Annotated in this window: 52 protein-coding genes and 1 pseudogene (1 of these 53 only partly in view); 33 read left to right on the top strand and 20 right to left on the bottom strand. The window is 66.9% G+C overall.

The features are described 5' to 3' along the window. Positions 1 to 689, bottom strand: the 5' portion of a protein-coding gene (locus AU193_RS10975) for an SDR family NAD(P)-dependent oxidoreductase (RefSeq protein WP_064422408.1). Its footprint begins 241 nt before the window's first position; only the first 689 of its 930 coding nucleotides appear in the window; the start codon lies at positions 687 to 689; the stop codon falls past the left edge of the window. Positions 690 to 772: 83 nt separating this feature from the next. On the opposite strand from AU193_RS10975, the gene AU193_RS10980 reads away from it, so the two are divergent. The 10 genes from AU193_RS10980 to AU193_RS11025 all read left to right on the top strand — a co-directional run bounded on the left by AU193_RS10980 (position 773) and on the right by AU193_RS11025 (position 12332). After that, on the top strand, positions 773 to 2473 hold the full coding sequence (locus tag AU193_RS10980; protein WP_172798274.1) for a nitric oxide reductase activation protein NorD: 1701 nt from the start codon (positions 773 to 775) through the stop codon (positions 2471 to 2473). Between the two features lie 55 nt (positions 2474 to 2528). After that, positions 2529 to 3335 carry a CbbQ/NirQ/NorQ/GpvN family protein gene (locus tag AU193_RS10985; RefSeq protein ID WP_064422410.1) on the top strand — a complete coding sequence of 269 codons (807 nt, stop codon included), beginning with the start codon at positions 2529 to 2531 and terminating at the stop codon, positions 3333 to 3335. A gap of 63 nt (positions 3336 to 3398) precedes the next feature. Then, complete coding sequence (locus AU193_RS10990; protein WP_064422411.1) at positions 3399 to 4511, top strand: ABC transporter substrate-binding protein; 1113 nt, start codon at positions 3399 to 3401, stop codon at positions 4509 to 4511. A gap of 3 nt (positions 4512 to 4514) precedes the next feature. Then, on the top strand, positions 4515 to 5657 hold the full coding sequence (locus AU193_RS10995; RefSeq protein ID WP_064422412.1) for a spirocyclase AveC family protein: 1143 nt from the start codon (positions 4515 to 4517) through the stop codon (positions 5655 to 5657). 7 nt (positions 5658 to 5664) lie between these two features. Then, the gene (locus AU193_RS11000) at positions 5665 to 6552 is read left to right on the top strand and encodes an SDR family oxidoreductase (protein ID WP_064422413.1); all 888 of its coding nucleotides are present in this window, start codon (positions 5665 to 5667) and stop codon (positions 6550 to 6552) included. A gap of 19 nt (positions 6553 to 6571) precedes the next feature. Continuing rightward, the gene (locus AU193_RS11005; RefSeq protein WP_064422459.1) at positions 6572 to 8023 is read left to right on the top strand and encodes an aldehyde dehydrogenase family protein; all 1452 of its coding nucleotides are present in this window, start codon (positions 6572 to 6574) and stop codon (positions 8021 to 8023) included. 9 nt (positions 8024 to 8032) lie between these two features. Beyond that, positions 8033 to 9256, top strand: coding sequence for a cytochrome P450 (locus AU193_RS11010; RefSeq protein WP_064422414.1), 1224 nt, complete (start codon positions 8033 to 8035; stop codon positions 9254 to 9256). Further along, on the top strand, positions 9253 to 10164 hold the full coding sequence (locus AU193_RS11015; protein ID WP_064422415.1) for an SDR family NAD(P)-dependent oxidoreductase: 912 nt from the start codon (positions 9253 to 9255) through the stop codon (positions 10162 to 10164). Before AU193_RS11010 ends, AU193_RS11015 begins: the two co-directional genes overlap by 4 nt. Further along, positions 10161 to 11429: a cytochrome P450 gene (locus tag AU193_RS11020; protein ID WP_064422416.1), complete on the top strand. Its 1269-nt coding sequence runs from the start codon at positions 10161 to 10163 to the stop codon at positions 11427 to 11429. The genes AU193_RS11015 and AU193_RS11020 overlap by 4 nt, the downstream gene beginning before the upstream one ends. Before the next feature lie 24 nt (positions 11430 to 11453). Beyond that, positions 11454 to 12332 carry a mycofactocin-coupled SDR family oxidoreductase gene (locus tag AU193_RS11025; protein WP_064422417.1) on the top strand — a complete coding sequence of 293 codons (879 nt, stop codon included), beginning with the start codon at positions 11454 to 11456 and terminating at the stop codon, positions 12330 to 12332. On the opposite strand, the gene AU193_RS11030 is transcribed toward AU193_RS11025, so the two are convergent. Next, positions 12329 to 12985: a TetR/AcrR family transcriptional regulator gene (locus AU193_RS11030; protein WP_064422418.1), complete on the bottom strand. Its 657-nt coding sequence runs from the start codon at positions 12983 to 12985 to the stop codon at positions 12329 to 12331. The two genes, AU193_RS11025 and AU193_RS11030, sit on opposite strands and share 4 nt — an antisense overlap. 203 nt (positions 12986 to 13188) lie before the next feature. Here AU193_RS11030 and AU193_RS11035 point away from each other — a divergent pair, with 203 nt between their 5' ends. Next, entirely contained in the window at positions 13189 to 13977 is a 789-nt protein-coding gene (locus AU193_RS11035) for a spirocyclase AveC family protein (protein WP_064422419.1), read from the top strand. A 27-nt stretch (positions 13978 to 14004) separates the two neighbouring features. Here the strand turns inward: AU193_RS11035 and AU193_RS11040 are convergent, their stop codons facing one another. The 4 genes from AU193_RS11040 to AU193_RS11055 are packed head-to-tail and all read right to left on the bottom strand — an operon-like array spanning position 14005 to position 17327. Continuing rightward, the gene (locus tag AU193_RS11040) at positions 14005 to 15015 is read right to left on the bottom strand and encodes a hypothetical protein (protein WP_064422420.1); all 1011 of its coding nucleotides are present in this window, start codon (positions 15013 to 15015) and stop codon (positions 14005 to 14007) included. Between the two features lies 1 nt (position 15016). Next, the gene (locus tag AU193_RS11045) at positions 15017 to 16357 is read right to left on the bottom strand and encodes a hypothetical protein (RefSeq protein WP_064422421.1); all 1341 of its coding nucleotides are present in this window, start codon (positions 16355 to 16357) and stop codon (positions 15017 to 15019) included. After that, positions 16354 to 16761, bottom strand: coding sequence for a nuclear transport factor 2 family protein (locus AU193_RS11050; protein WP_064422460.1), 408 nt, complete (start codon positions 16759 to 16761; stop codon positions 16354 to 16356). Before AU193_RS11050 ends, AU193_RS11045 begins: the two co-directional genes overlap by 4 nt. 5 nt (positions 16762 to 16766) lie before the next feature. After that, entirely contained in the window at positions 16767 to 17327 is a 561-nt protein-coding gene (locus tag AU193_RS11055; RefSeq protein WP_064422422.1) for a hypothetical protein, read from the bottom strand. 280 nt (positions 17328 to 17607) lie between these two features. On the opposite strand from AU193_RS11055, the gene AU193_RS11060 reads away from it, so the two are divergent. The 5 genes from AU193_RS11060 (at position 17608) to AU193_RS11080 (ending at position 21152) form a co-directional block, all read left to right on the top strand. After that, a complete protein-coding gene (locus tag AU193_RS11060) occupies positions 17608 to 17907 on the top strand; it encodes a hypothetical protein (RefSeq protein ID WP_064422423.1) in 300 nt (99 codons plus the stop codon). Between the two features lie 44 nt (positions 17908 to 17951). Further along, entirely contained in the window at positions 17952 to 18293 is a 342-nt protein-coding gene (locus AU193_RS11065) for a heme-binding protein (RefSeq protein WP_064422424.1), read from the top strand. A gap of 64 nt (positions 18294 to 18357) precedes the next feature. Beyond that, positions 18358 to 19098, top strand: coding sequence for an HAD-IIA family hydrolase (locus AU193_RS11070; RefSeq protein WP_371259184.1), 741 nt, complete (start codon positions 18358 to 18360; stop codon positions 19096 to 19098). Positions 19099 to 19131: 33 nt separating this feature from the next. Continuing rightward, positions 19132 to 20352, top strand: coding sequence for a CoA transferase (locus AU193_RS11075; RefSeq protein WP_064422426.1), 1221 nt, complete (start codon positions 19132 to 19134; stop codon positions 20350 to 20352). Next, entirely contained in the window at positions 20349 to 21152 is an 804-nt protein-coding gene (locus tag AU193_RS11080) for an acyl-CoA thioesterase II (RefSeq protein WP_064422427.1), read from the top strand. Before AU193_RS11075 ends, AU193_RS11080 begins: the two co-directional genes overlap by 4 nt. On the opposite strand, the gene AU193_RS11085 is transcribed toward AU193_RS11080, so the two are convergent. From AU193_RS11085 to AU193_RS11105, 5 genes are all read right to left on the bottom strand, one after another. Continuing rightward, positions 21133 to 23625 (bottom strand): AMP-binding protein, encoded by a 2493-nt coding sequence (locus AU193_RS11085; protein ID WP_064422461.1) that lies wholly within the window; start codon positions 23623 to 23625, stop codon positions 21133 to 21135. The genes AU193_RS11080 and AU193_RS11085 overlap by 20 nt on opposite strands. Next, positions 23625 to 24671 (bottom strand): ABC transporter ATP-binding protein, encoded by a 1047-nt coding sequence (locus AU193_RS11090; RefSeq protein ID WP_064422428.1) that lies wholly within the window; start codon positions 24669 to 24671, stop codon positions 23625 to 23627. The genes AU193_RS11085 and AU193_RS11090 overlap by 1 nt, the downstream gene beginning before the upstream one ends. Next, positions 24668 to 26248 carry an iron ABC transporter permease gene (locus AU193_RS11095; protein ID WP_064422429.1) on the bottom strand — a complete coding sequence of 527 codons (1581 nt, stop codon included), beginning with the start codon at positions 26246 to 26248 and terminating at the stop codon, positions 24668 to 24670. The genes AU193_RS11090 and AU193_RS11095 overlap by 4 nt, the downstream gene beginning before the upstream one ends. Next, positions 26249 to 27265, bottom strand: a complete 1017-nt coding sequence (locus AU193_RS11100) for an iron ABC transporter substrate-binding protein (protein WP_064422430.1) — start codon at positions 27263 to 27265, stop codon at positions 26249 to 26251. 173 nt (positions 27266 to 27438) lie between these two features. Further along, complete coding sequence (locus AU193_RS11105) at positions 27439 to 28257, bottom strand: DUF1206 domain-containing protein (RefSeq protein WP_064422431.1); 819 nt, start codon at positions 28255 to 28257, stop codon at positions 27439 to 27441. Between the two features lie 137 nt (positions 28258 to 28394). On the opposite strand from AU193_RS11105, the gene AU193_RS11110 reads away from it, so the two are divergent. From AU193_RS11110 to AU193_RS11135, 6 genes are all read left to right on the top strand, one after another. After that, positions 28395 to 28763 carry a YraN family protein gene (locus tag AU193_RS11110; protein ID WP_064422432.1) on the top strand — a complete coding sequence of 123 codons (369 nt, stop codon included), beginning with the start codon at positions 28395 to 28397 and terminating at the stop codon, positions 28761 to 28763. Beyond that, on the top strand, positions 28764 to 30275 hold the full coding sequence (locus AU193_RS11115; RefSeq protein WP_064422433.1) for a YifB family Mg chelatase-like AAA ATPase: 1512 nt from the start codon (positions 28764 to 28766) through the stop codon (positions 30273 to 30275). Beyond that, positions 30272 to 31396 (top strand): DNA-processing protein DprA, encoded by a 1125-nt coding sequence (dprA, locus tag AU193_RS11120; protein ID WP_064422434.1) that lies wholly within the window; start codon positions 30272 to 30274, stop codon positions 31394 to 31396. The genes AU193_RS11115 and dprA overlap by 4 nt, the downstream gene beginning before the upstream one ends. A 107-nt stretch (positions 31397 to 31503) precedes the next feature. Further along, positions 31504 to 32664, top strand: coding sequence for an alpha-hydroxy-acid oxidizing protein (locus AU193_RS11125; protein WP_064422462.1), 1161 nt, complete (start codon positions 31504 to 31506; stop codon positions 32662 to 32664). A 33-nt stretch (positions 32665 to 32697) separates the two neighbouring features. Then, positions 32698 to 33600, top strand: coding sequence for a tyrosine recombinase XerC (locus tag AU193_RS11130; RefSeq protein ID WP_064422435.1), 903 nt, complete (start codon positions 32698 to 32700; stop codon positions 33598 to 33600). 72 nt (positions 33601 to 33672) lie between these two features. Then, entirely contained in the window at positions 33673 to 34560 is an 888-nt protein-coding gene (locus AU193_RS11135; protein WP_064422436.1) for an alpha/beta fold hydrolase, read from the top strand. Here AU193_RS11135 and AU193_RS23575 read toward each other — a convergent pair. Further along, on the bottom strand, positions 34544 to 34828 hold the full coding sequence (locus AU193_RS23575) for a hypothetical protein (protein WP_064422437.1): 285 nt from the start codon (positions 34826 to 34828) through the stop codon (positions 34544 to 34546). The two genes, AU193_RS11135 and AU193_RS23575, sit on opposite strands and share 17 nt — an antisense overlap. 133 nt (positions 34829 to 34961) lie before the next feature. Then, entirely contained in the window at positions 34962 to 35462 is a 501-nt protein-coding gene (locus AU193_RS11145; RefSeq protein WP_064422438.1) for a murein hydrolase activator EnvC, read from the bottom strand. Between the two features lie 284 nt (positions 35463 to 35746). Between AU193_RS11145 and rpsB the strand changes: the two genes are divergently transcribed. From rpsB to AU193_RS11160, 3 genes are read left to right on the top strand one after another with little or no spacing between them, the layout of a single operon-like run. Further along, complete coding sequence (rpsB, locus tag AU193_RS11150) at positions 35747 to 36610, top strand: 30S ribosomal protein S2 (RefSeq protein WP_064422439.1); 864 nt, start codon at positions 35747 to 35749, stop codon at positions 36608 to 36610. A 12-nt stretch (positions 36611 to 36622) separates the two neighbouring features. Further along, complete coding sequence (gene tsf, locus AU193_RS11155; RefSeq protein WP_064422440.1) at positions 36623 to 37438, top strand: translation elongation factor Ts; 816 nt, start codon at positions 36623 to 36625, stop codon at positions 37436 to 37438. A gap of 57 nt (positions 37439 to 37495) precedes the next feature. Continuing rightward, positions 37496 to 38899, top strand: coding sequence for an amidase (locus AU193_RS11160; RefSeq protein WP_064422441.1), 1404 nt, complete (start codon positions 37496 to 37498; stop codon positions 38897 to 38899). Between the two features lie 2 nt (positions 38900 to 38901). Here AU193_RS11160 and AU193_RS11165 read toward each other — a convergent pair whose 3' ends face one another. Continuing rightward, positions 38902 to 40023, bottom strand: coding sequence for a glycerate kinase (locus AU193_RS11165; RefSeq protein ID WP_064422442.1), 1122 nt, complete (start codon positions 40021 to 40023; stop codon positions 38902 to 38904). A 20-nt stretch (positions 40024 to 40043) separates the two neighbouring features. Further along, on the bottom strand, positions 40044 to 40478 hold the full coding sequence (locus AU193_RS11170) for a MarR family winged helix-turn-helix transcriptional regulator (protein WP_064422443.1): 435 nt from the start codon (positions 40476 to 40478) through the stop codon (positions 40044 to 40046). A 36-nt stretch (positions 40479 to 40514) separates the two neighbouring features. Between AU193_RS11170 and AU193_RS11175 the strand changes: the two genes are divergently transcribed. From AU193_RS11175 to rlmN, 5 genes are all read left to right on the top strand, one after another. Continuing rightward, the gene (locus AU193_RS11175; RefSeq protein ID WP_064422444.1) at positions 40515 to 41192 is read left to right on the top strand and encodes a class I SAM-dependent methyltransferase; all 678 of its coding nucleotides are present in this window, start codon (positions 40515 to 40517) and stop codon (positions 41190 to 41192) included. 87 nt (positions 41193 to 41279) lie between these two features. Further along, positions 41280 to 42062 carry a UMP kinase gene (gene pyrH, locus AU193_RS11180; protein ID WP_064422445.1) on the top strand — a complete coding sequence of 261 codons (783 nt, stop codon included), beginning with the start codon at positions 41280 to 41282 and terminating at the stop codon, positions 42060 to 42062. Between the two features lie 75 nt (positions 42063 to 42137). Continuing rightward, on the top strand, positions 42138 to 42695 hold the full coding sequence (frr, locus tag AU193_RS11185) for a ribosome recycling factor (protein WP_064422446.1): 558 nt from the start codon (positions 42138 to 42140) through the stop codon (positions 42693 to 42695). After that, positions 42695 to 43573 (top strand): phosphatidate cytidylyltransferase, encoded by an 879-nt coding sequence (locus AU193_RS11190; protein WP_064422447.1) that lies wholly within the window; start codon positions 42695 to 42697, stop codon positions 43571 to 43573. The genes frr and AU193_RS11190 overlap by 1 nt, the downstream gene beginning before the upstream one ends. Before the next feature lie 33 nt (positions 43574 to 43606). Continuing rightward, entirely contained in the window at positions 43607 to 44731 is a 1125-nt protein-coding gene (gene rlmN / locus AU193_RS11195; RefSeq protein WP_064422448.1) for a 23S rRNA (adenine(2503)-C(2))-methyltransferase RlmN, read from the top strand. Positions 44732 to 44803: 72 nt separating this feature from the next. Here the strand turns inward: rlmN and AU193_RS11200 are convergent, their stop codons facing one another. The 4 genes from AU193_RS11200 to AU193_RS11215 all read right to left on the bottom strand — a co-directional run bounded on the left by AU193_RS11200 (position 44804) and on the right by AU193_RS11215 (position 48483). Further along, a complete protein-coding gene (locus AU193_RS11200) occupies positions 44804 to 45226 on the bottom strand; it encodes a nuclear transport factor 2 family protein (RefSeq protein ID WP_064422463.1) in 423 nt (140 codons plus the stop codon). Positions 45227 to 45237: 11 nt separating this feature from the next. Further along, the gene (locus tag AU193_RS11205) at positions 45238 to 46734 is read right to left on the bottom strand and encodes an aldehyde dehydrogenase family protein (protein WP_064422449.1); all 1497 of its coding nucleotides are present in this window, start codon (positions 46732 to 46734) and stop codon (positions 45238 to 45240) included. Between the two features lie 81 nt (positions 46735 to 46815). Then, a complete protein-coding gene (locus AU193_RS11210; RefSeq protein WP_064422450.1) occupies positions 46816 to 47361 on the bottom strand; it encodes a TetR/AcrR family transcriptional regulator in 546 nt (181 codons plus the stop codon). A 21-nt stretch (positions 47362 to 47382) separates the two neighbouring features. Further along, positions 47383 to 48483 carry a phosphotransferase gene (locus AU193_RS11215; RefSeq protein ID WP_064422464.1) on the bottom strand — a complete coding sequence of 367 codons (1101 nt, stop codon included), beginning with the start codon at positions 48481 to 48483 and terminating at the stop codon, positions 47383 to 47385. Positions 48484 to 48530: 47 nt separating this feature from the next. Between AU193_RS11215 and AU193_RS11220 the strand changes: the two genes are divergently transcribed. Continuing rightward, complete coding sequence (locus tag AU193_RS11220; RefSeq protein ID WP_064422465.1) at positions 48531 to 49697, top strand: CaiB/BaiF CoA-transferase family protein; 1167 nt, start codon at positions 48531 to 48533, stop codon at positions 49695 to 49697. On the opposite strand, the gene AU193_RS11225 is transcribed toward AU193_RS11220, so the two are convergent. After that, entirely contained in the window at positions 49678 to 50214 is a 537-nt protein-coding gene (locus tag AU193_RS11225; RefSeq protein ID WP_064422451.1) for a TetR/AcrR family transcriptional regulator, read from the bottom strand. The two genes, AU193_RS11220 and AU193_RS11225, sit on opposite strands and share 20 nt — an antisense overlap. A gap of 66 nt (positions 50215 to 50280) precedes the next feature. On the opposite strand from AU193_RS11225, the pseudogene AU193_RS11230 reads away from it, so the two are divergent. Both AU193_RS11230 and AU193_RS11235 read left to right on the top strand, forming a co-directional pair. Further along, positions 50281 to 50474, top strand: a pseudogene (locus AU193_RS11230) (cytochrome P450); the annotation flags it as partial. A gap of 8 nt (positions 50475 to 50482) precedes the next feature. Beyond that, a complete protein-coding gene (locus tag AU193_RS11235; RefSeq protein WP_064422466.1) occupies positions 50483 to 50674 on the top strand; it encodes a ferredoxin in 192 nt (63 codons plus the stop codon). Positions 50675 to 50747 lie beyond the last annotated feature (73 nt).

Raw genomic sequence — 50747 nt, forward strand, 5'->3', positions numbered from 1 at the left:
ACCACGATCGGTGCCACGAGCTCCGGGCGGATGGCCGCGAAAAAGCCGTTGTCCTCGAGTGCTTTCGGATCACTCAGCGTTTCGGTGACCATCCGGGAGAGCCCGAAGGGCAGCACGGTGTTCGCCCGGATTCCGTGCGGATCACCCTCGAGCGCAATCACATTCGTCAGACCAACGATGCCGGCCTTGGCCGCGGCGTAATGGGCCTCCAGATGCTGGCCGAACATACCCGCTGACGAGGCGATGAACACGAACCGGCCGTAGCCCTGCGCCTTCATCACCCGGAAGGCGGGCTGTGACAGGTAGAACGCGCCGTCGAGATGGACCGAAAGCATGCGCCGCCAGTCACCGGGCGTCAGCTCGTCGAACGCGATGGCGTTGAAGATGCCGGCGTTGCTGATCACCGCGTCGAGCCGGCCGAACGCCTCGACAGCAGTCCGTATGATCGCCTCACCACCGGCCGCACTGTCCACCGAGTCGTAGGACGCGACGGCCCTGCCGCCGGATGCGGTGATCTCGTCCACCACCTGGTCGGCGACCGCGCTGTCCTCGCCGTCTCCGTGCATGGTTCCGCCGACATCGTTGACGACGATCGAGGCTCCGCGCCTCGCCAACTCGCGCGCGTAGACGCGACCGAGTCCGCGGCCGGCCCCGGTCACCACGGCGACCTGGTCGGTGAAGTCGATCAACGTAACCTCCGGAGATTGACGTGTGGCCCCGCTGGACTCTACGTTGGAACAGATATTTGGTCAACGAGAAAGGCCACAGCTCGATGACGAGCGAGGACGCCGACGATCCCACGCGCCTGGCGCTGCTGGCCTCTGCCCTGGCGGGCCGCACGATAGCGGTCGCGCCGGCGACTCCGGGCGAACCGGCATGGACCGACGGCGTCACGGTGTTCGTCGACCCGTCCGCCGGTGCGCCCCGCCAACTCGAGTCGGTCACCGTGCAGGCGTCGCTACTGGCCAGTGGGGGCCTGGAGGCCGGTGTCGTGCGCAAACTGGTCAGGCGACCGGCGCTGGCGCGGCGTTACCTCGCGGTCGAGGGCCAGCGCGCGCTGTCGGCCAACGACGACCTGCTGCCGTCCGCCGTCCGTCCGCTTCTCGACTGTGACCTCGCGACCCGGGCGGATTCGCCGGTCGGTTCACTGAAGGTGGCGGGAGAAAGTCGTGACATCGCCGATCCGCCGGCGGGATTCGGGGTGATCAAAGCGCAGAAACTGGTGGCGACGCGCGCCGCGGCCACGCAGGTGGAATCGGCCGGCGGGCACGCCCCTCGGCGCGAGTCGAAAAGAGAGCTGGCCGATCTCGATGACGACGATGACATTGCCGACGACGAAGACGTGTTCGATCCCTTCTCCAGTCCCGTCGGCGGTGGCGGTGTGCTCGGCAAGCTCCTGCAGCGCATGACAAGGAGCGTCCGCAAGCTCTCCGGCGGCGGCACACCGGGCGCCGATACGCCAACTCATCGCTCCCGCAAGGGCCTGCGTGGTGCCGGCGCGGTGACCTCGAGCGCGGCCGGGCCGGCAGACGCCGATGGCTGGGCCGCCGCCACGGCCGGGGGACGCACGTATCCCGAATGGGATTTCCAGCGGCGCTGTTACCGGCCAGACTGGTGCACGGTGCTCGAGATTGAACCCACGATCGAGAAGGGGCGATCGCTGGCCCACCCCGATGTGCACGCGTTGCGTCGGCCGCTGACCCGGCTCGGCATCGGGTTGGACCGATGTCACCGGCAGACTCAGGGCGACGACATCGACGTGGATGCGGCGGTCGAGGCGCGCGTGGAAACGTTGGCGGGTTCGACTCCCGACGAGGCCGTCTACCTCGACAGCTTGCCCAGGCGTCGCGATCTGGCCGTGCTCGTTCTGCTCGACGTCTCCGGTTCGGCCGGGGAGGCAGGTACCTTCGGTCAGACGGTCCACGAGCAACAGCGGGCGGCCGCGGCGGCGCTGACAGTGGCGCTGCACGAACTCGGAGATCGCGTGGCGCTGTACGCATTTCAGTCGCAGGGTCGCTCAGCGGTCCATATGGTGCCGGTGAAGCGCTTCGACGATCACCTCGATGCGATGGTCATGCGGCGCCTGGGCAGCCTCACTCCGGGTGCCTACTCGAGGTTGGGTGCGGCCGTCCGGCACGGTACCGCGCTGATGATGGAGAAGGCCGGCACATCGCGTCGATTGCTGGTTGTGCTCTCCGATGGCCTGGCCTACGACCATGGCTACGAAAGGCTCTACGGGGCGGCCGACGTACGGCGGGCGCTGGGGGAAGCCCGGCGCGAGGGTATCGGCTGTCTGTGTCTGACGATCGGCGCGGCCACCGACTCCGGGGAGCTGGGCAGGGTCTTCGGCAGCGCTGCGCACGCTTCGATACCCAAGCCGACGCAACTGGCCGACGTGATCGGACCGCTGTTCCGCTCGGCTCTGCGCACCGCTGACCTGCGTCGGCGCGTACCGACGCCATCGGCATCTTGAACCAAACATCTGTTCCGCGCTAGGGTCGTAGAACGAGCTCGAGCGAAGGGAAGCCATGCACTCGAAGCCGCCGCGCCCCTACTACGTTCCCGTCGGGAACGAGGAGCAGGTCTTCAAGGCCGCATACAAACAGGGGCTGTCGATCGCGCTGAAAGGTCCGACAGGCTGCGGCAAGACGCGGTTCGTCGAGGCGATGGCGCACGATCTGGACCGCCCCCTGATCACAGTCGCCTGTCACGACGACTTGACCACTGCCGACCTTGTGGGCCGATTCCTTCTGCGCGGCGGTGAGACCGAATGGGTCGACGGGCCCCTGACCCGTGCGGTCCGCGACGGAGCCATCTGCTACCTCGACGAGGTCGTCGAAGCCCGACAGGACACCACCGTCGTGTTGCACCCGCTCGCAGATCACCGCAGGCAGCTACCGATCGAACGGCTCGGAATCACGCTGGACGCGGCGCCGGGGTTCTGTCTGGTCGTCTCCTACAACCCGGGTTATCAGAGCGTGCTGAAGGATCTCAAAGACTCGACCAGGCAGCGGATGGTCGCGATCGAGTTCGGCTTTCCGACAGCCGACGTCGAGGAGAAGATCGTTGCCAGCGAAGCAGCCATCGATCATGATCGCGCGGCAGAGCTCGTCCGGCTGGGTCATGCGATCCGGCGGTTGGAGACCGGGGGACTGCGCGAAGTCGCGTCGACTCGGGTGCTGATCGCCGCGGGCCGGCTGATCGCCGAGGGATTGACTCCACGAGACGCCGCGCGGGCCGCGATCGCGGGCCCGCTCACCGACGACGCCACCGTGACCCGCGGCTTGGTCGAGATGATCGATGCGTACATGGTCGACCAGCGACCGGAGGATTGACGCTGATCCCGCCCCTCGTTACTGTCTGAACAAATATTAGGTTTCAACAATATCGGAGATGGGATGTCCTACGAGAGCACCGCGGAACCAATCAAGTTCGGGTACCTCATGGACTTCAAGCTGCCCGACCTGTACCCGCAGGAGATGAAGGAAGATCTGTCCAATCCCTTCGAGCTGATCTTCGCCGAGGCGGTCGAGAACGGCGTGATCGACCGGCCCATCGAGATCATCTACAAGGAGGTCGAGGGGCTGCCCAAGGGTTCGGTGAAGGCGGTGATCGACGCCTACGGCGAACTCGTCGACGAGGGGTGTCTCGCGGTGTTCGGCCCGCACATCACCGACAACTGTGTGCCGACCCGCGAGGCCATCGAGGAGCGGTTCCGGGTGCCCGCGCTCAGCGTCACCGGCAGCGACGCGTGGCTCGGCGAGTGGACGTTCTCGTTCCCGCAGGGGTCCTTGACCGACGAGCCGATCTTCTGGGCCGACCTGCTGGCCAAGGGCGGCCACCACGAGGTCGGTGTGCTCATGGAGCAGTCGCTGGTCGGCGAGACGTACGTGAAGAACTTCCGGAACGCGTGCCGTCGCAAGGGGATCAGGATCGTCGCCGAGGCGGCCATCGCACAGACAGCGCAAGATGTCTCGGAAGCGGTACGCAGCCTGCATGAGGCCAAGGCACAGGCCGTGGTGCACGCCGGCTTCGGCTTCGGCATCGTCTTCGTCAACCCGGCGCTCGAAGCGCTCGGTTGGGATCCGCCGCGCTTCACCAGCACAGCCTTTCAGAACGCGTGGATCAACCCGATCATGTGGAACGCGTTCATGGGGTGGACGGGCGTCGACCAGTACGACGAGGGAAACCCCGTCGGCCAGCGGTTTCTCGACAAGTACCAGCAGAAGTTCGGCCGTCGACCGGAATACTGTGTGCCGGTAGTGAATTGCGATGTCGCCACGGCACTGCTTCGCGCGTGTGCCGACGCCCATCCGCTGAGTCCGCGAGGAGTCAAGGAAGCGCTGGAACGCGTCAAGATGATGCCCGCTGCCGCGGGTGCGCCGGGGACCCGCGTCTCGTTCGGCAACTGGACGCGCCGAGCCTGGATGGGCGCCGGGTATCTCGTGGCCCGAAGGCTCGACGCCGACGGCGTCAACTCTCATCTTGTCGACCGCTTTGGTGAGGAGTGAACCGTGACCACTGAAACGCCGAGAACCGACCCGGCCGCACCGGCCGAGGCCAAGCGGGCGAGACCCTCCTGGCTCGGACCGTCGATTTCGGTGGCGGCCCTGCTTGCCGTGGCCGTGTTCTTCGCCGTCAACACCCGCAAGGGACCGGGGTCCCCACGGATCGCCAACCCCGACGTCGAGGGAGCACCACGGCCCGTTGAGGTGCTGTTCGGATGGAGCACGTCGACCTGGGTGGTGATCCTCGAGACCTTCACCGTCATCACGATGGCCGTCATCATCACCCTGTGGGTGGTGCACTGGCGGCGCAACCCGCACAACCCGACGTTGCTGATGGCGCTGGTCACCTCGTTGATCGTGTGGCAGGACCCGATCATGAACTGGTCTCCGTTCGCGGTCTACAACCCGGAGTTGGCCCACCTGCCCGAGGACTGGCCGCTGGTGTCGCTGTCACCGACGGTGGAGCCGTTCGTCGTCCTCGGCTACGTGATGTTCTACCTCGGACCCTACTTCCCGGCCATCTGGATCCTGCGGAAACTGCAGGCCCGCAAGCCCGTCGACTCGTTCGTGTGGCGCCACCCGCTGATCAGCCTGGCGGCCATCATCTTCCCGATCGGGGTGGTCGTGGATGCGGCGCTCGAGATCACCCTGGTGCGCACCGGCATGTACATCTACTCGCAGGTGCCGCCGTGGGCGTCGATCTTCACCGGGGAACCCCATCAGTTCCCCCTCATCTGGGAAGTCGTGGCGGTCACATTCGTGATGATCCCCGCCGGTGTGCTGCTCTACCGCGACGACACCGGAAAGTCCGTCGCGGAGAAGCTCGCTCAGCGGGCGCGGATCTTCGCCTCGAGACCCAGACTGGGCACCTTCGTCGTGATGTTCGTGATCATCAACGTCGCCTATCTTTGTTACGGCGGGCTGTTCGCGATCGTGAAGGCGACCAAGATCTCCACTTCGGTGGCCTGCCCGTGGCCCTATCCGGAAGTGAAAGTCTATGATCCGCAGGGCTTCTACGAACTCAACGGCCACCCGGGTCCGTACTCCGTCGGAATCATGTCGACCTGGATGAGCGGGCAACCCGACGGACGCCCCGACGTGGAACTGGGCGCCAAGAGCGACCGATGCGCACCGGAAGCCCAGGGGTGAACAGCGCTTGACTGAACAGCGCAGTGTCGTCATCACCGGCGCTTCCCGGGGGCTGGGGCTGGCATCGGCGTCTCATCTGTACCGGCGGGGCTGGCGGGTCATCGCGGCGATGCGGTCCGTCGATGCCGGCATGCAACGGCTGCGTTCGGCGACCGACGCGGCACCCGACGACCCGAACCTGATCGGTATCGCGCTCGATCTCACCGACACCGCCTCCATCGAGGCGGCCGCGAAGTCGATCGAGGAGACGGTCGGGGCACCTTACGCGCTGGTGCACAATGCGGGAATCTCGGCAGCAGGCATGGTGGAGGAGACACCGCTGAGCCTGTGGGAGCAGATGTTCGCGACCAGCATCTTCGGACCCGTCGCACTCACCAAGGCGTTGCTGCCGTCCATGCGTGAAGCCGGACGCGGCCGCATCGTGCTGGTGTCGAGTCAGGGCGGCGTGCGCGGAATGCCCGCCACGGCGCCGTATTCGGCCGTCAAGGGCGCCCTGGAACGCTGGGGCGAGTCGATGGCCGCAGAAGTCGCGCCGTTCGGCATCGGAGTCACGATCCTCGTGACCGGTACCTACGACACCGAAATCATCACGGATGCCGGAACCACCGACTGCCGGGATATGGAAGGTCCGTACGCGTCGCATCACAGCACCATGGACAAGCGTGGCCGGGCCGCGATGCGCATGGCCGCCAGATCGCCGGAGAAGTTCGCGGCAGGCTTGGCCAAGGCGCTGGACAGTTCCAAGCCGTTCGTCAAGCGGCCGGTGGGCCCCGACGCGCGAATGTTGTTGATCGCCAACCGGATGTTCCCCTCGGCCGGGCTGCATCAGATGATCCGGCTGATGATGGGCATCCCGCGATACGGCGCGCTACGAGGAAGCAGGGACAATGGCTGACGTTCGCTTCGAAGCGAAGATGATGATCGACGGCAAGCTCGTCGAGGGTGAGGCGGGTACCTTCACCAACATCAACCCGGCGACCGAGGAGGTGCTCGGCGAGGTCGCCGACGCCTCGAGGGCCGATATGCACCGCGCGATCGACGCGGCCCGGCGTGCGTTCGACGAGACGGACTGGTCGACGAACCATGGGCTTCGGCAACGGTGCCTGCTGCAGCTGCAGGAGGCGCTCGAGTCCGAGCAGGAGGAGCTGCGGGAGGAACTCATCCTCGAGGTCGGATGCCCCCGCGCGATCACGCACGGCCCTCAGCTCGACGCGCCGTTGGCCGACGCGCTGCGTTACCCGGCGCAACTGATCGACGAATATCCGTGGGAGACATCGTTGGGCGATGCGCTCGTCTCGGTCACCGGGGTCAACACCACCCGAAAGGTCTGGCGTGAACCCGTCGGCGTGGTGGGAGCCATCGTGCCGTGGAACTTCCCGTTCGAGGTCACCATCCAGAAGATCGGACAAGCCCTCGGCACCGGTAACACCGTCGTGCTCAAGCCCGCGCCGAACACCCCCTACAACGCCACCCGGCTCGGCCGACTGATCGCCGAGAACACCGACATCCCAGCGGGTGTCGTGAACGTCGTCACCGCATCCGATCACTTCGTCGGCGAGGAACTCACCCTTTCGCCGAAGGTGGACCTGATCTCGTTCACCGGATCCACCGTCGTCGGCCGGCGGATCATGGAGAAGGGCGCCGCGACGATGAAGCGGTTGTTCCTCGAACTCGGCGGCAAGTCGGCGACCATCGTGCTGGAGGACGCGGACTTTGCGGTGGGTTGCATGATGGGCATCGCGCCCTGCATGCACGCGGGCCAGGGATGCGCCAACCCCACCCGGTTGCTGCTTCCGCGCTCGCGGTACGACGAAGGCGTCGAGATCCTCAAGGGCATCTACGAAGGTGTCGCACCTGGTGATCCGCAGGACCCCGCCACCTTGTGCGGCCCGGTCATCTCCGACAAGCAACGCGGCCGGATCCGGGGATACATCGACAAGGGTGTCGAGGAGGGAGCGACTCTGCTCGTTGGGGGAGCGGAGGCGCCCGAGGGCATGGACAAGGGATTCTTCGTCAAGCCAACACTTTTCGTCAACGTGGACAACTCGATGACCATCGCGCAGGAGGAGATCTTCGGCCCCGTGCTCTCGGTGATCCCGTTCGACGACGAGGACGACGCGGTGCGTATCGCCAACGACAGTCCGTACGGGCTGGCGGGCAACGTGATGGCGGGAACGCTGGACCGGGCCCTGTCAGTGGCCAGACGACTTCGCGCCGGATTCATCGGGTTAAACGGCACCGCCGGGTACGGCGCCGACACCCCCTTCGGGGGTTACAAGGCCAGCGGTATCGGGCGCCAGAACGGTGTCGCAGGTTTCGACCAGTACACCGAGATCAAGTCCGTCGCCTATCCGGCGGGTTCGTAGGAGCAAGCCATGCAACTGTTGTTTGACGACCTCGAGGACTTCGGAGAGTTCGACGATTTCGTGTCGGGCGATGTGCGTGACCCCTACACCGAACTGGCGCGGTTGCGTCGTGAAGAGCCCGTTCAGAAGATCGAGATCCCTGGTATCCCGGGACAAGAGGGCAAGCCGATCGTCATGGTCTATCGCTATGACGAAGCCCAGCAGATGCTGCGGGACAACGAGACGTTCTCGTCGGCGATCATCATCCAGGCGTTCGGCGATGTGTTCGGTAAGCACGTGATGCTCGGGATGGACGAACCCGAGCACGGCAGGCACCGGGCGCTGGTGGCGAAGGCGTTCTCGCAAAAAGCCCTCGCCCGTTGGGAAGACACGCTGGTCACCAAGATCGGCAATGCGCTGATCGACCGCTTCGCCGACCGGGGACGTGTCGACCTGGTCAAGGAGTTCAACTTCCCGTACCCCACGCTGATCATCGCCGGGCTGCTGGGCCTGCCCCAGGATGACTATTCGCAGTTCCAGAAGTGGTCGATCTCGCTGCTGTCGTTCACCGTCAACCCGGAGCGTGGGCGAGAGGCGTCGATGGCGTTGGCCGACTACTTCCGGCCGATCCTCGGGGCGCGGCGCGACCAACCGCGTGACGACTTGATCAGCCGGCTGGGCGCGGCCGAGATCGACGGGCAAAAGCTTTCGGACGAGGAGATCTTCTCGTTCCTGCGGTTGCTGCTTCCCGCCGGTGTGGAAACGACATACCGGGCGCTGGGGAATCTGTTGTACGGCTTGCTGTCGAACCCCGAACAGCTCGAGGCGCTTCGGGCTGACCGGTCCCTGATTCCGCAGGCGATCGAGGAAGCGGTGCGCTGGGAGCCGCCGTTGATCATGATCACCCGAATCGCTACCCGCGACACCGAACTCGGCGGAGTCCACATTCCCGAGGGTTCATCGGTGATGCCCGTGCTGGGCGCGGCCAACCGGCAGGAGGAACGCTTCCCCGATCCCGACCAGTTCGACATCTTCCGCGAAGCCAAGGCGAACATCGGGTGGGGTCACGGTGTGCACGTCTGCCTCGGCATGCACCTGGCTCGGATGGAGATGCGGGTCGCACTCAACCTTCTGCTCGACCGGCTGCCCAACATGCGGCTTGACCCCGCGGCCGAGGAAGCCTACATCCGCGGGCAGGCGTTCCGGTCCCCGACGGCGCTGCCCATCCTCTTCGATCCGCCGGACAACCCTTGAGTGACTTCCGCTTCGACGACAGGGTGGTGATCGTCACTGGCGGCGGCCGGGGGATCGGCCGCGGCCACGCACTCTTGCTCGCCGCCAAGGGAGCCTGCCTCGTCGTCGCCGACAACGGGGCCCAGATCGACGGCCGCGCCGGCGCTTCGCGACCGGCCGACGCAGTGGTCGGGGAGATCGCGCGGACCGGCGGGCGAGCCGTGGCGTGCGGTGCCTCGGTCGCCGACGAGGCGGGGGCGCAGTCAGTCGTCGACACCGCCCTCGAAGAGTTCGGGCGCATTGATGCGGTCATCAACAACGCCGGCGTTCACGACCCGGGACTTTTCGAGACGCTGTCGCACGGCAGGGTCCGCAGGATGCTCGACGTGCACTTCTTCGGAACACTTTTCGTCACCCGGGCGGCATGGCCGCATCTCGTCGAGGCGGGCCACGGGCGGATCGTCAACACCGTCTCCGAAGCCATGCTCGGCGGCATCCCCGAGCTCACGAGCTACGGCGCGGCCAAGGGAGCGGTCTGGGGACTGACCCGTAACCTCGCCACCGAGGGTGTGGTCCACGGCATCGGAGTCAATGCGATCGCGCCGCGGGCCTACACCCGCATGTCCGTATCGCAGGGCCGACAACTGGCCGAACTGTACGGCATGTCAGAGGACACAATGGCCGAGATCAACGCCAGCATGCCTCCCGAATTATGCGCTCCCGCAGCGGCTTTCCTCGCACACCAGTCGTGCCTGCTGAACGGCGAGGTTCTGCTGACGGGAATGGGTGGTGTGTCGCGCCTGGCGGTCGTCCGCACCCAAGGCATCTGGAGGCAGCACGTGACAGCCGAAGACATCGCCGACAACCTCGACCTGATCATGAACGTCGACGACGCCCATGTGACCGAAGCAACCAGGAGTGTCCTGTGACCGATTTCGAGACTGTCGACTTCTTCACCGACGCGACGCTTGTTCCCGACCCGTATCCGTATTTCGATTTTCTACGGTCCAAGTGTCCAGTGGTGCAGGCGACCCCGTTCAACGTGCTCGCCGTCACCGGATACGACGAGGCACTTGCCGTCTACAGGGACCCCGCCTTCTCCTCCTGTGTGTCGGTCGCCGGTCCGTTCTCGGGCATGCCGTTCGGACCGGGTGAATCCGATGACGTCAGCGAGTTGATCGAACAACACCGCGCCGCTGTCCCGATGGCCGAACACATCACGTCGCAGGACCCGCCGCTACACACCCGTACCCGGGGACTGCTGAACAAACTCATCACGCCCAAGCGCCTCAAGGAGAACGAGGACTTCATGTGGCGGTTGGCAGATCAGCAACTCGACACCTTCCTCGACAAGGGCAGCTGTGAGTTCCTGGCCGCCTACGCCAAGCCGTTCTCGTTGCTGGTCATCGCCGACCTCCTCGGTGTCCCAACCGAGGACCACGACGAGTTCAAGGAGGTCTTCGCGCTCGAAACCGTCGGTGAACTCGGCAAGGAGGCACCGACCTCACACAACCCGCTGGAGTGGCTCAACGAGAAGTTCTACTCCTACATCGAGGATCGCAGGCGCTCGCCGCGCGAGGACGTATTGACTGAGCTGGCGCAGGCCAAGCACGAGGACGGCTCGACGCCGGACATCGAGGACGTCATGAATCTGTCGACGTTCCTGTTCGCCGCCGGCACCGAGACGACCACGAAGCTAGTCAGCTCGGCCGTCCGATTCATCGCCGAGAACCCGGATTTCGAGAAGCAACTACGCGACGACCGCAGCAAGATCCCCGCCTTCCTCGAGGAGACGTTGCGGATGGAAAGCCCCGTCAAGTCCCACTTCAGGATGGCGCGCACCACCACCAAGATCGGTGAAGTCGAGGTGCCTGCGGGAACGACGGTGATGCTTCTCCCTGGTGCCTGCAACCGCGACGCCCGTAAGTTCCCCGATCCCAACACCTTCCGGGCCGACCGGTCGAACGTGCGCGAGCAGATCGCGTTCATCCGCGGCGTGCATTCGTGCCCCGGAGCGCCGTTGGCCCGCGCGGAAGGACGAATCTCGCTGAACCGGATCCTCGACCGGATGACCGACATCGCGGTCTCCACCGACCATCACGGCCCGCCCGGTGACCGCCGCTTCTCCTATGAGCCGACCTTCATCATGCGCGGCCTCAGTGAACTGCACATCACATTCGCGCCCGTCGGGTGACCCAGAGATCGAAGGAGCACTGATATGACCGGAAAGCTCGACGGCAAGGTCGCTTTCATCACCGGAGCCGCCCGGGGTCAGGGTCGCGCGCATGCGATCGCGATGGCCAGAGAGGGTGCCGACATCATCGCGGTCGACATCTGCCGCGACATCCCCTCCAATCCGTATCCGCTCGCCACACCCGAGGATCTCGCCGAGACCGAGCGCGCGGTCAAGGAGATCGGACGGCGTGTCGTTGCGCGGGTCGCCGATGTTCGTGAGCGCCAGGAACTTCGGGAGGCCGCGGAATCCGGGGTCGCCGATCTCGGAAAGATCGACATCGTGGTCGCCAACGCCGGCATCCTGCCGATGGCGATGGGCAACCCCGATCCGATGGGCTTCGTCGACGCGTCGGACGTCGACCTGGTCGGCGTGATGAACACCGTCGCGGTGGCGCTTCCGCACCTGCCCGACGGTGCGTCGATCATCGTGACCGGATCCACCGCGGGCATGATCCGCGGCACCACGACAAGCCCGGACATGGGGCCCGGTGGCGCCGGATACGGCTGGAGTAAGCGCATTGTGATGGAGTACGTCGACGAGATGTGCCTTCATCTCGCACCGAGGATGATTCGCATCAACGCGATCCACCCCACGAACTGCAACACCCACCTGTTGCAGAACGAAGGGATGTACGGCGTCTTCCGGCCCGACCTGAAGGCCGAGGGCAAGACACCGACCCGCGAAGACGCCGAACCGCTCTTCACGCTCTTTCAGGCCATGCCGATCCCGTACATCGAGCCGGAGGACATGGCCAACCTCGGGGTGTTTCTGGCCAGTGACGACAGCCGCTACATCACCGGCCAGCACATCCGCGTGGACGCCGGGTCACTGCTTAAATGGCCCAACGGGCCGGGCGGCTAAGGGCGGTGTAGGAATCCGTGCAGGATCGCCTGCACGAGTTCGTCGACGATCGCCTCACGTGTCGGCGGTCGGTTGCCGAAGAAGGTCGACCGCAGCGCCACCATGCCGACGATCATCGCGACCGTCGAATGCGCGGGGAGATCGGGTTGATCCGAACGCAGCCCGCGCAGCCGGATGCCTTCGGCGCTGATCTGGCCGAGCAGCGTGAGCGCGCGCCTGATGTCGGCGATACCGGCGCTGTCGATCTCTTCGTCGGTCAGACCGTCGGATGCGACGAGGGTCAGCAGGAGGCCCCGATGCTCGGTGAGAACGTCGTAGAGGCGGCCGACGAATTGCCGCGTCAGTTCCTCCTCGGTGATCTTGTCGGGTATGACGGCCTGCCAGGTCTCGCCGAAGTCGTCGACGAAGTCGGTGAACGGGAGAACGAGAGCCTCCCGGAACAACCCCGCCTTGGAGCCGAAGTGGCGAAACAGCAGGTATTCGGTGACGCCGGCCGCCTCGGCGATCTCCCGCGTGGTGGTGCTGCGATAGTCCCTGCGCGCGAACAGATCACGGGCCGCGTCGAGCAGGAGCCGCCGGGCCTCGCCGGGGGGCCTGCGCGCGGCCTGCGCCTCGCCGGCGGTTCCCTGCTTGGACGAACGTCGCTGGGGCACGGCAATTGACGATAGTCGTCCCGTGACCCCGACGCGTGTAATAGTGTGCACTATTACAGCTGACGTGGGTGCGGAAGGAACGTGGTCGTGGGCCAACTCATCATGCTCGGAACGCTGTTCGGGCTGCTCGTCTTGATTGTCGGCGTGGTGCTGTACTTCGATCCCGAAGCGCGCGGGGGCAAGACGGTCCCGGAGGACGACCGATGAGCACCGAGCTGACGCCGGCGTTGATCGTCGGCTTGTCCTTCGCCTACGTCGGCGGAGTGTTGTTCCTGGCCTACGGCGTGTATCTGAGCATCCGGCGTGGCCGCCTTCATCCGCTGCTGCTGCTGTCGATCTCGGCGATCTCGTTCTCGTGGATCGAGGCGCCCTACGACTGGGCGATGTACGCGCAGTTCCCGCCCGCGCTGCCGCGCATGCCGTCGTGGTGGCCGATGAACATGACGTGGGGTGGCGGACTCCCGTCATCGGTGCCGATCGGATACATCCCCTACTTCGTGCTGCCGGCGGTGATCGGCGCCGGACTCGGGCGGCGGCTGATTCGGCGGTTCGGTTGGCGCAGACCACAAACCCTACTGATCGTGGGGCTGCTCGTCGGGTTCTGCTGGGCGCTGCTGTTCAACGGATTCTTCGGCCCCCGCCTCGGAGTCTTCTACTACGGCTACGTGATCCCGGGATTGGCGATCTTCGAGGGCAGCAAGTTCCAGTATCCGCTCTACGACGCGTTCGCGATGGGCCTGCAGATGATGGTGTTCACTTATCTCCTCGGGCGTGTCGACGCCAAGGGGCGCAACGTGATCGAGGTGTGGGCGGACAACCGATCGTCGAGCCGCCTCGGATCGTCACTGTTGTCGATCGCCGCCGTCGTCGTGGTCGGTCACCTCATGTACGGCGCGGTTTTCGCACCGCACCTGGCGACGAAACTCGGCGGCTACGTCACGTCCGGTCCGACCGAGCAATTGTTCCCCGGCGTACCGAACCAGCCCCGTTGAATCCGTCGGCCGCGAAGAGTTGTACCTTCACCGCATGGTCACGAGGTTCTGCCAGAGGTTGCGCAGGCTGTCGGTGCCGCCGAAGAGCGTCGTGAAGTGTGTCGAGTCGATCAGGACGATGTCCCCGGCGCGTCGACCCGCAGGCGGCATCCAGATGAGCGCGTTGAACTCGCTGGTGCCGTCGGCGGTGAACGGGTGCGGCCGGTTCGGGTCGACACGCTGGCGGCCGAGTACGCGAACGGCGTCGCTCTCCGACGCGGTCAGCTCGTAGTGCGGCAGGTGGGGGTGGAAGTTGAACGTGGTGACGTTGGCGAGCAGGCCGGCCGAATCGAGATCGTGAGCTCCATTCAGCGGTGCGATCTCGCGCGTGCCCTCGACTACGGCGGGCCGTAAACCCCATTTGTTGATCACGGGCACGTCGAGCGCCTTCATCAGCGACCGGGTGTACTGGCCGAAGCGCTGCTGGCGCGGAACCAACGGGTCGCCGTGGTGTTCGAACTCCGTTTGGCGCTGAGTGAAGTCGTCGCTGAAGCCGACGTCGTGATGAGGCGCGAGCAGCAGGCAGGTGCCCTCCCGTTGCAGCCATCGCTCGATGGCGGCGATCTCATCGGGCACGGCCTCCTGCTCGGACAGGATATGGTCGAGCCCGAAGACCATCAGGGTGTCGGTGTCGTCGAGAATCCGCTCGTCGACGGGGAGCTGATAACCGGCCTGGTCGATCCGCTGGAACACCGCCACCGGATGCCCCGTCGCTTCCCCAGCGAGGCCCTGAAAGGCCAACGTCGAACGATGAAAGAGCTCCAGGGTTCCCGCGATGCCCTGTAGGAAGTGGGCCGCCTCGTACTCACTGGTTTCATAGTTGGGCCACAATGCGTTTCGAACCTCGGTCATCGTGGAGAACCGGTTGTACATCTCGCCTGGGTCGCGCTGCGCCTCCCACGGGTAGCTCCACGTCCAGTAAATGCTGATCCGTCTGCGGCCGTCGCGTTGACGCGGGATGTGGTTCTGGTTGTACGTGCGCGCCGAAGACCCGGTCATTTTACCGATTCCCCAATCCAGCGAGGTAACGCAAACCGCCCATTCCGGGCAGAAAGAAGTAAGCACCGCCCCTGAGCGTGGTGAACGCCGGAATACCCTTGTATACCTTACGGATAGGCCGCTTTGGTGTGGTGAAGTCGAGCGTCCCGTCCTGCGTCCCACAGATCGGATCGTGTTCGTTGCCGAGCTCGTGGAAGGTCTTGTCATTGATCCACACGTTCTGCGCGAACTCGAACTGGCGAACGAGGTCCGCGCAGATGATGAAGGCGGCGATACCGCGATCAACACCGTCGTCGGGTGCGCCGTCGGGCAGCGCGTCACCGTAGGTAGCGCCACGGCGGATCATTCGTCGTCGATTCATGTAGTGCGCGGTGTCACGAGGGTTGAGCCGCCTGGCGTGCGAGCCGAGTGGACACGCGTAGCCGAACGGGTCCATTTCCTTGTAGTTGAAATCGTTGTTGCGCATAGGATCAGCGCCCAGCTCGGGGTCGTCCTTGTCGGGTGCCAGCACGAGTGGGGCCCCGCTTCGCCAGCGGCCCATGAACTTCGCGGCCAGCAGGTCCTCGTCCTCCGGAGTTGAAGAGTTCGCCCGCAGATACTCGCGAAACGCCCCGACGTGCTCTTGCAGTCGGCGGTAGGCCATGTAGCTGCCGTTGCGCGACAGCGCCTCGGGCTGGGGCAGATCGGTGACCGGTCCGTTCTCGTCGGGATAGCCGAGGATGAACTCGCCGGGTTCCAAAGGGTCTCCCGAGCCCGGCGTCGGGTCCTCGCCGGAACCCTTCATCACCGGCTGCGACAGTCGATCGCGGAAGCCGAAGTGGTCGTGGGCGTAGTTGAACGGGGGAGTCGCGTTCAGGTCGAGGTGCGAAAGGCTGCGCACCCCATTCGTGCGCGCCAGCAGTTGGTCGTGTTCGTCGATGGATCTGCGGCACTGTTCGTCGGTGCGCGAGAACAAGATCGCGATCGCATGTAGATCGTCGCCGGCCAGTCCGCCCAACCAGTTTTCGGGTGCGGCCATACCGGTGTCGCCGAGGATGCTCGCCCGCGCCGCCATACCTTCGCGAAACGCGTCGGGGAACGTCGCGAGCGACTCCTCGGGGACGCCAAGCGCGCGGAGGCCATGCCACGTGAAAGCCAAGGTGACCCAGCGATCCGAAGTGTCCATCGTGGCGCGGACATCGGCCACCGACTGGACCTTTGCGAGCAGTGCAGTGAGCCACGCGCGGCCCCCTTCGGCGGAGTCGAAGGTCAGGAACTCGTACCGGCCCGTGATGGCCGGCGTGCGGGTCATCAGGATGTGCTGTATGTCGTCGAGCTCGAGCTCGTCTGCGGTGGACATCATTGCCGCTGAGTCCCTTTCGTCCACGCCCAGGCGGTGATTCGCCAGTCTTGCGGTCCTCGGCGAAGGGCCACCGTGAAGAACGCGCCGTCCTGCGTCACCTGCGTACCGCGCAGGCTGAACGTCATCGTCGCGGGCAGGACGAGGTAGGCGCTGCCATCGCTCACACTGTTGTGCACAGGCGCCCCGACGGCGACGACATAGTCTGAGGCGCCGAGGTGAGCTGACTCGGCCATCACGTCGCGGTACCAATCCTGCGCCGCGGTCGCCCCCTGCCAGACGTGAGGCGCCATACCGTCGAGGATCGTTCCCGCGGAGTCGAAGGCGGACGCCATCTCCGCCACGTCGCCGTTGTTGAAGGCTGCGATGTACCGGTGCACCGCGGCCAGTGGATCCGCCGTGCTCATGACCGTCACTGCATCTGGTCGAGCATGGTGGAGAACGCAGCTTTCAGGCGCAGTGCCTTCTTGATCTCGTCGGCCGTCACGTACGGATACTCGCCGTATTCGAGGAAGCTCGGAACCTGGTGTTCGCGAACAAATTCGACGAATGCTTCCGGGTTCTCTCGCCAATCGTCCGGGAATCCCTCGAGATTGGTGAACACGGTCGTGATGCCCGTCTGACTGAACAATTGGACGGCGTCCTCGGTGTACTTGTCGAAGTCGGTGTCGAAGATGCCTTGGTACTGGAAGTGCAGCCCCGAGCCGACGTCGAACAGCACCCACCGCAGATAGTGCAACCTCAAAGGCGCGAGCACATCGGGGCTGGCCGCGATCGCTTCCTCGATCTGCTTGCCGTACGCCCGGACGGCCTCCTCGCGGCCCTCCTTGACCTTCGCGATGATCGAGAAGCCGTAGCAGGCCGGGGTCCTCGGGAACACCGGACCGTAGCGGCCGCGCTCGAGTTCGAAGTATCCCTCTTTGGGGATGGCCATCGCGGCCGGTTTGGTCCAGTCCTGATTTCCTGCTGACATGCCCGCCCCGATTCGCACTTGAGCCCTGAGTCGGAGGCTAACAGTCTTTTCGTTTTCTGGCAGGTGATTTGCTCCTTCGAACACCACATTCCAACTGGGCGGGCGAAACCCGTCAACATCAACAGTGGAACTCATAGACATGAGCGAAGTCGCTGGGCAAACAGCCTGCTGGGTTTGAGGCATCGACGCCGGTCGACTGTCGAAAGGCCAATAAACGAATTGCTTCTGTAATATTCTGCGCGCTACGGAATCCTTCCCAGCGCTCAGGAAAGGGGAAGCCGTGCTGACGAGCCTGCGGTGTCTTGTGGTGGTGGTGGGGCTGGCAGTCCCGGTCGGACTCATCTCCGCCGCGTCGGCCGCGGCGGACTGCACAAGTGCCGGCGCCGCCACCGTCTGCGCGCAGGGAACCGTCCGCGGCGGTGGACCCGACGCTCCGCAGGCGGGGCCCGTGTATCCCGGCTACTGCGCCGACCCGTGGTATTGCAGTGACGATTGGGGACTCGACATCGTCGTCGATCCGGGTCCTCCAAGGCCGCCCATAATCGATCGGCCGGGACGGCCGGGTATCGGACCCCGCTGACTCTTGTCGAGATGTCCTCCGTCCATTCGAGCAAGGAGCTTGAAATGTTGTTACGCAACGCTTTTGGTGTCGGCCTGATCTCCGGTGGACTGCTGTTCGGTGTCGCACCCGCCGCCGCTGATCCGCCCAACTGCACGGCCGCCGATCTGGCCGGCGTCATGGCCGGTGTCTCGGCGGGTACGTCGTCCTATCTGTTCACCCATCCGGATGTGAACGCCTTCTTCACGGGGCTGAAAGGCAAACCCAGGGACCAGATGACCGACGAGATCAAGGCATATCTGGACGCCAATCCGCGGGTTCGCGACGAGCTGCGGGTGATCCGGCAGCCCGCGGCCGACTTCCGCGCACGCTGCGATGTCGCGATGCCCGACCTGCCGATGGGCTAACGATCGCGTGCGGAACTGACACACTGGGGGTGTGCGCGACACACCGAAGTGCTGGCTCTCCGACATGGACGGTGTGCTCGTCCGCGAGGAACACGCGCTGCCCGGCGCCGCTGAGTTCCTGCAGCGCCTCGTCGACCTGCAGCGGCCCTTCCTCGTCCTGACGAACAACTCGATTTTCACCCCCCGCGATCTGTCTGCCCGGTTGAAGCGGTCGGGGCTGATCGTGCCCGAGGAGTCCATCTGGACCTCGGCGTTGGCGACTGCGGCGTTCCTCACCGACCAGTTGCCCGGCGGATCGGCGTACGTCATCGGTGAGGCCGGCCTGACCACGGCGCTGCACGAGGCGGGCTACACCCTCACCGACGTCGAGCCGGATTTCGTGGTCCTCGGCGAGACGCGGACGTACTCGTTCGAGGCGATCACCAAGGCGATCCGGTTGATCCTCGGCGGCGCCCGGTTCATCGCCACCAACCCCGACGTCACCGGGCCGTCCGCGGAGGGTCCGCTGCCCGCCACGGGGTCCGTCGCCGCGATGATCACCAAGGCCACCGGCCGCGAACCGTACTTCGTCGGCAAGCCCAACCCGATGATGTTCCGCAGCGCGCTCAACCGGATCGAGGCGCATTCGGAGAGCACGGTCATGGTGGGCGACCGGATGGACACCGACGTCGTCGCGGGCATCGAAGCGGGTCTGGAGACGATCCTGGTGCTGACCGGGTCGACGGCGGTCGACGAGGTCGAGCGGTATCCGTACCGGCCCAGCCGAGTGTTGCCGTCCATCGCCGAAGCGATCGAACTGGTGTGAGCCGCGGCGCGGCCGCTGCCTACACTGACCCCGATGACCGGCACATCTGAGGCGACGCGGCCCCTGGCCGGCGTGCGTATTGTCGAGATCTCCAGCTTCGTCGCCGTCCCGCTGGCCGGGATGACGCTCGCTCAGCTCGGGGCGGAGGTGACGCGGGTCGATCCGATCGGCGGCGCCGCCGACTACCGCCGATGGCCCGTCACCGGCGAGGGCGAAAGCATCTACTGGGCGGGCCTGAACAAGGGTAAACGATCGGTCGCGGCCGACGTGCGCTCCGGCGAGGGCCAGGACGTGATCAAACGGCTCATCGCGAGCAGCGGGATACTGATCACCAATGTGGCTGGGCGCCAATGGCATTCGTACGAGACCTTGAGAGTACTGCGTGCCGACCTGATTCATGTCGAGGTGTCCGGCCGCGCGGACGGCGGCACGGGGGTCGATTACACGGTCAACGCGGGCATCGGTTTTCCGCTCGTCACCGGTCCGTCCGAACTGGCCAGCCCCGTGAACCACGTTCTACCGGCGTGGGACGTCGCGTGCGGCCTCTACACCGCGCTGGCCGTCGTGACCGCGCTGCGGCATCGCGACGCGACCGGAGAAGGCCAGCGAATCGGTATCCCGCTGGAGAACGTGGCCCTGGCGACGGCGGGCAACCTCGGCTTCTTCACCGAGGTCATGGTCAATGGCACCGCACGCGAACGCATCGGCAATTCGGTGTACGGCCAGTACGGCCAGGACTTCGTCAGCAGCGACGGCGTCTCGTTCATGGTCGTCGCCCTGACCGGTAGGCACTTTCGTGATCTCGCCGAGCTCACCGGCACGACGAAATCCGTTGCCGCGCTGGCAGAGTCGCTCGGCGCGGACTTCTCCGACGAAGGGCAGCGGTTCGTGCACCGCGACGCTCTGAGTGGCTTGTTCGCCGAATGGTTCACCGCGCACACCGCCGAGGAGATCAGCGCGGCGCTGTCGGCCACCTCGGTGCTGTGGGAGCGGTACCGCACCTTCGCCGAAGCGACCACCGAGGACAAGGTCACCGCCAACCCGTTGTTCACGCCGCTCGACCAGCCGCGGATCGGTACGTATCTGGCGCCCGGGCTTCCGATTTCGATCGGCGGGCAGTATCCGCCGGCGGTCGCGTCACCGGCGTTGGGGGATGACACCGTCGGCGTGCTGAGCGACTGGTTGGGATTGACCGCCGCGCAGGTCGACGGTCTGGTCGCGTCGGGCGCCGTGGCGACTGGACGCGCTGGATGAGCAGACTGCTCGGCCTGCTCGAGTTGCGCGCGGGCCCCGAAACGGACAGCTGGATCGGCCCGGCGAGTGGCCCGGTAGGTAAGCGCGCCTACGGCGGACAGTTCGTCGCGCAGAGTCTGGCCGCCGCCTGCCGCACCGTCGACGCGGACCGGTTGCCGACGAATCTGCACCTGCAGTTCCTGCGCGGTGGAGAGGCCGGCGACGACGTCGAGTACACCGTCGCGCGCGTCTTCGACGGCCGAACCTCCTCGGCGCGCCGTGTCGAATCACGGCAGGAGACAAGGCTTTTGACGACAGCCACAGTGTCGTTCGCGGTGCCCGCCCGCGGTCCGGAGCACGGACGCCGACTCGCCCCGCTCTACGATCCGGAGTCGTTGCCCCGCACGGGTCCTGCCGGGCCTGCACCCTCGATGCCGCTCGAGGAACTGGATATCAGGATCGTCGACGACAGCTCGTCGGGCGAGTTCGTCCGCCGGCTCTGGTGGCGCGCCACAGTGCCGCTTCCTGACGATCCGATCCTGCACACCCTGATCTCGGCCTACGTGTGCGACGTGTACATGATCGATCCCGCGCTCCAGGTCCACGGACATTCGATGCGGGCGCGAACACACCGCAGCGGCACCACGGATTCGTCGATCTGGTTTCACCAACCGGTGTTCGCCGACCAGTGGAATCTGCTGGAGTCGACATCGCCCGCCGCCGCGCGAGGCAGGGGCGTCGTGACGGGAAACCTGATCCGCGCCGACGGCGTCATCGTCGCCACGCTGGCGCAGGAAGGCCTCATCGCGGAGCGGGAGTGAGCTCGGCCGAACTCTGCCCGCGTCGTATCCGCAACCGCCGACGCACCATGGTCACCAGATAGGTGAGCAGGATGCCGACGGCCAGCGAGGCGATCACTCCGACGGCGGGGTGGCCCGGGAACATCGCATACACCTGGTAGTGGACCAGGTAGGTGTACAGCGAGGCTTCCGCGAGAACACCGGCCACCACGGTCAGTACCGCGGGGCAGCGAAGGCTCGGCAGCCAGAGAATCAGGGCCAGACCGCCGAACACCAGAAGCTCTCGCAGCGTGCTGTCGAAGTAGCCGTGCAGCGCCACCACCAGAACCACCGTCAGCAGCACACGCTGCAGGGTCGTGCCGGCCTTGGAAGCCGCCCAGCCGATGGCGAAGAACCAGAACGCGAGCATCGTGAACCAGGCATCCCGGCCCATCTCCAGCCCGAGCACGTCATAGCGCAACGCCAACCCGCCCACCAAGAAGGCCACGGCGACCGCGAACGGACGCCGACGCTCGACCCGGTCCATCGCCGGTATGCAGAACAGCAGCGCCAGCGCGACGAGCGTCCACACCAGGATCTCCACGAACCACAGGCGGCCGGCGGTCATGCTGTCGTGTGGACCGAGAATCTTGTTGGCCAGCAACAGGTTCGTCCACGTGTAATCCGACGTCCACAGCAGGGCGACGCTCACCCACAGCATCGAAGGCACTGCGATCCAGCCGATGGTGTTGCGCAGGTGACGCACCCGCTTGGTGCGTGACACCGGTGTCAGGCAGAACCGGCCGAAGTTGTATCCGGCGATGCCGAGCAGCAGATGGGCGCCACCCCACAGCTCGAACAACTCGGCGTGCGAACCGACGATCAGGATGATCGCTACGGCTCGCAACGCCACACTGGTCTCCAGCGTCGCATCCCACAGCCGCCACCGGGTCCGCGGCCGCTTCACCAGTCTTTCGAGTTCGCGAAGCGGGCGCTGCTGCCAACCGGTGGGCAGCTGCCCCAGTGCGCGCTCCAGTCGCACGGACATCGCCACGTAGGACAGCGAATTCCCGCCGAGGTCGACGAAGCTCGCGTCCGGGTCGATGGCCGTCGGGTCGAGTTGCAGCACGTCGGCGAACACCCCGCGCAGGTCGGTGCTCGTCGTCGCGTCGCGGCCTCGTGCGAGGTCACGGACGGTCCGGTAATCGGGTTTGCCGGATGCCAGCAGCGGCAGTTCGTCCACCGTGACTGCACGCACGGCCGACGTCGGCACGCCGGCGGTCTCGGCCGCGATGCGCTGGATGTCGCGTTCGCCGTGCGTGCCCGCCGCCGCGACGACGAGGCGGTCGTCGTCGTTGGTGCAGAATGCGGTGATTCCGCGGGTGCTCAATGCGGACTCGATGCGTTGGAGATCGATGCGCAAGCCGTACATCTTGACGAACCGGCTGGTGCGACCGACGATTTCGTAGAGGCCGTCGGGGGCGCGGCGCGCGAGGTCACCGGTGTGCAGCGATTCGACGGTCTTGTCGAGGGCGAGGTCGGCTGGGCCGTGGGCGTAGCCCATCATCACGTTGGGTCCGCGGTAGACGAGCTCGCCGACGGCATCGTCGGACCAGTCATCGGTCAATTCGATCGTGAACGAACCGCCGGGTATCGGACGGCCGATGGCCTCCGGCCGTGACAGTGCCAGCTCCGGTGGCAGATAAGCCATTCGGGCGGTCGCCTCGGTGGCCCCGTACATGACGAACAATTGCCAGCCGTCGTTTCGGGCCCGCTCTGCGAATCGTCGGACGCGCTCGGGAGGCATGCGCCCGCCCGCCTGCGTCACATACCGCAGATCCGGCAGGTCTATCGCATCGAAGTTCATCCGCTCGAGCAGTTCGAACGTATAGGGCACTCCGGCGAACGAGGTGCCGCGGTGGCGACGGAACAGCTCCCAGAACCGCTCGTCGGTCACCGAGAGATCCGTGAGAATGAGGCCGGCGCCGCGGAGCAGGTGGCTGTTGACGACCGAGAGCCCATAGCAGTACGACATCGGCAGTGTGGTTGCCGCACGGTCGGTTTCGCGGATATCGAGGTAGTCAGCGATGGCGCGGGCATTCGACAGCAGGTTGTCGCGGGAGAGCCGGACCAGCTTCGGTGATCCGGTGGTGCCGGACGTCGACATCAGCATCGCCAGGTCGTCGTGGAGGCGGTGCCCGCCGGCTCGGCGTCGATGGTGGATCACGCCGTCACCGACCACGGTGTCGGGTTCGTAGGTGCGCACGATCGTCGAATGCTCCCGTCCGGCCGGCACCGGAAGCACGACATGTCGGCCGGCGAGTGCGGCGAGATAGTGCACCAGAGTGTCGATGTCGTTGCGGGTTTCGAGCAGCACCAGGCGTCTGTTGTCGCCGAGCTCGAGCATCGCGTCCGCGACTCGGTCAGCCAACGCGGCGTAGGTCACGCGCCGCGTGTCGGCATGCACTGCGACGTTGTCGCCGTAACCGCGCAGATGGTCGATCAAACGGTTGATCACAGCGCGACTCCGCTTCCGGCCACCTGGATGTGGACCTTCGCGTCGATGTGCGGCGGGTCGATGCTGGGCTGACGCACGATGATCGGGTCCGCGTCGCCTGCGAGGTCGACGGTCAACAGCACGTCGTGGCCCAGGAACTCGACGGCCAGCACGGTACCGACACCCTCGAGCCGCTCGGTGTCGGAAACCACCGTCGCGACGAGCTGTTCGGGTCGCAGAAGCAGCGTCGCCGGGCCGGTCGGGGGAGCACCTTCTTGCACGGGGATTCGTCCCAGCACGCACTCGGCGACGCCGTCGGCGACCGTGCACGAAAGGGACACGCAGTCGCCGAGAAATGCGGCGGTGAAATGGTCGGCCGGATGCCGGTACACGTGCTGCGGCGGTCCGACCTGAGTGAACCGGCCGGCACGCATGACCGCGACCTGATCCGCGATCGACAGCGCCTCTTCCTGATCGTGGGTGACCAGCAGTGTGGTGACGCCGGTGTCGACCAGCAGACGGACGACGGCTTTTCGTGTGGACGCGCGCAGACCGGTGTCGAGTGCGCTGAACGGTTCGTCGAGCAGCATCACGACGGGTTCGCGGGCGAGCGCCCGTGCGAGGGCCACCCGCTGCTGCTGGCCACCCGACAGTTCGTGTGGTCGACGTGAAGCGAAAGAGGGGTCCAGTGAGACCGTCTCGAGCAATTCGCCGACCCGGGAGCGGGTCTCGGCCCTGCGAAGTGATCCGTTCAGGCCGTACGCGATGTTCTGTCCCACCGTCAGATGTGGGAACAGTGCGCCGTCCTGGGCGACGTAACCGACCGCGCGCCGGTGCGGTGCGACGGCAGTGCCGGGACCCGCGACCTGGCGACCGGCGATGACGATGGTCCCGTCGTCCGGTGTCTCGAAGCCGGCGATCAGCCGAAGCAGCGTGGTCTTGCCGCACCCCGATGCCCCGACGACCGCGGTGATGGTGCCCGCCTGCATTTCCAGGTCGATATGGTCCAGGACCAGGTGACCGTCGAAAGCCTTGGACAGGCCGTGTGTTTGGAGAACGTTCACAGTGCCGCCGCCTTCGTCGACTGCCGATACAGCAGCAATGTCACCGGTACGGCGAGGAGCACGAGCACCAGCGCATAGGGTGCCGCCGCCGCGTAGTCGAGTTCACTGGAGAACGACCAGAACATCATCGCCAGTGTTCGAGTTCCGGTGGGCGCGAGAAGCAGGGTGGCGGTCAGTTCGGTTGCCACCGCCACGAATACCAGCGAGGCGCCGGCCGCCGCGGCGGGGGCGGTCAGCCGCAGCGTCACCCGGAAGAACGTCGCAGTCGGCGAACTGCCCAGCGACCGGGCCGCCTCCTCCAGGCTCGGCGGGACCTGGGCGAGGCCGGCCCGGACGTTGACGAGCGCGCGGGGCATGAACAACAGGACGTAGGCGAACACGATCAGTGCCAGGCTCTGGTAGAGCGGACGTACGAAGTGAATGCTGACCGTCACCAGGGCCAGTGCGGTGACGATACCGGGCAGCGAACTGGTCACGTAGTTCGCACCTTCGACGACACGAGCCAGCACGCCGGTGGAGCGTACCGCCACCCAAGCGACCGGGAACGCGAGCACCGTCGTGACAACCGCTGCGGCCGAAGCCAATCCGACGGTCTGGCCCAGCGCCGACAGGATGTCGTCGACGGCCCAGACGTCGGCGCCCCCCAGCCACAGCCACCGCATGATCGTCGCGATCGGCACCCCGATGGCCAGCACGGCCAGCGCCGTCACCGCGAGAATCGCCGGAATCCTGCTGTGGCGCAGCTGGATCGGTGTGCTCGCGCGTGGAGCACCCGATCCGATCCTGGCGAACCGGGCATTGCCCCGCGCGGCCGCCTCGGCGACCAGCAATGCCAGGCACAGCAGCACGAGCACACCCGCCAGCATGCTGCCTGCCGCTCCGTCGAAGGTGGCTTGGAACTGCTGGAAGATCGCGACGGTGAAGGTGTCGAACCGCAACATGGCGAATGCGCCGAACTCCGCGAGAAGATGCAATCCGACCAACAGCGAACCCCCGAGGATGGCAAGTCGCAGTTGGGGAAGCGTGACGCGTAAGAACACGCCCGCCGAGCCGGATCCCAGCGCGCGGGCCGATTCCTCGACGGCGGGATCGAGCCGTCGCAGCGTCGCGGCGACCGGCAGGTACATGAACGGGAAGTAGGACAGGGTGGTGACCAGCACGCCCGCCGTCAGGCCCTGCAGCGAAGGGATCACCCCGACCCAGGCGTAACTGTTGACGAACGCTGGAACGGCCAGCGGCGCAACGAAAAGCGGTCGCCAGAACCTCCGGCCGGGAAGGTCCGTCCGCTCCACCAGCCACGCCGCGCCGACGCCGATCACCACACACAGCGGAACCGTGATCAGAACCAGGGCGACCGTGTTGACGAGCAGTTCAGCGACGCGTGGGCGCACGACGAGCTCGTACGCCCGCGTCCATCCCACCGAGACCGTCGCCCACGCCACGTATCCCAGCGGAATGCACGTCGCGGCGACGAGGACCGCAACCGTGGCCGAGACCAGTGGGCCGGGGCGGACCGTCTTGTCCGACCGCGACACCGGTGCCGCGGGTGGGGGGACGGGAGGAGCGGCGGCGACCACCTACAGCAAGCCGGCTTTCGTCATCAGATCGGTCACCTTCTGGGCGTCCAGGTTCGACGGGTCGACGTTGGGCGCCTGCAGTGTGTCCAGCGGGGGCAGGGCGGGATTCGCGGGCACGCCGCTGGCGACGGGATATTCGAACGACGTCCCCTTCTCGAGCACTTCCTGGCCGGCCTTGCCGGTGACGAACCGGATGAACTGCTGGGCCTCGTCCATGCGGTCGGTCGAGGCGAGCACGCCACCGCCGGACAGGCTGACGAACGCACCGGGATCCTCGTTCTTGAAGTAGTGCAGAGCGGTATTGCCGCTCATCTCTTTGGTTTTCGCCTGATCGCGGAACCAGTAGTAGTGGTAGATCACCCCGCCGTCGACTTCACCGGCGTTGACGGCCTTGAGCGTGGCGATGTTGTCGCTGTAGAGCTTGGCGTTGGCCTTCATCGCGGCCAGCCACTGTCCGGTCGCGGGCTCACCCTTCAGCTCGAGCAGCGCCGAGACGATCGCCTGGAAATCGGCCTTGGTCGGCGGGGCTCCCCAGCGGCCGTTCCACTCCGGCCGCTGCAGGTCGAGCAATGACTTCGGCAACTGATCGGGCTGCAGCCTCGAGGTGTTGTAGACGAACACGGTGCTGCGCGCGGCAACCCCGGTCCACTTGCCGGTTCCCGGACGGTACTGCGGCGGCACCTGGTCGAGCGTTTCGGGCGCCAGGTCGGCGAACAGTCCGGCGCGCTCGACCGCGGCCATCGCCGGGGAGTTCTCCGTCAGGAACACGTCGGCCGGCGATGCGCTTCCTTCGGCCACGAGCTGGTTGCCGAGTTCGGTGTCACCGCCTTGGCGGTAGGTCACCTTGATCCCGGTCTCCTCGGTGAAGGCGTCGATCCATTCCTTTGTCAGCGACTCGTGCTGGGCGTTGTAGACCAGCAACTCGTCGCTCTGGCCGGAATCCGAGCAGGCCGCGGCGCCGGCCGCCAGGGCGAGCGTTGACAGGAGGGCGGCGATCCGCCTCCGCCGTGGTCGCATTCAGGGGATCCTTTCGCGGTATGTGCAGGTCAGGCCGCAGTCTTTAGCTGAGGTTTACCTAACGAACATACCCTGCCCGCGTGGCCGCTCACAGTTTGCCGAGGATTTCAGCGGTATACCGCTGCTTGCACCCGGGAGAGAGGTGCCGACGGTTCGAGGCGATGGGCGAATCGTCACATCCGCCCGGATCGGGCGCGTACGAAGTTGTAGACGCCGAAGGCGGCGATGCCGATCGCGGCGAGTATGAGAAGGAACTTGCCGAACGGCGCTTGTCCGAGCGTCTTGACCGCCGCGTCGAGTCCGGACGCCTTGGCGGGATCGGCCTGCAGGGTGGCCACCAAGACGAGCACGCCCGCGCCCGCGAGTACCAGTCCCTTGGCGGTGTAGCCGGCGATGCCCACTGCGGTGACGCCGGTGCCCCCGGAAGCGCGCAGATCTTTGAAGAACCGCTTCGTGACGCCCTTGTAGACGTGGTAGCCGCCGACGCCGATCAAGCCCAGCCCGACCGCGATCAATATGGCTTTGCCCCAACTGGATTGCATCATCTGCGCGGAAAGGCCGGCGTTCTGTTGAGAACTCTGCTGGCCGCTGCCCATGGCGAAGCGGGCCGCCGAGAACGCGATCGCGAAGTTGACGGCGGCCAGCCCGAGCGACTTGGCTCGCTTCCAGGCCGGAGTGTCGTCTCGGAAGCGGCCCGAACCCTCACCCGGCCTCGGGCCGACGATCGCCTCGGCGACGCGCCACAGTCCGAGCGCGAGCAATCCGGCGGCGACAACCCACAGGAGCACTGCGCCGCCCGTCTGCTGCGCCAAGGTCGCCAGCGCCCCCGATTGGTCGGCGCTGCCGCCGGAACCCAACGCGATGCGCAGGATCAAATAGCCGACGAGCAGATGGAGCACACCGCTGACCGCGAAACCGGCACGTGCGGTGTATTCGAACGCATCGCTGTCGGTCGCCCGGTCGGCGACTCCGTGTAACGAGTTGTCGGTCATGCCGGCGTGTACCCCGTCTTTGACGTCGGCGAAACGGCGTGGGCCCGAGCTGTGGATGAAGTTCGGGTTGGGGATAACTGGTCGCCGCGGACCCAGGACGCCGCTGATGTGTCGGTCACCTGCTCGACGGTGAAGCCATGGACTCATGGACTCGCGCCGAGATCGGTGCCCTGGGAGAGCAACTCGCGGTCGACCACCTGCAGTCGCTGGGGCTGCGGGTGCTGGAGCGCAACTGGCGGTGCCGGTACGGCGAGCTGGACGTGATCGCCGCCGACGACACGTCCCGTGCTGCGGTCTTCGTGGAGGTGAAGACCCGCACCAGCGAGCGGTTCGGCGGGGTCGAGGAGGCGGTGACCCCGCAGAAGGTGCGCCGGTTGCGGCGGCTCGCCGGGTTGTGGCTGGCCGCCCAGGAGACGGGATGGTCGCAGGTGCGCATCGACGTCGTCGGGGTGCGGATCGGCAGGCACCGCACCCCGGAGATCATCCACCTCGAGGCGGTGGGGTAGATGGCGCTGGGACGGGCGTACTCGGTGGCGGTGACCGCGCTCGACGGTCAGATCGTCGAGATCGAGGCTTATATCGGCTCTGGTCTGCCGAGCGTCCATCTGGTCGGTCTGCCGGACGCGGCACTCCAGGAGTCGCGCGACCGGGTGCGCGCCGCGATCACGAACTCCAATTACGACTGGCCGATGACCAGGCTGACGATGGCGCTCTCACCAGCGACGCTGCCCAAGGTCGGGTCGGTCTACGACCTCGCGTTGGCGTTGTCGGTGTTGTCGGCCGGCGCAGGAGAACAGTGGCCACGGCTCGAAAAGACCGTGCTGCTCGGTGAATTGGCCCTCGACGGCCGAGTTCGTCCCGTCAAGGGCATCCTGCCCGCTGTGTTGGCCGCCAAGCGGGAAGGCTGGCCGGCGGCCGTCGTGCCTTCCGGCAACCTCCCCGAGGCCAGCCTGGTGGACGGTATCGAGGTATGGGGAGTCCGCACGCTGGGCGAGTTGAAGTCGTGGATCGAAGGCAAGCAGCGTCTCGAACCCCGCATCGCGTCTCCGTCGTCGCCACCGGCACCCGTCGCCGACCTCACTGACGTGGTCGGCCAGAGCGAGGCCAGGTACGCCGTCGAGGTCGCGGCGGCCGGCGGTCATCACCTCATGCTGACCGGACCACCAGGGGTTGGTAAAACGATGCTGGCCCAACGTCTTCCGGGATTGTTGCCGTCACTGTCGGAAAGCGAGGCGCTGGAGGTCACCGCGATCTACTCGGTGGCGGGCCTGCTCGCGGACGATGCCCCGTTGATCACCCGGCCGCCCTTCGTCGCCCCGCATCACACGTCGAGCGTGGCCGCGATGGTCGGCGGCGGTTCGGGGATGGCGCGCCCGGGTGCGGTCAGCCGGGCACACCGTGGCGTGCTGTTCCTCGACGAGTGTGCCGAGATCGGCAGCAGCGTGCTCGAGGCATTGCGTACTCCGTTGGAGGACGGCGAGATCCGCCTCGCCCGCCGTGACGGCGTCGCCCGATATCCGGCGCGGTTCCAGCTCGTCCTGGCCGCGAACCCGTGTCCGTGCGCCCGTCCCGACCCACGGGACTGTGTATGTAGCGGCCATGAGAAGCGACGCTACCTCGGTAAGCTCTCCGGTCCGCTGCTCGACCGGGTCGACCTGCACGTGAGGATGCACTCGCTACGGGCGGGCGCGATCGTCGCCAAGGACGGCGAATCCACCGAACTGGTGCGCGAACGGGTGGCCGCGGCACGGGCGGCCGCCGCCGAGCGGTGGCGGCCCTACGGGATCGGCACCAATGTGGAGGTCAGCGGCTCGTTGCTTCGGCGCAGGTTTCGACTGCCCCCTACGGTGATGAAACCGTTCGAGGCGGCGCTGAATCGCGGGACGCTCAGCGCCCGCGGAATGGACCGAACGCTGCGGGTCGCGTGGACGCTGAGTGACCTTGCGGGCCGGACATCGCCGGTTCTCGACGACGTCACCACTGCGTTGAGTTTCCGACCGGCCGGAGGTGTGCCGTGACCGACAGAAGCGCCGCAGCGTGGGCGTATCTCTCGCGCGTCGTCGAACCTCCGTGTCCTGCGCTGGCGGCGCTCGTGCAGCGGGTGGGGGCGGTGGAGGCCGCGGAGCGGGTGAGACGGGCCATGGCGGGCGAGGCAGTCAACCGTCATGCCGAGGCGCGTCGTGACATCGACTGCGCCAGTGAGGATTTAGCGGTGCTCGCGCGGCTCGGAGGCCGGCTGATCACCAGCGAGGACGACGAGTGGCCACTGCTGTCGTTCGCAGGGTTCGCGGGTGCGCCGGACCGGTTGCGGCCGCAGGCGCATGCGCCGATGGTGCTGTGGGCGGTCGGCCCTGCAACGCTCGACGAGGTCGCCTTCCGGTCCGCGGCGGTCGTCGGGACGCGTGCCGCTACGACCTACGGCGAATTCGTTGCGCGCGACATAGCGACGGGCCTGGCGGAGCGTGACGTCGCGGTGGTGTCCGGTGGCGCGTTCGGCATCGACGGCGCCGCGCACCGCGGGGCGCTGGCCGTGGAGGGGATGACCGTTGCCGTACTAGCCGGGGGCATCGATATCCCGTATCCGGCTGGGCATTCCGCGCTGCTGCGCACAATCTCCGAACACGGGTTGCTTCTGAGCGAGTATCCGCCCGGCGTGCGACCGGCCCGCCACCGGTTTTTGACCCGGAACCGGTTGGTGGCCGCGCTGGCCGGGGCGACCGTCGTGGTCGAGGCGGGTGCGCGAAGCGGTGCAGCAAATACCGCGGCATGGGCGCGGGCGCTCGGCCGCCCGGTCTGTGCGGTACCCGGGCCGGTGACGTCGTCGGCATCGGTCGGATGCCACGCGCTGCTGCGGGACCGAGCGCATCTCGTCACGCGCGCGGCCGATGTCGTCGAACTGGTCGGCAGGATGGGTGAACTGGCGCCGGACGAGGATCGTCCGGTCTCACCGTTGGACGAGCTCAGCGACGTCGAGAAGAGGGTCTACGACGCGCTGCCGCGCCGGGGAGGCCGGACGGCCGAGGAGCTCGCGGTGGCTTCCGGCCTGCCAGCCCGCCAGGTGCTGGGCCCGCTGGCGAACCTCGAGCTCTGCGGACTGGTGGTCAGCCGCGACGGGAGGTGGAAGCTTGCGGCGGGCTGATCCGCGCCGTCCTCGCACGCGGCCGCACCGAGGCCTCGCCGTCCTGGGAGGCCGAGGTCGCCGAGGCCGAAGCCGATACCTGCGGGGAGGCCTGGCACGCTGGCCGCATGACGTTCGGTAACTACCAGTTCGAGATCTACCTGCAGGGCCTCTCCGGCATCGTGCCGAAGCTGCCGATGACCTTTGCGGAGTGGGAGGCCAAGGCGGAAGCGGCCATGCCGCCGTCGGTGTACTCCTACGTGGCCGGTGGCGCGGGAGACGAACGAACCCAGCGGCTCAATCGCACCGCGTTCGACAACTGGGGCTTGATGCCGCGGATGTTCCGCGCGACACGCGATCGCGACCTGTCGGTCAACGTGTTCGGCATGACCCTGCCGTCGCCGGTGTTCATGGCGCCGATCGGGGTGATCGGCATCTGTGCGCAGGACGGCCACGGTGACCTTGCCACCGCCCGCGCCGCGGCCCGCACAGGTGTGCCGATGGTGGTGTCGACCCTCACCGAGGATCCGCTCGAGGACGTCGCGGCCGAATTCGGCGATACGCCAGGGTTTTTCCAGCTGTACACGCCGACCGACCGGGAGTTGGCCACCAGCCTCGTACACCGCGCCGAGGCCGCCGGATACAAGGGGATCATCGTCACCCTCGACACCTGGGTCCCGGGTTGGCGCCCCCGGGACCTGTCGACGTCGAACTTCCCGCAGCTGCGTGGCCGCTGCCTGGCGAACTACACCAGCGATCCGGTCTTCCGCGGTGGGCTGTCGCAGCCGCCCGAGGAAAACCCGCAAGCCACCGTCCTGCATTGGGTGGGGCTCTTCGGCAACCCGCTGACGTGGGACGACCTGCCGTGGCTGCGTTCGCTGACCGACCTGCCGCTCATCGTCAAGGGCATCTGCCATCCCGACGACGCGCGGCGGGCCAAGGACGGAGGCGTCGACGCGATCTACTGTTCCAACCACGGCGGACGACAGGCCAACGGCGGCCTCGCCGCCATCGACTGTCTGCCCGGTGTCGTGGAGGCGGCCGACGGGCTGCCGGTGCTGTTCGATTCGGGTATCCGCAGCGGCGCTGACATCGTCAAAGCGCTCGCACTGGGCGCCACCGCGGTCGGCGTCGGACGGCCGTATGCCTATGGGCTGGCGCTGGGCGGCGTGGACGGTGTCGTGCATGTGCTGCGGTCGCTGCTTGCCGAGGCCGATCTGACGATGGCCGTGGACGGTTATCCCACCCTCGCCGATCTCAGTCCGGACACGCTGCGGCGCGTCACCTGAGCGTTGCGGTGGGGCTCTGCGACGGTTGGGGTCGTGGAAGGTGTCCTCGAGGAGTTCGACGAGTATTTGGCTTTGGAGCGCGGCCGCTCCGAGCACACGCGTCGGGCCTACCTCGGTGACCTGCGATCGCTGTTCGGTTTCATGGCCGAGCGCGGACACGACGTCGGTCTCAACGCACTGAGTCTGCCGGTGCTGCGGGCATGGCTGGCCGCCCAAGCCGCCGCCGGCGCCGCCCGCACGACGCTGGCCCGGCGCACTTCCGCTGTCAAGATGTTCACCGCGTGGGCGATGCGGCGCGGACTGATCGCGGCCGACCCGGCAGCGCGGCTGCAGGTGCCGAAGGCCCGCCGTGAGCTACCCGCGGTGTTGCGCGAGGACCAGGCGCTCGACGCCATGGCGGCCGCCAAATCCGGTGCCCAACAGGGTGATCCGATGGCGCTGCGCGACCTGTTGATCGTGGAGTTGTTGTACGCCACCGGTATTCGCGTCAGCGAGCTGTGCGGGCTCGACATCGACGACGTCGACATGCCGCGACGGCTGCTGCGTGTCGTGGGTAAAGGCAACAAACAACGGACGGTGCCGTTCGGTGCGCCCGCCCAGGAGGCGCTGACGGCGTGGCTCGAGCGTGGTAGGCCCGCATTGGCCACCGCGGATTCGGACCCCGCACTGCTGCTGGGAGCGCGTGGCCGTCGGCTCGACCCGCGCCAGGCGCGCACCGTCGTACACCAGACCGTCGCGGCGGTCGACGGCGCACCGGATATCGGGCCGCACGGGTTGCGGCACAGTGCCGCAACGCATCTGCTCGAGGGGGGCGCCGACTTGCGCATCGTGCAGGAGCTGCTCGGCCATTCCAGCCTGGCCACCACGCAGCTCTACACGCATGTCACGGTCGCACGGCTGCGCGCCGTCCACGACCGGGCCCATCCGCGCGCGTGAATATGGTGATTTCGGTGCGCTACTGACCGCTCATCGATCGCGGGTGCACCCAAGATCACCGAGGGAGGTCATGTGCGAAGGGCAACAGTGCGGCTGTCGTGGGGAACCATCTCCTATCTCGAGTGGACACCCGCGGAGGCTGGCGCCATGGCGACGGTGGTGCTGCTGCACGGCGGGGGAGTGGACAGTGCGTCGCTGTCCTGGAGCGGGGTCGGGCCGCGGCTGGCGGCCAGCGGCTACCGCGTGCTGGCGCCTGATCATCCCGGCTATGGCGACAGCCCGCCGGCGCCATGGCCGTCGACCCAGAACCGGTTGGTCGGCTACGTCGGTGAATTCGTCGACGCGCTTGTCTTGGACCGCTACGCGATCGGCGGCTTGTCGCTCGGCGGTGGAATGACGATCGGGCATGTGTTGGACCGCCCCGACAGTGTCACGGGGGCAATGCTTTTGAGCAGCTACGGGTTCATGTCCCGGCTGTCTGTCGGTCCGCTGTCGGGCGCTCGCCAGGTGCTGACCTGGGTCATGGTGCGCACCGGCCTGCTGAGCGCGGTGAGCCGGTGGACGGGGCGAAGCGAGCGTGCGATGACGTGGCTCATGCCGGCGTTGATCGGCGACCCCGCTCAACGGACACCCGAACTGGTCGACGAGATCCTGTCGGCCGCCCGAGCGGAGCATGCATTCGAGGCGTTCGGGCAGTGGCAGCGCGACCAGGTCAGGTGGAATCGCCTCACCACCGAGTACCGCAGCCGGCTTGCGACGTTCCCGCGTCCCGCGCTGATCGTCCATGGAGACAAGGACACCAGCGTGCCGCTGGCGGCGGCTCGCGCCGCGGCCGAATTGATTCCGCATGCTCGCCTCGAAGTGATTGCAGGCGCCGCACATTGGGTGCAGCGGGACCGGCCCGACGTGGTAGTGCCCGCGATGCTCGAGTTCCTCGACACGCTCAGCGCAACAGCTTGATCACCTCGGACATATCCGGCATCGCCGAAGGCCGCCCGGGCAGTTCGTCGAACACGGTCCAGTAAACGATGCCGAACCGTTGCCGGCGGTGAATCAGTTGCTCGGCGGCTTGTTGTGGCTCGGCGGTCTCGACGACCGCCTGACCCAGCACGTCGAAACCGGAAGTTTCGACAGCGCGGGCGAAGGCCCGCATCTGCTCGCCGGTGCGCGGCAGGCCGGCGGTCAGCCCGAAACGCAGCGGTCGGGAGCGATGAGCGTCGGTGGTCATGGTTCCGGCGTTAGGCGCACGCTCGTCGCGGGCCGAGGGTGCGCAAAGCTCGGAAAGTAGCCGGCGTGTCGTGTACAGACATGCGCGCTCGCGCGAAAGGAAAGCAAGGTGCGTGCTCGCGCAATGAAGCAAGTCAGCCGGGGATCGGTTTGAGGCGGATCGGGGTGGTGAGCACCAGGCCCAGCGGGTCGACGTAGTCGGCGCGCGAAGCCGGACCCCACATCGCGCCCCAGTGCAGGCAGGCCGATCGCGGGCAGCCGGGATGCCCGGCCTCCAACACCCCGATCACGGTCTCGGGGTCGACGCGCTGTCCCCGCACCACCGTCGCCCGGACCGGCTCGTAGCTGGTCCGTAGCCCGCCGGGGTGGGCGATCGAGACGACCGGCCGCCCTGCCAAGTCACCCGCGAAGACCACGGTGCCCTCGGCCGCCGCCAGCACGCGCTGGCCGGGCGTGCCTGCCAGGTCGACGCCCCGATGCCCCGGTGTCCAGTTCGGCGTCGCAGCGTCGAAGGCCCTGGTCACTTCGGGGCGTGGCCGCAGCGGCCAGGCCAACCGGCCGCCTTCGGCCGCGACGGGCACCGCCCAGGCAAGACCGCAAACCAGCACGGCGCCACCGAACGCGATCCATCGCATCACCCCAGCTCAGCGGACATGCCCGAGCCGCGCCAGAGGTTGACGACGATCTGTGGACAGCCTGCTCGGCGTGGAGAAAGCACCCCTGGGCGGGGTGTAAACTGCAAACCGCAGCTCGCTTGCGCGGGCTGACTTCGCGTGTCTGCACCGCGACCCGTTCCACTAGGTCGTTTCCCGGAGGCCGTCGGTCCCGTCTTTTCGGACGGGTTCTGGCTTCCGAGCAGTCACCAGGGCCCGGCGTCACCCGACGTCTGGCATCAACCGACGAAAAGGACCATGGACTCATGGCTGTTGTGACCATGAAGCAGCTGCTCGACAGCGGCACCCACTTCGGGCATCAGACCCGTCGCTGGAATCCCAAGATGAAGCGGTTCATCTTCACCGACCGCAACGGCATCTACATCATCGACCTGCAGCAGACGCTGACCTACATCGACAAGGCGTACGAGTTCGTCAAGGAGACGGTCGCGCACGGCGGAACGATCATGTTCGTCGGCACCAAGAAGCAGGCGCAGGAGTCGATCGCCGAAGAGGCCACCCGCGTCGGCATGCCTTATGTGAACCAGCGCTGGCTGGGCGGCATGCTCACCAACTTCTCGACCGTGCACAAGCGGCTGCAGCGTCTCAAGGAGCTCGAGACGATGGAGCAGACCGGCGGGTTCGAGGGTCGCACCAAGAAGGAAATCCTGATGCTGACCCGCGAGAAGAACAAGCTCGAGCGGTCGCTGGGTGGTATCCGCGACATGACGAAGGTGCCCTCGGCGGTGTGGGTCGTCGACACCAACAAGGAGCACATCGCCGTCGGCGAGGCGCGCAAGCTCGGCATCCCGGTCATCGCGATCCTCGACACCAACTGCGATCCCGACCTGGTCGACTACCCGATTCCGGGCAACGACGACGCGATTCGTTCGGCCGCGCTGCTGACCAAGGTGATAGCCGCCGCGGTCGCCGAGGGCCTGCAAGCTCGGGCGGGGGTGGGCCGGGACGGCGGCAAGCCGGACGCCGATGCCGCCGAGCCGCTCGCCGAGTGGGAGCAGGAGCTGCTGGCGAGCGCGACCGCCACCGCTTCTCCGACCGCCGCGGGCGCCGAGCCGGGCACCCCCGAGGCGGACATCCAGACCGAACCCAAACCCGCACAGAACCCGTAAGAGAAGGCTGATATGGCTAACTACACCGCTGCCGACGTCAAGCGACTTCGGGAGCTGACCGGCGCCGGCATGCTCGACAGCAAGAACGCGCTCGTCGAGGCCGACGGCGATTTCGACAAGGCCGTCGAGTTGCTGCGCATCAAGGGCGCCAAGGACGTTGGCAAGCGCGCCGAACGCGCGACCGCCGAAGGTCTGGTGGCGGCCAAGGACGGCGCCCTGATCGAGCTGAACTCCGAAACCGACTTCGTCGCGAAAAACGCGGAGTTCCAGTCCGTCGCCGACCAGATCGTCGCGGCTGCTGCGGCCGCCAAGGCCGAAGACGTCGACGCGCTCAAGGCCGCCAAAATAGGCGACACCACCGTCGAGCAGGTCATCGCGGACCTGTCGGCCAAGATCGGCGAGAAGCTCGAGCTGCGCCGCGTCGCCTACTTCGACGGCACCGTCGAGACCTACCTGCACAAGCGTGCCGCGGACCTGCCGCCGGCTGTCGGCGTGTTGGTGGAGTACACCGGTTCTGACAAGGACGCCGCCCACGCGGTCGCCCTGCAGATCGCCGCGCTGAAGGCCCGCTACCTCACGCGCGAGGACGTGCCCGAGGACGTCGTCGCCAACGAGCGGCGTATCGCCGAGGAGACCGCCCGCAACGAGGGCAAGCCCGAGCAGGCGCTGCCGAAGATCGTCGAGGGTCGTGTGACCGGCTTCTACAAGGACGTCGTGCTGCTCGATCAGCCGTCGGTGTCCGACAACAAGAAGACCGTCAAGGCGCTGCTCGACGAGGCCGGTGTCACCGTGACTCGCTTCGTGCGCTTCGAGGTCGGCCAGGCCTGACGTTCTCTGGCGCCCATTTCTGGGGCCGGGGCGGTACGACTTGGTACCGTCGTCGACATGACTCTGATAAGCGCCTTCGTCGACGACGCCCTCGGCGATCTCGACGCTGTCGCCCTGGTGGAGGCGCTGCAGTCGGGCGCGGTGTCGCGAGCCGAACTGGTCGACGCCGCGATCGCCCGCACCGAGGCCGTCAATCCGGTGCTCAACGGACTGGCATACGAGGCGTTCGACCAGGCCCGCACGCGTGCTGGGGCACCGCCCTACGGCGGCTACTTCAACGGCGTTCCGTCCTTCCTCAAGGACAACGTCGCGGTCGCCGCGATGCCGACGATGAACGGCACCGACGCGTGGGAGCCGCGCGCGGAGCGGACGCACGGCGACTTCGCGCGTTCGTTTCTCGCGACGGGTCTGGCGCCGCTCGGCAAGACGCAGATGTCCGAATTCGGCTTCAGCGCCTCGGCCGAGCATCCCCGCCTGGGTCCGGTGCGCAACCCCTGGGACCCTGAGCACACCGCGGGTGCATCGTCATCGGGTTCCGCGGCGTTCGTCGCGGCCGGGGTCGTGCCGATCGCGCACGCCAACGACGGCGGCGGATCGATCCGGGTCCCCGCGGCCTGCAACGGTTTGGTCGGTCTCAAGCCGTCACGGGGTCGACTGCCGCTGGACAGCAAGCTGCGACAGATGCCGGTTCCCATCGTCGCCAACGGCGTCGTCACCCGATCGGTGCGCGACACTGCGGCGTTCTACCGTGAGATCGAGCGGGCGTATCGCAATCCGCGGTTGCCCGCGATCGGCAACATCACCGGGCCCGCAGCGCAGCGGCTGCGGATCGCGGTGTGCACGCAGTCGATATCCCGCGAAGCGAGCCCGGAGGTGCGCGAGCTCACGCTGAAGAACGCCGCACTCCTCGAGCAACTCGGGCACCGGGTCACCGTGATCGACAACCCCGTGCCGTCGCACTTCATGACGGACTTCCTGCTCTACTGGTCGTTTCTGGCGTTCGTGCTTGTGCGCAGGGGACGATCCACGTTCGGACGCAGTTTCGACCGTGGGCGCCTCGACAACCTGACACTCGGGCTCGACCGCCACGCTTCGCGCAATCTGCACCGGTTGCCGAGGGCGCTCGCCCGGTTGTCTCGGATACACAAGGTCACTTCGCGCGTGACCCGGGACCATGACGTCGTGTTCACCCCGACGCTTGCCGATGTCACGCCGCGGATAGGCCATCTCGACCCGACGCTCGACTACCCGACGATCATCGACCGGCTCGTCGAGTGGGTGGCGTTCACGCCTCTGCAGAACGCCAGCGGGGAGCCGGCGATCTCACTACCTCTTGCCGAGTCGTCGTCGGGCCTGCCGGTCGGCATGATGTTCGCCGCGCCGGTTGGCCAGGAGGGCCGGTTGATCCAGCTGGCGTACGAACTCGAGGAAGCGCGTCCGTTCAGACGGATCCACGACTGAGCTCACAGCGAACGGCAGAACTCGGCGACGGCTCCGGTGAGCGACCGGGCGCCCTCGCGAAGCGCCCGCTGGATCGGCGTCCCTTCGGCGGTGATCGCGACGAGTCGCTCGACACCGTGGTCCAGCAGCACGGCGGCATCTGGGGCGACCCGGCCGGCGAAGATGACGACTCGCGCCCCGGCGCGCACGGCCGCTTGGGCGACGCCGAACGGTGTCTTACCCATGACGGTCTGTGCGTCGACGCTGCCCTCGCCGGTGAACACCCAGTCGGCGCCCAACAGCGCACGTTCGAGGCCGACGGTCCCGGCCACCTCCTCGGCGCCGGGTCTGCTGATCGCACCGAGGAATTCGACCAGCGCGAAACCCATGCCGCCCGCCGCTCCCGCGCCCGGGCGCTGTGGTTGGGTGCCACCGAGCGTCGCGGACGCGACCACGGCCAGCCGGGACAGTCCCGCCTCCAGTCGCGGCATGTCGTCGGGGCCGGCGCCCTTCTGCGGACCGAACACCGTCGTCGCACCACTGGGACCCAACAGGGGCGCGGTGACGTCGGAGGCGACCCGCATGCGGACGTCGCGCAGGCGCGGATCCAGACCGGTCATGTCGATGTGTTCGAGGCGTAAGAGATCGCCGCCCCCGGGGGTCAGGGGTTTGCCGTCGGCGTCGAGGAAGGCCACGCCCAGCGCCGTGAGCATGCCCGTGCCGCCGTCATTGGTCGCCGATCCGCCCAGGCCGATGAGGAAGTCCTCGGCGCCGCGATCGAGGGCGGACCTGATCAATTCGCCTACGCCGAAGGTACTGGAGCACAGTATGTTTCGTTCACCGGGCGGGATGAGTTCCAGTCCCGCCGCCGCCGCCGTCTCGATGACCGCCAACTGGCGCAGCGGCACGTATCCGTAGCGTGCGGTGACGGTGCGGCCCAGCGCATCCGACACCGGCACCTCGATGTGCTCACCGTGTAGCGCGTCGACGACCGCGTCGACGGTGCCTTCGCCACCGTCGGCCATCGGCACCCCGACGACGTCGGCGTCCGGCAGCACCGCCGCGACACCGGATTCCATCGCGGCGACCGCTTCGGACGCCGTCATCGACTCCTTGAACGAATCCGGCGCCAGGACGATCCTCATGGCACCAAGTCTCGCAGAACTCAGTCCGTTCCGAGCGCCGCGAGGATCTGCTTGAACTCCCGCTGCTGTCGCTGCGTCAGTTTCGCCATCAACTTGCGCTCGGCGGCGCGCACTCCGGAGTCGGTGCGTCTCAACAACTCCCGGCCCTCACGGGTGAGCCGTGCCGGCAGCGACCGGCCCGACGACACGCTCGCCGGCCGGGATACCAGCCCGCGATCCTCCAGCCCGCGCAGCACCATGTTCATCGCCTGCGGCGAGACGTCGAAGTCGCGGGCCAGTTCGGCGTTGGACCGTCCCTCGTGCTGGGAGAGGATCCGCATGCACAGGTACTGAGGGAACGCCACGCCGAGGGGTTCCAGGACCGTCGCGGTGACCTCGGCGCGCAGCGCTTTGGCCACCCGGGACAGCAGAAAGCCCAGCGGCTGATCCTCGAGCGGCCCATTCATATCAATCATATTGACATATATCAACTACATTGATATCAACGATCCATGACCGAACCGACGGGCGAAATGTTCGACAACGCATACAAGGGCGAGATGCCGGAAATGGGCGGCGGCAAGCCGCCGTGGAGCATCGGTGAACCGCAGCCCGAGCTCGCCCCGCTCATAGAGGAGGGCAGATTCCACGGCGATGTGCTCGACGCGGGATGTGGTGAGGCCGCGCTGGCGATCCACCTCGCAGAACGGGGCTACACCACCGTGGGTCTGGACCAGTCGCCCACGGCGATCGAATTGGCCAGGCAGGAGGCCGCCCAACGCGGGTTGACGAACGCCACCTTCGAGGTCGCCGACATCAGCGACTTCTCGGGCTACGACGGCCGGTTCGGGACGATCGTCGACTCGACGTTGTTCCACTCCATGCCCGTCGAATTGCGCGAGGGCTATCAGCGGTCGATCGTGCGGGCAGCCGCGCCCGGCGCCTCCTATTTCGTGTTGGTGTTCGACAGGGCGGGGATGCCCAACGGTCCCGCCAACCCCGTCACCGAAGACGAGTTGCGCGAAGTCGTCTCGAAGTACTGGACCATCGATGAGGTCAGGCCGGCTCGTATCCACGGCGTCTTCCCGGAAGGATTCAAGGAGTTCTTCCCCGCACTCGACATCCGCGACGAGCCGAAAGGCCGCAAATCCGTGGCTGCGTGGCTGCTGAGCGCCCACCTGCCCGACTGACCCGGCGAGTCGCGACCCACTCGCCGCCGCACGGCCCGCCATGAGGCAGGATGAAGGGAATTTCAGCGAAGACCCGTAAGGAGTCGGATGGCGGACCCCAATGTCGCCGGCCAGGCGGCTCCTGACTCGACAAGTCCCAACGGCGCGGCGTCCGGTTCCATCCGTCCCATGTACAGCCGCGTCCTGCTCAAGCTGGGCGGCGAGATGTTCGGCGGTGGGGAAGTGGGCCTCGATCCCGACGTCGTCCACTTGGTGGCGCGTCAGATCGCCGAAGTGGTCCGCAGCGGCGTACAGGTGGCCGTGGTCATCGGGGGCGGCAATTTCTTCCGTGGTGCGCAATTGCAGCAGCGAGGCATGGAGCGCACGCGCAGCGACTACATGGGGATGCTCGGCACCGTCATGAACAGCCTGGCGCTGCAGGACTTCCTGGAGAAGGAGGGCATCGCGACCCGCGTGCAGACCGCCATCACGATGGGTCAGGTCGCCGAACCCTATATTCCGCTGCGGGCCGTACGGCACCTCGAGAAGGGCCGCGTCGTCATCTTCGGGGCGGGCATGGGCCTGCCGTATTTTTCCACCGACACCACCGCCGCCCAGCGCGCGCTCGAGATCGGTGCCGAGGTGGTGCTGATGGCCAAGGCCGTCGACGGCGTCTTCACCGCCGACCCGCGCAAGGACCCCGATGCCGAACTGCTCACCGCGATCAGCCACCGGGAAGTCATCGACCGCGGCCTGAAGGTGGCCGACGCAACCGCGTTCAGCCTGTGCATGGACAACGGCATGCCGATTCTGGTGTTCAACCTGCTCACCGACGGCAATATCGCGCGGGCGGTCGCGGGTGAGAAGATCGGAACACTAGTCACCAGCTGACACGCCTGCGAGCCGGGGAGCGAAGGCGCGCACGCCAGACCGGTGACCGACGCGCACAGACGAAGGAGAAGAACCGTGATCGAGGAAACCCTCTTCGATGCCGAGGAGAAGATGGAGAAGGCGGTGTCGGTGGCGCGCGACGACCTGTCGTCGATCCGCACCGGCCGCGCCAACCCCGGTATGTTCTCGCGTGTCAACGTCGACTACTACGGATCGCCGACACCGATCACCCAGCTGTCGAGCATCAACGTGCCCGAGGCGCGGCTGGTGGTGATCAAGCCCTACGAGGCGGGCCAACTGCGCAACATCGAGGATGCGATCCGCAACTCCGACCTCGGCGTGAACCCCACCAACGACGGCAACGTCATCCGCGTGGCGATCCCGCAGCTGACCGAGGAGCGCCGCCGCGACCTCGTCAAGCAGGCCAAGGCCAAGGGGGAGGACGCCAAGGTGGCGGTGCGCAACATCCGCCGCAAGGCGATGGAGGAACTGCACCGCATCAAGAAGGACGGCGAGGCCGGCGAGGACGAGGTATCCCGCGCGGAGAAGGACCTCGACAAGTCCACCGCCACCTACACCCATCAGATCGACGAGCTGGTCAAGCACAAAGAAGGCGAACTGCTGGAGGTCTAGTGACCGAACAGCACAAGGGACCCGTGGCAGAGACGCCGGTCGACGAACCGCCCAAGAAGAAGTCGCGGGCGGGCCGCAACCTGCCCGCCGCCATCGGGGTCGGCGTCCTGCTCGGCGCCATGGCGATCGGCATACTGCTCTTCTGGCCGATCGGATGGCTGCCCGTGCTGGCGGTGTTCATCCCGATCGCCACCCACGAGGTGATCAGCCGGCTGCGCGAGGCCGGATACGACCTCCCGATGATTCCCTTGCTGCTCGGCGGTCAGGCGATGATCTGGTTGAGCTGGCCGTACGGCCCGGCCGGGGTGCTCGGGGCCTATGGCGGGACGATCGTCGTCTGCATGGTGTGGCGGCTGGTCGGGCGCGGCTTACGCCACCAGCCGATCAACTACTTGCGCGACATCGCCGCCGCAGTGCTGCTCGCGACGTGGGTGCCGTTGTTCGCCAGCTTCAGCGCGCTGCTGATCTTCCAGGACCACGGCGGCGGCCGTGTCTTCACGGTGATCGCGACCGTCGTGTTCGCCGACATCGGCGGCTATGTGGCGGGCGTGCTGTTCGGCAGGCATCTGATGGCGCCGGCGATCAGCCCGAAGAAGTCGTGGGAGGGACTGGGCGGCTCGATGCTGTTCGGCACCGCCGCTGCCGTGCTGTCGGTGACGTTCCTCATGGACAAGCCCGCCTGGGTCGGCCTGCCCCTGGGGCTCATGCTGGTGATCACCGGCGTGCTCGGCGACCTGGTCGAGTCGCAGGTCAAACGCGACCTCGGAATCAAGGACATGGGCACGTTGCTGCCCGGCCACGGCGGCATCATGGACCGCATCGATGCGATGCTCCCGTCGGCCGTGGCGGGTTGGATCGTCTTGACGCTGTTGGCGTGACGTCTCGCCGAGCTGGGATACTGGTCAAAGCTCATGCCCACCCCTTTGCCGCTCGTCTTCGATGCCCCGCGCCGCGCCATGCCGCCGCGGCATTTCGCCGACCTCGACGAGGCGGGTCGTGCCGCGGCGGTGATCGAACTGGGGCTGCCGTCGTTCCGGGCCAAACAGCTGGCCAACCAGTACTACGGTCGGCTGATCGCCGACCCTCACCAGATGACCGACCTGCCCGCCGGTGTGCGCGACCAGGTGGCCGATGCATTGTTTCCCGCGCTGCTCGATGCGGTACGCGAGATCGAGACCGATGCGGGCGAGACGCGCAAGATGCTCTGGCGCGCGGTCGACGGCACCACGTTCGAGTCGGTGCTGATGCGCTATCCGCAACGCAACACCGTCTGCATCTCCTCGCAGGCCGGGTGCGGGATGGCGTGTCCGTTCTGCGCGACCGGCCAGGGCGGGCTCAAGCGCAACCTGTCGGCCGCCGAGATCCTCGAACAGGTGCGCGCCGCCGCAGTCGAGCTGCGGGACCGCGACGGCGACGGAATCGCGCCTGCGGCCCGAGGCGGCAGGTTGTCCAACATCGTGTTCATGGGCATGGGGGAGCCGTTGGCCAACTACAATCGGGTGCTGGCCGCGGTGCGACGGATTATCGCCCCTGCGCCCAACGGTTTCGGGATCTCGGCCCGGTCGGTCACGGTGTCGACGGTCGGGTTGGCGCCGGCGATTCGCAAGCTCGCCGACGAACGGCTCGGGGTCACGCTGGCACTGTCACTGCACGCCCCGGATGACGAACTGCGCGACACGCTTGTCCCGGTGAACAATCGATGGAAGGTGTCCGAGGCGCTCGACGCCGCGCGGTACTACGCCGGCGTGACCGGCCGGCGGGTGTCGATCGAGTATGCGCTGATTCGCGATGTCAACGACCAGCCTTGGCGGGCAGATCTTTTGGGCAAGCGGCTGCACGGCGCGCTCGGCCCGTTGGCGCACGTCAACGTCATCCCGTTGAACCCGACTCCCGGAAGCGAGTGGGACGCCAGCCCCAAGCCGGCCGAACGCGAATTCGTCAAGCGTGTCCGCGAGCGCGGGGTGTCGTGCACGGTGCGTGACACGCGAGGACGTGAAATCGCCGCCGCCTGTGGGCAGTTGGCGGCCCAGAGCTGAGCTGTTCCGCATCCAGACCGACGCTTTGGCGGGTTTCGTGCGCCGGTTTCCGCCAAAGCGTCGGTCTCGGCGTCACTGTCCGGGCGGGTTGGTGAACCAGACGTTCTCCTCGACCAGGCGGCGGCTGCGCCAGCCGTCCGGAGTCCGCACGAGTTCGTGGTGGTAGTACCCGCCGCAGAAACTCGGTTGGCTCATGCCGGGCAGCTGCATCGGGTTGTAGAACATCGCCCGCACTTTCGCGGTGTCACCGTTGATGTCGGCCTCGACGTTCGTGATGTGGTGCATGCTCCACGGAATCACCCCGAAATTCGCGGCGAACCAGTCCACGACCTCGTCCCGGCTGCCGACGACCGCTCCGGCCGACGAGTAGTCGATGTGCGCGTCGTCGGTGAACACCGACCGATACAGCTCCCAATCCTTGGAGTCGACCGCACGGGCATAGCGGTGCAGCAGCGCGGCGATGTCGAGTTCGTCGCGGACCCGCCGATCGTCCATCAGTGCCTGATTCACGGTCCGACCGTGTCGGGCATGCCGATCGTCTTGGCCTCCAGGTATTCCTTGTATCCCTCTTCGCCGTTGCGGTAGCCCAGCCCGCTCTGCTTGGTGCCGCCGAACGGGCTGTTGATGCCGAAGTGGCTCTTGCCGTTGATCGTCACGTTGCCGGTGCGCATGCGGCAGGCCACCGCGAACGCGCGGTCCACGTCGGCGCTGCTGACCTCACCGGAGAGCCCGTAGATCGTGTTGTTGGCAATCGCGATCGCCTCGTCGTCGGTTTCGTACGGCGTGACCGTGAGCACCGGTCCGAAGATCTCCTCTTGCGCCACTTGCGAATTGGGGTCGACGTCGGCCAGCAGGGTCGGCTGGGTGTAGTAGCCGGTCGGCAGGTTCTCCGGGATGCCGCCACCGGTGACCAGCCGTGCACCCGAGTCGATGCCGCTCTTGATCAGGCCGAGCACCTTCTGGCGCTGCGTCTCGCTGATCTGCGGACCCTGCATGTTGCCCGGCGTCCACGGGTCGCCGACCGGGAAGCCTTCCATCATCGTCTTGAGGATCTCGATGCCCTCGTCATAGCGACTGTGCGGCAACAGGATTCGGCTTGGCAGGATGCAGGATTGTCCGCTCATCACGCACGCCATCATCGCCGCCATCGACAGGGCGGAGTTGAAATCGGCGTCGTCGAGCACGATGTGGGCCGATTTGCCGCCCAACTCGAGAAGCGTCTTCTTCACAGTCGGTGCACCCGCGGCCAGAATCGCCCGTCCGGTCGCCGTCGACCCGGTGAACGTGATCATGTCGACGCGCGGATCGGCTGACAGCGCGGCTCCTACCTCGTTGGCGTTGGACACCACCACGTTGAACACGCCGGCCGGGATGTCGGTCTCCTCGGCGACGATGCGGCCGTACTCGCTGCCCGACCACGGGGTCAGCTGTGCGGGTTTGAGGACGACGGTGTTGCCGGCCATCAGCGCGGGGACGGTCTCGGCGACGTTGAGGTAGAACGGCACGTTCCACGGGGTGATCGCGCCGACCACGCCGACCGGCTCATAGTGGATCTTGCGCCGGGCCGGCCCTAGCGGGGTCTCGTGCACACCGTTGTCGACAAGGTAGTTGAACGCCTTGCCGTGCTCGGCCCAGTGCTTGACCTCGTCGATCGGGCTCTCGATCTGGCTGCCCGTCACCGACACCGGGCAGCCGACCTCGGTGATGAGGATGCGGCGCAGGCGCTCCTTGTTGCGTTCGAAGGCCTCGTGCAACTGGGTCAGGCAGTGGTAGCGGAAGTCGAGATCGCGGGACCAGTCGGTTTCGTCGAAGGCCCGGCGTGCCGCGCCGACGGCACGCGCCATGTCCTCGACGGTGCCGTCGGTGGCCCGGCCGGCGACCTCCTCACTGGCCGGGTGGATGACATCGAACGCCGCACCACTGGCCGTGGTCTGCATTTCGCCGTCGATCAACATGCGCTCGTCGCCGGCCAGCACGCCGGTGTCAGTCTCAACCTGGGTCATGCGAACAGCTTTACAAATTTTTGCGCAAGTGTCAGCCCTTCGGCGGAGCCGAATAATTGATGCCGCGGCGGAGCCGAACGACTATCCCTGTGGCTTGATCCCGGTGGCGTGCCGCAGCTGCGCGAGGAACTGATCGTCGTCGTCGCTGCGCACGATGTAGTGCGAGATTGCGACACGAATTGCGGTGGCCGCCTTGACCGCTGCGTTCGGGCCGCTCAGCAGTTTCTGCAGGCGCGCCCGCATGACCGGGATGATTTTGGTCAGCTGGGAGATGACGACCTCGGGTTCGATGTCGACCAGCCGCACACCCGAGTAGGAGTGCTGATATTCGACGATGAACCGCAGCGCGGCGTCGAGCTTCTCGACGCCCCGCAAGCCGGCCGTCGCCTTGCTGATGCCGTTGTCGAACAGGTCTCGCTCGTAAACGCCGAACGCGTCGAGCAGTTCACCTTTGGAGGCGAACCAGCGGTAGAGCGTCGGCCGGGACACGCCGGCCTGCAGCGCGACCTCCGAGAGGCTGAGCTTGGTCTGCCCGCTTCGCGCGAGGACCTCCGCGGTCGCGACGAGAATCCGGTGCCGCGTCGAGGTGTCCTCGGGGCCGAGTGCGGCGCGCAGCGGTTCGTTCACGGAGCAAGCGTAGATCGTTCTCTACATGGACTCCCGGAGTACTGCGACAGTGTCGAGATCTTGCAGTGCGGCAACTCCCCGGCGCAGGCCTTCGAGGGCGATGCCCTCGGCCTGCATGCCGCCCAATCCGGCGGTGATCAGCGCGGCGACGTAGGCGTAGAGGGCACCCTGACGGTACCGGTCCCATAGCTCGCCGCGGTCCAGCTCCGGTCCGCCGCACGCTGCGAGCGCTTGACGGTAGACGTCGAGCAGGTCGCGTTGGTGTGCCTGGCGATCGGCGACAGTCATGCTGGTGACCAGGGTGTACGCGAGCTCGCGGTTGGGATGTCCGCGCCGGACGGCCTGCCAGTCGAGCAAGCCGGCCTCGCCGTTGCGGAAGTAGACGTTGCCCGGATGCGCGTCGCCGTGCATGACGGTGTGCGGCGGCTCGTCGATGAGCCGGGCCACGGCACGGTAGCTCTGGTCGATGAAACGTCCGGTTTCGACCGCGATATCGGTGCGCTCGGCGATGCGGCGCGCCGACATCTTCAACAGGGGCCCGGTGAGCAGCGACGCGGTATCGCCCGATGCGGTGTAGAGCCAGCCGGGCACGCGGTTCCAGAACGTCGCGTGCAGCCTTGCCAGGAGCTCGACGATCTTCGCGGCCTGGTCGGCGCTGATCGGGTGCAGGGTGTCGGGGAACTCGCATTCGCCGGCGGGCAGATCCTCCAGAACGAGTACATAGCGGCCCGTCACCGAGTCGAACGCCGAGCCGTGATAGGCCGGGACGCCGGTCAGCCGCGGGGCCAGTTCGCGGTAGAAGCGGGTTTCGGTCGCGCCGAGCCGCCCCATCTCGCCCATCAGGCGGGTGGCGACGGTCTCGGCGGTCAGCTTGACGAATATGGTCTGCGGGACGTCGTCACCGGTGAGCGCAAGCCGGGCGCGCGACGAGGTGCCGGAGTCGCCGCCCAACACCGACACCGCGGTCACGCGACGGCCGATGATTCGCGACAGGGCCGGCGCGTCCAGTTCGGACACGGACCGCGGAAGTGAGCGGAGACGACCGATCGCGGCGTCGGTGGCGATACGTTGTACCCCGCGGCCCAGATGTGCGGCCAGGCCGACCACCGGCTTAGCGTGCATCACCACGCCAGTTTACAAATTCGCGAAATAATGTAAAGAAGGTGTCGATGGCGGGTCCGCTCGAGGGTGTGCGCGTGGTCGAACTCGGCGTGTGGGTGGCCGGGCCGGCGGCCGCAGGGATACTGGCCGACTGGGGTGCCGACGTCGTCAAGATCGAACCACCGACCGGCGATCCGGGCAGGTTGTTCGGCAGGATGCTCGGGGTCGACGGCGACATCAGCCCGCCGTTCGAGATGGACAACCGCGGTAAGCGCAGCATCGTGCTCGACATGACGACGGCCGATGGCCGCGCCACGGCCCGTGAATTGATCGAGGGCGCAGACGTTTTCGTCACCAACGTCCGCCCGGGCGCATTGGCGCGCATGGGACTGGACTTCGCGGAGGTCACCGCGCACAACCCGCGACTGGTGTACGGGTTGATCACCGGCTACGGCCAGAGCGGGCCGGACGCCGACCGGGCGGCCTACGACGTCGCCGCGTTCTGGGCGCGAGCGGGTCTGGCGCACCTGCTGACACGCCCCGGTCAGACCCCGCCGTTTCAGCGCGGCGGGATGGGCGACCATGCCGCGGGTATGACTCTGGCCGCGGCGATCTGCGCGGCGTTGGTCGCGCGGGGCCGCACCGGGAAAGGTCAGCTGGTGAGCACGTCGCTGTACCGCCAGGGCGCCTACACGGTGAGCTTCGACCTCAATACCTTCCTGCTGACCGGGAATTCGATCGCGATCGGGCAGCGCGAGACGATGGGCAACCCCTGTATGAACAACTACGCCGCGGGCGACGGGCGCCGCTTCTGGATCGTCGGCCTGGAAGCCGGCCGGCACTGGCCGCCGTTGTGCCGCGCGGTCGGACGCCCCGAGTGGTTGACCGATCCCCGCTTCGACACCCCACGGGCACGCGCGGTCAACGCGGTCGACCTCATCGCCGAACTCGACGAGATCTTCGCCTCGAAGACCCTCGCCGAGTGGGCCGACGTCTTCGCGAAAGAACCGGACTTCTTTTGGTCGCCGATCAACTCGCTCGAGGACATCGTGGCCGATGAGCAGTTCCACGCCGCGGGCGGAATCGTCTACGTGCCCGACGGCGACGCCGCCGTCCCGATGGTCGCCTCACCGGCCGACTTCTCCGGCACGCCGTGGGAGCTGCGCTCGGCAGCCCCGAGGTTGGGGGAGCACACCGAGGAAATCGTGGCCGAGCTCAGGACGTCTGGTGCTTGACCCGGGCGGCGTGGCGCAGTTGCGCGAGGAAGTCGGCGTCGTCGTCGCTGCGAACCAGGTAGTGCGACACCGCGACCCGTACCGCCGTCGCCACGGCAAGACCGGGATCGGGTCCGGTGGACAGCCGTTCGAGGCGCTGGCGCATCAACGGAATCACGCGGGAGAGCCGCTTGATCACCTGCTCCGGTTCGATGTCGAGCATTCGCAGGCCCGGATAGGACTGCTGATAGTCGACGATCACCCGCAGCGCCGCGTCGAGTCGCTCACCGGGCGGCAGATCCGCCGTCGCCTCGGCCACCGCGCGTTCGTAGTACTGACGCTCCCAGACCACGAACGCGTCGAGCAGGTCGCGCTTGGAGGCGAACCAACGGTAAAGAGTGGGCCGCGAGACCTGCGCCTGCAGCGCGACTTCCGAGAGGCTCAGCTTGGTCATGCCGTGGCGGCCGAGCACCTCCGCGGTCGCGGCGAGAATGCGTTCGCGCGTCGACGAGTCTGCATCGATCCCCGGCACCGTCATAGCTTTACAAACAATTGACCAAGTGTCACGCTGAATCGGTGACATCAGCCCGCGAATTCAGCGCTGTTCGACCTGTCCCGGTCACCCAACCCACACCCTGGGGTTCGGCGGCGGAGGGCCCGCACTTCTGCCTGGGGAGCCAGCAGGCCAAGGCCGAGTTGCGAATCCTGTTCGGAGAGTTGCTGACTCGGCTGACGACGATCGAGTTCGGTGAACCCGATCGACACGGCGCCAAACGGCTGCCCGCCGTCGTTCGCTAGGAGTGAGCATGCGCGTCGAAGTCGATCTGGACAAGTGCACCGGGCACGGGATCTGCGAGTCGATCGCCGATGAGGTGTTCGAGGTCGGCGACGACGGCATCGTGCTGATCCACGAGCCCGAGCGACCGGAGTCTGACAGGGACCGCATGCAGCAGGCCGTGACGCAGTGCCCGGCCGCGGCGTTGCGCTTGATCAACTAGGGCGTGTCTGACAAATGGGGTAGCCAGAGGGTGATGGCGCGTAGGACTGCTGCGCCGCGGTAGACGATGGCGA

The organism is Mycobacterium sp. GA-1285 (assembly GCF_001499905.1).
Taxonomy (GTDB): Bacteria; Actinomycetota; Actinomycetes; order Mycobacteriales; family Mycobacteriaceae; genus Mycobacterium.

What these genes read in the sequence shown, in the direction of transcription:
- AU193_RS10980 (WP_172798274.1), top strand. Translation starts at nt 773, where the DNA reads ATGACGAGCGAGGACGCCGACGATCCCACGCGCCTGGCGCTGCTGGCC.
- AU193_RS10985 (WP_064422410.1), top strand. Translation starts at nt 2,529, where the DNA reads ATGCACTCGAAGCCGCCGCGCCCCTACTACGTTCCCGTCGGGAACGAG.
- AU193_RS10990 (WP_064422411.1), top strand. Translation starts at nt 3,399, where the DNA reads ATGTCCTACGAGAGCACCGCGGAACCAATCAAGTTCGGGTACCTCATG.
- AU193_RS11005 (WP_064422459.1), top strand. Translation starts at nt 6,572, where the DNA reads ATGATGATCGACGGCAAGCTCGTCGAGGGTGAGGCGGGTACCTTCACC.
- AU193_RS11010 (WP_064422414.1), top strand. Translation starts at nt 8,033, where the DNA reads ATGCAACTGTTGTTTGACGACCTCGAGGACTTCGGAGAGTTCGACGAT.
- AU193_RS11025 (WP_064422417.1), top strand. Translation starts at nt 11,454, where the DNA reads ATGACCGGAAAGCTCGACGGCAAGGTCGCTTTCATCACCGGAGCCGCC.
- AU193_RS11035 (WP_064422419.1), top strand. Translation starts at nt 13,189, where the DNA reads ATGAGCACCGAGCTGACGCCGGCGTTGATCGTCGGCTTGTCCTTCGCC.
- AU193_RS11040 (WP_064422420.1), bottom strand. Translation starts at nt 15,015, where the DNA reads ATGACCGGGTCTTCGGCGCGCACGTACAACCAGAACCACATCCCGCGT.
- AU193_RS11045 (WP_064422421.1), bottom strand. Translation starts at nt 16,357, where the DNA reads ATGATGTCCACCGCAGACGAGCTCGAGCTCGACGACATACAGCACATC.
- AU193_RS11050 (WP_064422460.1), bottom strand. Translation starts at nt 16,761, where the DNA reads ATGAGCACGGCGGATCCACTGGCCGCGGTGCACCGGTACATCGCAGCC.
- AU193_RS11055 (WP_064422422.1), bottom strand. Translation starts at nt 17,327, where the DNA reads ATGTCAGCAGGAAATCAGGACTGGACCAAACCGGCCGCGATGGCCATC.
- AU193_RS11065 (WP_064422424.1), top strand. Translation starts at nt 17,952, where the DNA reads ATGTTGTTACGCAACGCTTTTGGTGTCGGCCTGATCTCCGGTGGACTG.
- AU193_RS11070 (WP_371259184.1), top strand. Translation starts at nt 18,358, where the DNA reads ATGGACGGTGTGCTCGTCCGCGAGGAACACGCGCTGCCCGGCGCCGCT.
- AU193_RS11075 (WP_064422426.1), top strand. Translation starts at nt 19,132, where the DNA reads ATGACCGGCACATCTGAGGCGACGCGGCCCCTGGCCGGCGTGCGTATT.
- AU193_RS11080 (WP_064422427.1), top strand. Translation starts at nt 20,349, where the DNA reads ATGAGCAGACTGCTCGGCCTGCTCGAGTTGCGCGCGGGCCCCGAAACG.
- AU193_RS11100 (WP_064422430.1), bottom strand. Translation starts at nt 27,265, where the DNA reads ATGCGACCACGGCGGAGGCGGATCGCCGCCCTCCTGTCAACGCTCGCC.
- AU193_RS11105 (WP_064422431.1), bottom strand. Translation starts at nt 28,257, where the DNA reads ATGACCGACAACTCGTTACACGGAGTCGCCGACCGGGCGACCGACAGC.
- AU193_RS11110 (WP_064422432.1), top strand. Translation starts at nt 28,395, where the DNA reads ATGGACTCATGGACTCGCGCCGAGATCGGTGCCCTGGGAGAGCAACTC.
- AU193_RS11115 (WP_064422433.1), top strand. Translation starts at nt 28,764, where the DNA reads ATGGCGCTGGGACGGGCGTACTCGGTGGCGGTGACCGCGCTCGACGGT.
- AU193_RS11125 (WP_064422462.1), top strand. Translation starts at nt 31,504, where the DNA reads ATGACGTTCGGTAACTACCAGTTCGAGATCTACCTGCAGGGCCTCTCC.
- AU193_RS23575 (WP_064422437.1), bottom strand. Translation starts at nt 34,828, where the DNA reads ATGACCACCGACGCTCATCGCTCCCGACCGCTGCGTTTCGGGCTGACC.
- AU193_RS11145 (WP_064422438.1), bottom strand. Translation starts at nt 35,462, where the DNA reads ATGCGATGGATCGCGTTCGGTGGCGCCGTGCTGGTTTGCGGTCTTGCC.
- rpsB (WP_064422439.1), top strand. Translation starts at nt 35,747, where the DNA reads ATGGCTGTTGTGACCATGAAGCAGCTGCTCGACAGCGGCACCCACTTC.
- tsf (WP_064422440.1), top strand. Translation starts at nt 36,623, where the DNA reads ATGGCTAACTACACCGCTGCCGACGTCAAGCGACTTCGGGAGCTGACC.
- AU193_RS11160 (WP_064422441.1), top strand. Translation starts at nt 37,496, where the DNA reads ATGACTCTGATAAGCGCCTTCGTCGACGACGCCCTCGGCGATCTCGAC.
- AU193_RS11165 (WP_064422442.1), bottom strand. Translation starts at nt 40,023, where the DNA reads ATGAGGATCGTCCTGGCGCCGGATTCGTTCAAGGAGTCGATGACGGCG.
- AU193_RS11170 (WP_064422443.1), bottom strand. Translation starts at nt 40,478, where the DNA reads ATGATTGATATGAATGGGCCGCTCGAGGATCAGCCGCTGGGCTTTCTG.
- AU193_RS11175 (WP_064422444.1), top strand. Translation starts at nt 40,515, where the DNA reads ATGACCGAACCGACGGGCGAAATGTTCGACAACGCATACAAGGGCGAG.
- pyrH (WP_064422445.1), top strand. Translation starts at nt 41,280, where the DNA reads ATGGCGGACCCCAATGTCGCCGGCCAGGCGGCTCCTGACTCGACAAGT.
- rlmN (WP_064422448.1), top strand. Translation starts at nt 43,607, where the DNA reads ATGCCCACCCCTTTGCCGCTCGTCTTCGATGCCCCGCGCCGCGCCATG.
- AU193_RS11200 (WP_064422463.1), bottom strand. Translation starts at nt 45,226, where the DNA reads ATGGACGATCGGCGGGTCCGCGACGAACTCGACATCGCCGCGCTGCTG.
- AU193_RS11205 (WP_064422449.1), bottom strand. Translation starts at nt 46,734, where the DNA reads ATGACCCAGGTTGAGACTGACACCGGCGTGCTGGCCGGCGACGAGCGC.
- AU193_RS11215 (WP_064422464.1), bottom strand. Translation starts at nt 48,483, where the DNA reads ATGCACGCTAAGCCGGTGGTCGGCCTGGCCGCACATCTGGGCCGCGGG.
- AU193_RS11220 (WP_064422465.1), top strand. Translation starts at nt 48,531, where the DNA reads ATGGCGGGTCCGCTCGAGGGTGTGCGCGTGGTCGAACTCGGCGTGTGG.
- AU193_RS11225 (WP_064422451.1), bottom strand. Translation starts at nt 50,214, where the DNA reads ATGACGGTGCCGGGGATCGATGCAGACTCGTCGACGCGCGAACGCATT.
- AU193_RS11235 (WP_064422466.1), top strand. Translation starts at nt 50,483, where the DNA reads ATGCGCGTCGAAGTCGATCTGGACAAGTGCACCGGGCACGGGATCTGC.